54 protein-coding genes, 3 tRNA genes and 1 pseudogene are annotated in these 56133 nt (G+C 67.3%); 18 read left to right on the top strand and 40 right to left on the bottom strand.

What is annotated here, in order from left to right:
* Positions 1-136: 136 nt before the first annotated feature.
* The 12 genes from pgsA to VG561_RS06385 form a co-directional block, all read right to left on the bottom strand.
* Positions 137-763: a CDP-diacylglycerol--glycerol-3-phosphate 3-phosphatidyltransferase gene (gene pgsA / locus VG561_RS06440; protein ID WP_012510614.1), complete on the bottom strand. Its 627-nt coding sequence runs from the start codon at positions 761-763 to the stop codon at positions 137-139.
* Positions 764-779: 16 nt separating this feature from the next.
* Complete coding sequence (gene uvrC, locus VG561_RS06435; protein WP_014646611.1) at positions 780-2624, bottom strand: excinuclease ABC subunit UvrC; 1845 nt, start codon at positions 2622-2624, stop codon at positions 780-782.
* Positions 2621-4033, bottom strand: a complete 1413-nt coding sequence (locus VG561_RS06430) for a hypothetical protein (protein WP_262093278.1) — start codon at positions 4031-4033, stop codon at positions 2621-2623. The genes uvrC and VG561_RS06430 overlap by 4 nt, the downstream gene beginning before the upstream one ends.
* Positions 4030-4518, bottom strand: a complete 489-nt coding sequence (locus tag VG561_RS06425) for a low molecular weight protein-tyrosine-phosphatase (RefSeq protein WP_014646609.1) — start codon at positions 4516-4518, stop codon at positions 4030-4032. The genes VG561_RS06430 and VG561_RS06425 overlap by 4 nt, the downstream gene beginning before the upstream one ends.
* The gene (gene kdsB / locus VG561_RS06420; RefSeq protein ID WP_014646608.1) at positions 4515-5288 is read right to left on the bottom strand and encodes a 3-deoxy-manno-octulosonate cytidylyltransferase; all 774 of its coding nucleotides are present in this window, start codon (positions 5286-5288) and stop codon (positions 4515-4517) included. Before kdsB ends, VG561_RS06425 begins: the two co-directional genes overlap by 4 nt.
* A gap of 75 nt (positions 5289-5363) precedes the next feature.
* Positions 5364-6383 (bottom strand): tetraacyldisaccharide 4'-kinase, encoded by a 1020-nt coding sequence (lpxK, locus tag VG561_RS06415; protein WP_049406353.1) that lies wholly within the window; start codon positions 6381-6383, stop codon positions 5364-5366.
* Positions 6383-8131, bottom strand: coding sequence for a lipid A export permease/ATP-binding protein MsbA (msbA, locus tag VG561_RS06410; protein WP_014646606.1), 1749 nt, complete (start codon positions 8129-8131; stop codon positions 6383-6385). The genes lpxK and msbA overlap by 1 nt, the downstream gene beginning before the upstream one ends.
* Positions 8128-8550, bottom strand: coding sequence for an ExbD/TolR family protein (locus VG561_RS06405; protein WP_014036620.1), 423 nt, complete (start codon positions 8548-8550; stop codon positions 8128-8130). The genes msbA and VG561_RS06405 overlap by 4 nt, the downstream gene beginning before the upstream one ends.
* Before the next feature lie 3 nt (positions 8551-8553).
* Positions 8554-9216: a MotA/TolQ/ExbB proton channel family protein gene (locus VG561_RS06400; protein ID WP_014646605.1), complete on the bottom strand. Its 663-nt coding sequence runs from the start codon at positions 9214-9216 to the stop codon at positions 8554-8556.
* A 3-nt stretch (positions 9217-9219) separates the two neighbouring features.
* Positions 9220-11619: a DNA internalization-related competence protein ComEC/Rec2 gene (locus tag VG561_RS06395; RefSeq protein WP_262093277.1), complete on the bottom strand. Its 2400-nt coding sequence runs from the start codon at positions 11617-11619 to the stop codon at positions 9220-9222.
* 59 nt (positions 11620-11678) lie between these two features.
* Positions 11679-13022 (bottom strand): sensor histidine kinase, encoded by a 1344-nt coding sequence (locus tag VG561_RS06390; protein ID WP_014646603.1) that lies wholly within the window; start codon positions 13020-13022, stop codon positions 11679-11681.
* A gap of 1 nt (position 13023) precedes the next feature.
* Positions 13024-13695, bottom strand: coding sequence for a response regulator transcription factor (locus tag VG561_RS06385; protein WP_005415973.1), 672 nt, complete (start codon positions 13693-13695; stop codon positions 13024-13026).
* A gap of 145 nt (positions 13696-13840) precedes the next feature.
* On the opposite strand from VG561_RS06385, the pseudogene VG561_RS06380 reads away from it, so the two are divergent.
* Positions 13841-14607 (top strand): annotated as a pseudogene (locus VG561_RS06380) (MipA/OmpV family protein).
* Positions 14608-14636: 29 nt separating this feature from the next.
* Positions 14637-14921, top strand: a complete 285-nt coding sequence (locus VG561_RS06375; RefSeq protein WP_014646601.1) for a hypothetical protein — start codon at positions 14637-14639, stop codon at positions 14919-14921.
* An 87-nt stretch (positions 14922-15008) separates the two neighbouring features.
* On the opposite strand, the gene VG561_RS06370 is transcribed toward VG561_RS06375, so the two are convergent.
* Positions 15009-15149 (bottom strand): hypothetical protein, encoded by a 141-nt coding sequence (locus VG561_RS06370; protein WP_162838510.1) that lies wholly within the window; start codon positions 15147-15149, stop codon positions 15009-15011.
* 182 nt (positions 15150-15331) lie between these two features.
* On the opposite strand from VG561_RS06370, the gene VG561_RS06365 reads away from it, so the two are divergent.
* Positions 15332-15634 (top strand): hypothetical protein, encoded by a 303-nt coding sequence (locus VG561_RS06365; RefSeq protein WP_046429817.1) that lies wholly within the window; start codon positions 15332-15334, stop codon positions 15632-15634.
* Between the two features lie 132 nt (positions 15635-15766).
* Here VG561_RS06365 and VG561_RS06360 read toward each other — a convergent pair.
* From VG561_RS06360 to uvrB, 3 genes are all read right to left on the bottom strand, one after another.
* Positions 15767-15841: transfer RNA gene (locus VG561_RS06360), tRNA-Val, on the bottom strand.
* Positions 15842-15939: 98 nt separating this feature from the next.
* Positions 15940-16014 (bottom strand) — tRNA-Val (locus VG561_RS06355).
* A gap of 106 nt (positions 16015-16120) precedes the next feature.
* Positions 16121-18145: an excinuclease ABC subunit UvrB gene (uvrB, locus tag VG561_RS06350; protein WP_014646599.1), complete on the bottom strand. Its 2025-nt coding sequence runs from the start codon at positions 18143-18145 to the stop codon at positions 16121-16123.
* Between the two features lie 128 nt (positions 18146-18273).
* Here uvrB and VG561_RS06345 point away from each other — a divergent pair, with 128 nt between their 5' ends.
* On the top strand, positions 18274-18819 hold the full coding sequence (locus VG561_RS06345; protein ID WP_051007154.1) for a GspH/FimT family pseudopilin: 546 nt from the start codon (positions 18274-18276) through the stop codon (positions 18817-18819).
* A gap of 52 nt (positions 18820-18871) precedes the next feature.
* On the opposite strand, the gene VG561_RS06340 is transcribed toward VG561_RS06345, so the two are convergent.
* The 11 genes from VG561_RS06340 to grxD all read right to left on the bottom strand — a co-directional run bounded on the left by VG561_RS06340 (position 18872) and on the right by grxD (position 32260).
* Positions 18872-18948 (bottom strand) — tRNA-Asn (locus VG561_RS06340).
* 47 nt (positions 18949-18995) lie between these two features.
* On the bottom strand, positions 18996-19403 hold the full coding sequence (locus VG561_RS06335) for a type IV pilin protein (RefSeq protein WP_014646597.1): 408 nt from the start codon (positions 19401-19403) through the stop codon (positions 18996-18998).
* Between the two features lie 23 nt (positions 19404-19426).
* On the bottom strand, positions 19427-23194 hold the full coding sequence (locus VG561_RS06330; protein ID WP_049407951.1) for a pilus assembly protein: 3768 nt from the start codon (positions 23192-23194) through the stop codon (positions 19427-19429).
* A gap of 13 nt (positions 23195-23207) precedes the next feature.
* Positions 23208-23729, bottom strand: coding sequence for a pilus assembly PilX family protein (locus VG561_RS06325; protein ID WP_046429812.1), 522 nt, complete (start codon positions 23727-23729; stop codon positions 23208-23210).
* A gap of 5 nt (positions 23730-23734) precedes the next feature.
* Complete coding sequence (locus VG561_RS06320) at positions 23735-24892, bottom strand: PilW family protein (protein WP_046429811.1); 1158 nt, start codon at positions 24890-24892, stop codon at positions 23735-23737.
* 8 nt (positions 24893-24900) lie between these two features.
* On the bottom strand, positions 24901-25398 hold the full coding sequence (gene pilV / locus VG561_RS06315) for a type IV pilus modification protein PilV (RefSeq protein ID WP_046429810.1): 498 nt from the start codon (positions 25396-25398) through the stop codon (positions 24901-24903).
* Positions 25395-25910, bottom strand: coding sequence for a pilus assembly FimT family protein (locus VG561_RS06310; RefSeq protein WP_041863227.1), 516 nt, complete (start codon positions 25908-25910; stop codon positions 25395-25397). Before VG561_RS06310 ends, pilV begins: the two co-directional genes overlap by 4 nt.
* Before the next feature lie 162 nt (positions 25911-26072).
* Complete coding sequence (gene ppnN / locus VG561_RS06305) at positions 26073-27461, bottom strand: nucleotide 5'-monophosphate nucleosidase PpnN (RefSeq protein WP_075075696.1); 1389 nt, start codon at positions 27459-27461, stop codon at positions 26073-26075.
* Between the two features lie 253 nt (positions 27462-27714).
* The gene (locus tag VG561_RS06300) at positions 27715-30915 is read right to left on the bottom strand and encodes a TonB-dependent receptor (RefSeq protein WP_049442246.1); all 3201 of its coding nucleotides are present in this window, start codon (positions 30913-30915) and stop codon (positions 27715-27717) included.
* Between the two features lie 251 nt (positions 30916-31166).
* On the bottom strand, positions 31167-31943 hold the full coding sequence (locus VG561_RS06295; protein WP_262093275.1) for an SDR family NAD(P)-dependent oxidoreductase: 777 nt from the start codon (positions 31941-31943) through the stop codon (positions 31167-31169).
* Complete coding sequence (gene grxD, locus VG561_RS06290) at positions 31940-32260, bottom strand: Grx4 family monothiol glutaredoxin (protein ID WP_005415957.1); 321 nt, start codon at positions 32258-32260, stop codon at positions 31940-31942. The genes VG561_RS06295 and grxD overlap by 4 nt, the downstream gene beginning before the upstream one ends.
* A gap of 120 nt (positions 32261-32380) precedes the next feature.
* Here grxD and VG561_RS06285 point away from each other — a divergent pair, with 120 nt between their 5' ends.
* Entirely contained in the window at positions 32381-32959 is a 579-nt protein-coding gene (locus tag VG561_RS06285; RefSeq protein ID WP_075075694.1) for a superoxide dismutase, read from the top strand.
* Between the two features lie 75 nt (positions 32960-33034).
* Here the strand turns inward: VG561_RS06285 and VG561_RS06280 are convergent, their stop codons facing one another.
* The 3 genes from VG561_RS06280 to purE all read right to left on the bottom strand — a co-directional run bounded on the left by VG561_RS06280 (position 33035) and on the right by purE (position 35137).
* Positions 33035-33376 (bottom strand): carboxymuconolactone decarboxylase family protein, encoded by a 342-nt coding sequence (locus tag VG561_RS06280; protein WP_004152082.1) that lies wholly within the window; start codon positions 33374-33376, stop codon positions 33035-33037.
* 112 nt (positions 33377-33488) lie between these two features.
* Positions 33489-34637 (bottom strand): 5-(carboxyamino)imidazole ribonucleotide synthase, encoded by a 1149-nt coding sequence (locus tag VG561_RS06275; RefSeq protein ID WP_032960908.1) that lies wholly within the window; start codon positions 34635-34637, stop codon positions 33489-33491.
* Complete coding sequence (purE, locus tag VG561_RS06270) at positions 34634-35137, bottom strand: 5-(carboxyamino)imidazole ribonucleotide mutase (RefSeq protein WP_005412808.1); 504 nt, start codon at positions 35135-35137, stop codon at positions 34634-34636. Before purE ends, VG561_RS06275 begins: the two co-directional genes overlap by 4 nt.
* A 58-nt stretch (positions 35138-35195) precedes the next feature.
* Here purE and VG561_RS06265 point away from each other — a divergent pair, with 58 nt between their 5' ends.
* The 4 genes from VG561_RS06265 to VG561_RS06250 all read left to right on the top strand — a co-directional run bounded on the left by VG561_RS06265 (position 35196) and on the right by VG561_RS06250 (position 37913).
* Positions 35196-35465 (top strand): Trm112 family protein, encoded by a 270-nt coding sequence (locus VG561_RS06265; protein ID WP_014036599.1) that lies wholly within the window; start codon positions 35196-35198, stop codon positions 35463-35465.
* Complete coding sequence (gene nadC / locus VG561_RS06260) at positions 35462-36313, top strand: carboxylating nicotinate-nucleotide diphosphorylase (protein WP_014646586.1); 852 nt, start codon at positions 35462-35464, stop codon at positions 36311-36313. The genes VG561_RS06265 and nadC overlap by 4 nt, the downstream gene beginning before the upstream one ends.
* Before the next feature lie 180 nt (positions 36314-36493).
* On the top strand, positions 36494-37495 hold the full coding sequence (locus VG561_RS06255; protein ID WP_014646585.1) for a DUF2272 domain-containing protein: 1002 nt from the start codon (positions 36494-36496) through the stop codon (positions 37493-37495).
* 67 nt (positions 37496-37562) lie between these two features.
* A complete protein-coding gene (locus VG561_RS06250; protein ID WP_005415950.1) occupies positions 37563-37913 on the top strand; it encodes a DUF3301 domain-containing protein in 351 nt (116 codons plus the stop codon).
* A gap of 104 nt (positions 37914-38017) precedes the next feature.
* Here the strand turns inward: VG561_RS06250 and VG561_RS06245 are convergent, their stop codons facing one another.
* The 7 genes from VG561_RS06245 to VG561_RS06215 all read right to left on the bottom strand — a co-directional run bounded on the left by VG561_RS06245 (position 38018) and on the right by VG561_RS06215 (position 44066).
* Complete coding sequence (locus tag VG561_RS06245) at positions 38018-38470, bottom strand: ClpXP protease specificity-enhancing factor (protein WP_014646584.1); 453 nt, start codon at positions 38468-38470, stop codon at positions 38018-38020.
* Between the two features lie 84 nt (positions 38471-38554).
* Positions 38555-39190, bottom strand: a complete 636-nt coding sequence (locus VG561_RS06240) for a glutathione S-transferase N-terminal domain-containing protein (protein ID WP_005408842.1) — start codon at positions 39188-39190, stop codon at positions 38555-38557.
* Positions 39191-39324: 134 nt separating this feature from the next.
* Complete coding sequence (locus VG561_RS06235; RefSeq protein ID WP_032960911.1) at positions 39325-40074, bottom strand: cytochrome c1; 750 nt, start codon at positions 40072-40074, stop codon at positions 39325-39327.
* Positions 40067-41326 (bottom strand): cytochrome b, encoded by a 1260-nt coding sequence (locus tag VG561_RS06230; RefSeq protein ID WP_014646581.1) that lies wholly within the window; start codon positions 41324-41326, stop codon positions 40067-40069. Before VG561_RS06230 ends, VG561_RS06235 begins: the two co-directional genes overlap by 8 nt.
* Positions 41326-41946, bottom strand: a complete 621-nt coding sequence (gene petA / locus VG561_RS06225; RefSeq protein WP_423179479.1) for a ubiquinol-cytochrome c reductase iron-sulfur subunit — start codon at positions 41944-41946, stop codon at positions 41326-41328. Before petA ends, VG561_RS06230 begins: the two co-directional genes overlap by 1 nt.
* 199 nt (positions 41947-42145) lie before the next feature.
* The gene (locus VG561_RS06220; RefSeq protein WP_111205949.1) at positions 42146-43051 is read right to left on the bottom strand and encodes a lytic transglycosylase domain-containing protein; all 906 of its coding nucleotides are present in this window, start codon (positions 43049-43051) and stop codon (positions 42146-42148) included.
* A gap of 46 nt (positions 43052-43097) precedes the next feature.
* On the bottom strand, positions 43098-44066 hold the full coding sequence (locus tag VG561_RS06215) for a helix-turn-helix transcriptional regulator (protein ID WP_014646579.1): 969 nt from the start codon (positions 44064-44066) through the stop codon (positions 43098-43100).
* A gap of 80 nt (positions 44067-44146) precedes the next feature.
* Here VG561_RS06215 and VG561_RS06210 point away from each other — a divergent pair, with 80 nt between their 5' ends.
* Together VG561_RS06210 and miaB are read left to right on the top strand one after the other, a co-directional pair.
* On the top strand, positions 44147-44764 hold the full coding sequence (locus tag VG561_RS06210) for a glutathione S-transferase family protein (RefSeq protein ID WP_014646578.1): 618 nt from the start codon (positions 44147-44149) through the stop codon (positions 44762-44764).
* Positions 44765-44951: 187 nt separating this feature from the next.
* Positions 44952-46370 carry a tRNA (N6-isopentenyl adenosine(37)-C2)-methylthiotransferase MiaB gene (miaB, locus tag VG561_RS06205; RefSeq protein ID WP_423179478.1) on the top strand — a complete coding sequence of 473 codons (1419 nt, stop codon included), beginning with the start codon at positions 44952-44954 and terminating at the stop codon, positions 46368-46370.
* Positions 46371-46458: 88 nt separating this feature from the next.
* On the opposite strand, the gene VG561_RS06200 is transcribed toward miaB, so the two are convergent.
* The 3 genes from VG561_RS06200 to VG561_RS06190 are packed head-to-tail and all read right to left on the bottom strand — an operon-like array spanning position 46459 to position 49468.
* Positions 46459-47571 (bottom strand): ABC transporter permease, encoded by a 1113-nt coding sequence (locus VG561_RS06200; protein ID WP_032960915.1) that lies wholly within the window; start codon positions 47569-47571, stop codon positions 46459-46461.
* The gene (locus VG561_RS06195) at positions 47568-48491 is read right to left on the bottom strand and encodes an ATP-binding cassette domain-containing protein (protein ID WP_423179477.1); all 924 of its coding nucleotides are present in this window, start codon (positions 48489-48491) and stop codon (positions 47568-47570) included. The genes VG561_RS06200 and VG561_RS06195 overlap by 4 nt, the downstream gene beginning before the upstream one ends.
* Before the next feature lie 20 nt (positions 48492-48511).
* Complete coding sequence (locus VG561_RS06190; protein WP_069117295.1) at positions 48512-49468, bottom strand: HlyD family secretion protein; 957 nt, start codon at positions 49466-49468, stop codon at positions 48512-48514.
* 524 nt (positions 49469-49992) lie between these two features.
* Here VG561_RS06190 and VG561_RS06185 point away from each other — a divergent pair.
* The 7 genes from VG561_RS06185 to VG561_RS06155 all read left to right on the top strand — a co-directional run bounded on the left by VG561_RS06185 (position 49993) and on the right by VG561_RS06155 (position 55989).
* Entirely contained in the window at positions 49993-50979 is a 987-nt protein-coding gene (locus tag VG561_RS06185; protein ID WP_423179476.1) for a PhoH family protein, read from the top strand.
* The gene (ybeY, locus tag VG561_RS06180; protein WP_014036587.1) at positions 50976-51461 is read left to right on the top strand and encodes an rRNA maturation RNase YbeY; all 486 of its coding nucleotides are present in this window, start codon (positions 50976-50978) and stop codon (positions 51459-51461) included. The genes VG561_RS06185 and ybeY overlap by 4 nt, the downstream gene beginning before the upstream one ends.
* Before the next feature lie 77 nt (positions 51462-51538).
* Positions 51539-52114 carry a hypothetical protein gene (locus VG561_RS06175; RefSeq protein WP_227863814.1) on the top strand — a complete coding sequence of 192 codons (576 nt, stop codon included), beginning with the start codon at positions 51539-51541 and terminating at the stop codon, positions 52112-52114.
* Between the two features lie 77 nt (positions 52115-52191).
* The gene (locus VG561_RS06170; RefSeq protein WP_069117598.1) at positions 52192-52758 is read left to right on the top strand and encodes a hypothetical protein; all 567 of its coding nucleotides are present in this window, start codon (positions 52192-52194) and stop codon (positions 52756-52758) included.
* A 64-nt stretch (positions 52759-52822) separates the two neighbouring features.
* Positions 52823-53704, top strand: a complete 882-nt coding sequence (locus tag VG561_RS06165) for an HlyC/CorC family transporter (protein WP_014036584.1) — start codon at positions 52823-52825, stop codon at positions 53702-53704.
* Positions 53701-54960, top strand: coding sequence for a DUF4105 domain-containing protein (locus tag VG561_RS06160; RefSeq protein WP_423179475.1), 1260 nt, complete (start codon positions 53701-53703; stop codon positions 54958-54960). The genes VG561_RS06165 and VG561_RS06160 overlap by 4 nt, the downstream gene beginning before the upstream one ends.
* Before the next feature lie 6 nt (positions 54961-54966).
* The gene (locus VG561_RS06155; protein ID WP_014646569.1) at positions 54967-55989 is read left to right on the top strand and encodes a magnesium and cobalt transport protein CorA; all 1023 of its coding nucleotides are present in this window, start codon (positions 54967-54969) and stop codon (positions 55987-55989) included.
* The last annotated feature ends 144 nt before the right edge of the window (positions 55990-56133 follow it).

Here is a 56133-nt window from a genome sequence, read left to right as displayed (position 1 = left end):
CAAACTGATGGATACGCCCCCTCCGTGGATGCGGCATTTCCAGGGTAGATCCACGCCATGCGTGGATGGCAGCAACCGTGGGGTCAGAGCCCTTTCCTTCGGAAAGGGATCCGACCCCGGGGCTCAGACACCGGGCTCAGTTGCCCAGCTTCTTCTGCCGCGCACGCTCGCGCGCAGCGCGCTCATCGTCGCGCAGGCTCGGCCAGGCGGCGTGCAGGTACTGCAGGCCCGACCACAGGGTCAGCACGGCGGCAATGGCCAGAGTCCAGTCGCCGATATGGAACACCGGCCAGCCCATCCAGATGTCTTCCACCGGCACGTTCGGGGCCACCGAGTACAGCAGGCACAGCAGCGCGACCATCTGCGCGGTGGTCTTGACCTTGCCGATCATCGCCACGCGCACCTTCGCGCGCTGGCCCAGCTCGGCCATCCATTCGCGCAGCGCCGACACCGCGATCTCGCGGCCGACGATGACCGCCGCCCAGAACGCCATCCACGGCGTCGGATGACCCTGCACGATCAGGAACAGCGCCACCGCCACCATCAGCTTGTCCGCGACCGGGTCGAGGAAGGCGCCAAAGGCCGACTCCAGCTGGTAACGGCGTGCGATCCAGCCATCAAGCCAGTCGGTGATCGCGGCCAGGCCGAAGATCGCCGCCGAAGCGAAGTTGGTCCAGGTGTAGGGCAGGTAGAACACCAGCACCAGCACCGGGATCATCACGATCCGCAACAACGTCAGCCAGGTGGGCAGGGTCAACTTCATGCTTGCGTGCTTCTCTCTACTCGGCCGCATCAGGCGTGGCCAACCCGTGCAGGTTAGCGTAGATACGTGCCGCGAGGGCGTCATTGATGCCTTCCACCTTGGCGATTTCCGCTTCGCCAGCGGCTTTCAGGCCCACCAGGCCGCCGAAATGCTTGAGCAGGCTGGCGCGGCGGCGCGGCCCGATGCCGGGGATATCCTCCAGTTTGCTGGTCATCCGCGCCTTCTGGCGGCGCCCCCTGTGGCCGGTGATGGCGAAGCGATGCGCCTCGTCGCGCACCTGCTGGATGAACTGCAGCGCCGGGCTGGCCGCGCCCGGGCGCAGCTCGCGGCCATCGGGCATCACCAGCGCCTCGTGGCCGGCACGGCGCTCCACGCCCTTGGCCACGCCCACCAGCAGCACGCCTTCCACGCCCAGATCGGCCAGTGCGGCCTGGGCCTGCGACAGCTGGCCGGCGCCACCGTCGATCAGCAGCACGTCCGGCAGCACGCCCTGCTCTTCCACTGCGCGGCGGAAACGGCGGTCGATGGCCTGGCGCATGGCGGCGTAGTCGTCGCCCGGCTCGATGCCGCTGATGTTGAAGCGGCGGTACTGCGCGCGCACCGGGCCGGCGGCGTCGAACACCACGCACGAGGCTACGGTGGCCTCGCCCAGGGTGTGGCTGATATCAAAACACTCGACACGCTTGACCGGCTCGGCCAGGCCCAGCATCTCGCGCAGCGCATCGCTGCGCGCGTGCTGCGCATTGCGGCTGTTGAGTTCGGTGGCCAGGGTCAGCTGCGCGTTGCGGCTGGCCAATTCCACATAGCCGGCGCGCTCGCCGCGCACGTTCCACTTCAGCTGCACCTTGCGCTCGGCCGAGGCCGACAGCGCGGCGACCAGCAGGTCGGCGTCGGGAATCTCGCGGTCCAGCAGGATCTCGCGCGGCGGCTCGAATTCGATGTAGTACTGCGAGACGAAGGCGGCAAGCACCTCTTCCGGGCTTTCCTCGCCATTGGTGCGCGGGAAGAACGGGCGGGTACCGAGGTTGCGGCCATCACGGAAGGCCAGCAGCAGCACGCAGGCCTGCGAGCCCTGCATGGCCACGGCCAGCACATCGAGGTCCGCGGCGCGGCCATCCACGTACTGGCGGGTCTGCATGCTGCGCAGCGAGGAGATCAGGTCGCGCAGGCGCGCGGCCTGCTCGAACTCCAGCGCCTCGCTGGCGGCCTGCATCTGCTCGCCCAGTTCGCGGGTCAGCTCGTCACTCTTGCCTTCCAGGAACAGGGCGGCGCGGCGCACCGACTCGGCGTACTCCGGCGCCGGGACCAGCTCCACGCACGGCGCGCTGCAACGCCCGATCTGGTATTGCAGGCACGGCCGCGAGCGGTTGCGGAACACGCTGTCCTCGCAGCTGCGCAGCTTGAACAGCTTGTGCATCAGGTTCAGCGTCTCGCGCACGGCGGTGACGCCGGGATACGGCCCGAAGTAGCGCCCAGGAATGGCACGCGGACCACGATGCAGCGCGATGCGTGGCCAGTCCTCGCGGGTCAGCAGCACATGCGGATAGGTCTTGTCATCGCGCAGTGAGACGTTGTAGCGCGGCGACAGCGACTTGATCAACTGGTTTTCCAGCAGCAACGCCTCGGCTTCCGAGCGCGTCACGGTCACGTCCATGCGCGTGATCTGCGAGATCATCGACATGATCCGCGCGTTCTTCGGGCTGCCGTTGAAATAGCTGCCGACACGGTTGCGCAGCGCGCGCGCCTTGCCCACGTACAGCAGGGTGTCGTCGGCGGCGTACATGCGGTACACGCCAGGGGCGGTGCTGAGCTGGGCCGCGAAGGCCTTGCCGTCGAAGGCCGGGGCGGGAACGTCGGTCATTCGCTGATCGGGACTTCGCTGAGCACGCCGCTGTCGGGGTCGAATCGCAGCACGGCATGGGCGTCAGTCTCGGCGATCCACACCGCACCGGCGCCCACCGCCAATCCGGCCGGGCCATGCAGGCGGCGCGGCAGCGGCTGGGTGGTCAGTTCACCGCCGCCCAGGCGCAGCGTGCGCAGGCGACCGTTGCCGGTATCGGCAATCCACAGCAGCGGAGCGTCCGCGCTCAATGCGATCGCCTGCGGATACTGCAGGCTGGCCTGCGCACGCGGGCCGTCTTCGCTGCCGAAGCGCCAGGGCCCCTGCCCGACCAGCGTCTGCACCAGGTCGCCGCGCAGTTGCAGTGCACGGATCGAGGATCCCAAGGCGTCGGCGACGTACAACACCTGCTGCACCACGGCCAGCGCAGTCGGTTGGGCAAAGGCAGCCAGGTGGCCGCTGCCGTCACGCTCGTCGATGGAACCACTGCCGGCGCGCCATTGCAGGCTGCGCTGGCCCAGGTGGTAGCTCCAGATGCGGTTGTCGCCGGCCATCGCGATGTGCAGCTGGTTGTCGGCGATGGCCAGGCCGGCAGGATGGTCCAGCGAGACCTGCCGCGCCTGCGCCACCGGACCTTCCATCGGCGCACCGGGACGTCCGTTGCCACACAGCGTGTCGACGATGCCGGTCAGCAGGTTGATGCGGCGCACCGCATGGTTGCCGGTGTCGGCGACGTACAGCGAATCGCGCTCCAGCACCAGCGCCTGCGGGCGGTGGAACGCCGCTTCGGCCAGGTTGCCGTCCATGAAATCGGCGGTACCGAGGCCGAACTGGCGCAGGATGCGGCCGCCATGGCTGCATTCGAGAATGCGGTGATGGCCACTGTCGGCGATGTACAGGCGTTCGGTGCTGACCGCCAGGCCCAGCGGGAACCGCAGCGCCTGGCGTGGTTCCGGATGCAGTTCGCTGCCGCCGCGCGGCGGCGCCGAAGGCGCGCCCTGGCACAGCGTGTTCAGGGCGCGCTCCAGTTCACCGGGTGCTCCCTGCCCGACCAGCCGCTGCTGCTCGCGACCCTGCGCGTCCAGCAGCACCACGGTCGGCCAGGCGGTAACGCCGAAGCGGCGCCAGCCATCCCAATCGGCATCGAGCAGTACGGGCATGGCCAGACCCTGGCGGCGCAGCAGCTTCAGTGCGGCACTGGCGTCGCGCTCGAAATCGAAGCGCGGCACCTGCAGCACCAGCGGCTGCAGCTTGCCGGGGTGGCGCGACAGCCATTGCCCGAACTCGGCCAGGCGTTGCGCACTCCAGGCGGAGGCCGCATTGACGAACAGCAGCGCGACCGGCCGGCCGCGCAGTTCGGTCAGGGTGCAAGGGGTGGCATTGAGCCAGGTGGCGAACTCGGGCAGGTCCGGGACGGGCTGGACGTTCATGACCCGATTATGCCGGAGTCGGCGTCATGCAACAGTCGTGCCACCGCACGTTTTGCAGCATCGTCGACCAGCGACCAGACCTGTTCGAAATGATCGCTGCCGCCGGTGTAGGGGTCGGGGATGGCTACCCGCCCCTGAACGCCCGACCAGGGCAGGTACAACGCCAGCCGTTCACGCTGGGCCGCCGACGCCAGGCGCCCGGCATCACGCAGGTTGGCCTCGTCGGCACACAGGATCCAGTCGAAACGGTCGAAATCCACGGCCTGCAGCTGGCGTGCGCGCAGGCCGCCGATGTCCACGCCGTGCCCGGCCGCGCAGGCGATCGCGCGGCGGTCCGGCGGCTCGCCCACATGCCAGTCGCCGGTGCCAGCCGAATCAACCTGCACCCGCCCGGCCAGCGGCGAGGCATCCAGGCGTGCGCGCAGCGCGCCTTCGGCCATCGGCGAACGGCAGATGTTGCCGAGGCAGACGACCAGCAGCCTCATCGCGGCGCCATCGCCTGCAGCAGCCCCTCGGCGCGCTCCAGGTCCTCGGGCGTGTCGATGCCCGGCGGGAACGGCTCGGGCGAGATCGCCACGCTGATCGGATAGCCCGCTTCCAGCACGCGCAGCTGCTCCAGCGATTCGACCTGCTCCAGCTGGCCCGGCGGCATCGCCGCGAACTGCTGCAGGAAGCCGGCGCGATAGCCGTAGATGCCGATGTGGCGCAACCAGTGGTGGCCGTCCGGCAGCGTGTCGCGGCTGCGTGCGAAGCCGTCGCGGTGCCAGGCGATCGGCGCGCGGCTGAAGTACATCGCCTCGTTGCGCACGTTGCGCACCAGCTTCACCACGTTCGGGTCGAACAGGGTGTGCGCGTCCTCGACGGTCGTGGCGAGAGTCGACATCGTCGCAGTGCCTGCGACCAGCGCATCGGCCACCGCACGGATACCGGCCGCCGGTGCGAACGGTTCGTCGCCCTGCAGGTTGACCACCACCGTGTCATCGGCCCAGCCGGCAATGCGTGCGCATTCGGCCAGGCGATCAGTGCCGGAGGCGTGCGTGGTCGCGGTCATCGCCACCTTCACTTCGGCCAGCCCGGACAGCGCATCGGCAATGCGCTGATCGTCGGTCGCTACCCAGACTTCACGGGCACCGGCCTGCAGCGCGCGGCGCGCCACATGCAGCACCAGCGGCTCGCCGCCCAGCGGGCGCAACGGCTTGCCCGGCAGCCGCGAGGCGGCATAGCGGGCCGGAATGGCGACGACGAATTCAGTCATGCAGGCGGTACTCGGCAGGCTCGTTACAACGGGAATGCGGGCAGCAGCGCGTGAATGCAAGCGCCGCCGCGCCACTCAGTTCGGCCGCAGCTTGTCCAGGCGATCGGTCAGCGCCACCCAGAACGCCGCGGGCAGCTCGGCGCGCAACGGAACCGCGTAGTGCCAGTCGTTGCCGAACGCACGGCATTTCACCGCGTCCTTCTCGGTCATCAATACCGGCAGCTGGCTGCCGAAGGACAGGTCCTGCGGCTGGTAGGCCTGGTGGTCGGCGAAAGCATGCGGCACCACACCGATCCCACGCGCGCGCAACATGTCGAAGAAGCGCTGGGGATGGGCAATGCCGGCCACCGCATGCACGCGCTGGCCCTTGAAGTACGCCAGCGGGCGAGCGCGGCCACCGGCCAGCGGCTGTGCACTGTCGATGTGCAGCGCCATCGGCCACTGGCCGAAGCCACAGGCCTGCGCTGCGGTTTCCTCATCGGCCTGGCCGAGGTTGACCACCCGGAAATCGCATTCGCTGGCGCGGCTGACCGGCTCGCGCAACGGCCCGGCCGGAATCATCCGGCCATTGCCATAGCGACGCTGCGCATCGACCACTTCGATCTCGATGTCGCGCGCCAGGCGGTAGTGCTGCAGGCCATCGTCGCAGACGATCACATCGCAGCCGGCCTCGACCAGCGCCTTGCCGGCGGCGACACGGTCGCGGTCCACGCGCACCGGCACACCGGTTTTCCAGGCGATCAGCACCGGCTCGTCACCGCCCTTGGCAGTTGGCGTGTCGGCCTGCACCCACAGCGGCTTGTCGGCGTCTTCGCGACCATAACCACGGCTGGCCACGCCCGGCTTCCAGCCGGCCGCGCGCAGGCGCTCGACCAGGGCAATGGTCAGCGGCGTCTTGCCGGTACCACCGGCGGTGATGTTGCCGACCACGATGACCGGCACCGGCAGCGAGTGGCGCTTGCGCCAGCCACGCCGATAGGCGCGCCGACGCAGCGCGGTGACACCTGCGTACAGCGGCGCCAGCAGGCGCATCGTCCACGGAACGGGGCTGCCGTCGTACCAGTACGCCGGGGTCTGGGTACCCTTGCCGGCCATCAGTCCTGCCTTTCGCGGAACTGCATGCTGTGCAGATGCTGGTAAAGGCCGCCCAGTTCGAGCAGCTCCTTGTGGGTGCCACGTTCAACGATGCGGCCATGGTCCATCACCAGCACCTGGTCGGCATGCTCGATGGTCGACAGGCGGTGCGCGATGACCAGCGTGGTGCGTTCCGGCATCAGGCGCTGCAGCGCATCCTGCACCAGGCGCTCGGATTCGTTGTCCAGCGCCGCAGTGGCTTCGTCGAGGATCAGGATCGGCGCGTCGCGCAGGATCGCGCGGGCAATCGCCAGGCGCTGGCGCTGGCCACCGGACAGCAGCGCGCCATTCTCGCCGACCGGGGTCTGCAGCTGCTGCGGCATGCGTGCGATGAACTCCCAGGCATTGGCCGCTTCGGCCGCCGCACGGATCTGCTCATCGGTCGCCTCCATGCCGTAGGCGATGTTGGCCGCGATGGTGTCATCGAACAGCATCACCTTCTGCCCGACGATCGCCACCTGCCGGCGCAGGTCGGCCAGCGGATAGTCATCCAGGGCCACGCCATCGAGGGTGATGACGCCGCCACTGGGCTCGTAGAAGCGCGGAACCAGCCGGATCAGGCTGGTCTTGCCGCTGCCGGAACGGCCGACGATGGCCGTCACCGTGCCCGGCCTGGCAACGAAACTGATGTCGTCCAGGGCAATGCCGCTGTCTTCGCGGTAGCGCAGCATGACGTGGTCGAACGCCAGTTCGCCGCGCACGCGCTGCACGCGGTGCTGGCCCTCATCACGCTCCACCGGCATGTCGAGGATGCCGAACAGGCGCTCGGCGGCGGAGACGCCGCGCGAAATCGAGGTCTGTACGCTGGTCAGTCGGCGCAGCGAGGGAATGATGGCCATCATCGAGGTCATCAGGCCCATGAACTGGCCGGCATTGAGGCGGCCGGCCAGGGCTTCGCGGGTCGACACCCAGACGATCACCGCCAGCGCCAGTGCGGCCAGGAACTGCACCACGCTGGACGCGGCGGCGCGGGTGACCTCGACCTTCATGTTCAGCGCCAGCATGCGGTTGGCCAGGCGCGAGTAGCGCGAGATCTCATGCTGCTGGGTGCCGTGCACCTTCACTTCCTGCTGCGCGGCCAGCGACTGCTCGGCAGTCTGCGCCATCGTGCCCATGCCGTCCTGGATGCCGCGGCTGATGCGACGGTAGCGCTTGCCCACGTAGGACACGATGCCGCCGATCAGCGGCACCACCAGCAGCATCGCCAGGGTCACCTTGACGCTCATCTGCAGCATCACCGCCAGCATCGCGATGATGGTGAGGGTATCGGCGACCACGGTCTTCAGCGCGTCGGCACTGGCCTGGGTGACCTGTTCCGTATCGAAGTTGAGGCGGCTGACCATTACCGGCGTCGCTTCGGTATCGAAGTGCGACGACGGCAGGTGCAGGTACTTCTGCAGCACCTGCTCACGCAGGTCGCGGACCACGCTGCGGCCGGTCTTGGCCAGCGTGTAGTCGCTGACCCAGGTGGCCAGGCTGCGCATCAGGAACAGGCCGAGGATGGTCAGCGGCAGCACCACGGCCGCGCGCGGCTGCGGATCGACGAAACCTTCGTTGACCAGCGGCTCCATCAGCTTGGTGAAGTGGTAGCCGGCGAGGGCTTCGACCACCATGGCGATGACCGCGCCGACCATGAACACCCAGTAGGTGCGGGTGTAGCCCAGCAGACGTTTGTAGATCGGCCACACCGGCGCGTGATGGGAACTCATGGACGCACCTCTGGCGCAGTTGCAATGGCGATACGACGGAAACCGAGCTGACCGAGCGCGTCCTGCGCAGTCACCACGGCCTGGTAGGGAGTACGCGCGTCGGCGCGCAGCAGCACGGGCTGGCTGCGATCACTGCCGGCGACGGCGGCGATGGTCTGCTTGACGGACTCGACATCGCTGCGCAGCACTTCCTGGTCATTGATGAAATAACGGCCTTCGGCGTTGATCAGCACGCTGAGCGAACGTGGCGGTTCGTTGTTGGGCTGCTGGCTGGCGGTGGGCAGCTGCACCTGCAACGTCGAGCGCGCATCGAAGGTGGTGGTGACCACGAAGAAGATGATCAGCACCAGGATGACGTCGATCAGCGGGACCAGATCGATATGCGGCTCATCCTGGGATCGGTCATTGCCGATACGCATCGATCAGGCCTTCGCCGCAGCGGCGTTGGCCGGGCGCGCCGACGGGGACGGGTTCATCACCCCCGGGCGGCCGTCGAGCGTATCCAGCAGGGCGCTGGCCTCCTGTTCCATCTCCACCACGTAGCCGTGGATGCGGCCCTTGAAGTAGCGATGGAACATCAGTGCCGGGATGGCCACGATCATGCCGGTGGCGGTGCACACCAGGGCCTTGCCGATGCCACCGGCCAGCTGGTTCACATCACCCACGCCATGGTCGAGGATGCCCAGGAACATCTGGATCATGCCGATCACGGTGCCCAGCAGGCCCAACAGCGGGCCGGCCGAAGCGATGGTGCCCAGCGCGTTGAGGAACCGCTCCATGCGGTGCACCAGGTGACGGCCGGTATCCTCGATGCGCTCGCGGATCTGGTCGCGCGGGCGGTTGCGGGCTTCCAGCGCGGCCGCCAGCAACGCACCCAACGGCGAGTTGGCACGCAGGGTCTGCAGGTGCGCCGGGTCAAGCTTGCCGCGCGCGGCCCAGTTGCGCACTTCCTGGCCGAGGCCGGGCGGCAGCACCTCCGTTCGCCGCAGGGACCAGAAACGCTCCAGGATGATCGCCAAAGCCAGTACGCCCAACAGCAGCAGCGGCACCATCGGCCAGCCACCGGCCTTGACCAGTTCCCACACGTTTCAACCCTCCGGCCCAACGGCCGCTTGTTCGATCGGCGATAGGATAGCAGCCGACCGCGCCCGCCCAGCGGCATCCCACCACCGGGATGCATGGATGCGCTGTTCACGCAGCTGCAGCCCTTGTGCGCCAAGCCATACGCGGATCGCCCCGGACTCCGCAGTGGACACCACCTCGGCGCCCTGCGCCTGCCAGCGCCGGACCACGTCCTTGCGCGGGTGGCCGAAACGGTTCTGGTGGCCGGCCGAGACCAATGCCAGCCGGGCTGACACCGCCGCCACCCAGGGCGCGCTGGAGCTGCCGCCACTGCCATGGTGCGGCACCAGCACCACATCCGCCTTCAGCGCCGCCGCAGACGCCCGCAACAGCGCCTGTTCGGCCGGACGGCCGATGTCCCCCGGCAACAGGACCACGCCATGGGCACCGGCCACGCGCAGCACGCAGCTGTCTTCGTTTTCGGCCCGCTGGCTGCCGGCATCCGGGTGCAGCACCTGGAAATCGACGCCATCCCAGTGCCAGCGCAGGCCGCGCTGGCAACGGCCGGCCCCGGCGATCGTACTTCCCGGCGGCGCCAGCAATGGCAGCCCCGGCAGCTGAAGACGCAGGCTCGGCAGGTTGCCGGCATGATCGAGATCGTCGTGGCTGAGCAGCGCCCGCTCGGGCGGCGCCTGGCCCAGGGCCCGCAGTGACGGAACCAGGATCCGCTCGCTGCCCTCGCCCCCGTTCGGCGGCCCCACGTCATACCAGAGGGCATGCCGCGCAGTACGCAGCAACACCGCCGTGCCCTGGCCGACGTCATGCACCAGCAGCTCCAGCTCTCCCTCGGCCGGGCGCTCACGCGCCGGCCACAGCAGCGGCAGGCACAGCAGCAGGCCAGCCAGCCAGCCCCCGGCCCCCCGTGGCAGCAGCCACCAGAACACCCCCAGCAGCGCCGCCGGCACCGCCCAGGCCGGCGCCTCGGCCAGCCACCACATCGCCTGCGGGTGCGCCGCCAGTGGCTGCAGGGCCTGCCAGCTGATCTCGAACAGCCACGCCGCCGCGCGCCACGCCCAGCACCCAGCACCGTCGTGCAGCGCCTGCAGGGCGGTGCCCAGCAGCGACAGGGGCACCACCAGCAATGTCCACCACGGGATGACCGGCAGGTTCACCAGCGGCCCCAGCCAGGCGGTGCCACCGAACAAGGCGATGCCCAGCGGCAACAGGCCGACGCTGGCCACCCCTTGTGCGGCCAGGAACCCGCGCAGGTTGGCGGCCACCCCGCGCGGACGTCCCTGCGGCAAGCACCACACCAGCCACAGTACGCCGCCGAAGCTGAGCCAGAAGCCCGCTGACAGCACCGACAGGGGCGCTGGCAGCAGCAGCGCCAGCGCCGCCAGCGCAAGCCCCTGCACGAGACCAAGCGGGCGCCGCCCGCTGCGCGCCAGGGCCACCAGCCCGATCATCAGTGCCGTGCGCACGGTCGGCAATTCACCACCGGCCAGCACCGCATAGCCCGCTGCGGACAGCGCCGCGGCGCAGGCCGCCGCCTGTGGACGTGGCCAATGCCGGGCCAGCAGGGGGCACAGCCACCACAGCCCTCGGCACAGCAACGCCCCCAGCCCCGCCACCACCCCGACATGAAATCCGGAAATGGCCACCAGATGGGTCAGCCCCAGCGCCCGCAGCTGATCCCAATCGGTGTCGGACAGGCCACGCGTGTCGCCCAGGGCGAGCGCCTGCACGAAACGGGCGGCCGGATGGGCCACTTGCATCGCGATGGCGGCGCTGGTGCGCTCACGCCATGCCGGCAGGCCATGTCCGGCCTGCAGCTCACGCGCGCTGGCCGGCGCCCTCACCGTTCCAGTGCCGGCTACGCCACGCAGCAGCGCATGACGCTCACTGTCAAAACCCCCGGGATTGATCCGCGAGCGAGGGGCCCGCACACGCAGCGCCAGCTGCCACTGCGCACCGGCCAGGACCTGCCTGCGCCGCCCCTCGGCAGCGGCGCTGGACCTGCCTTGCCAGCCGTCGTTCCAGGTGACCTGGAGGCGCTTGCCGCGCAGCGATGGCAGTTCGCGGCTCTCGCTGACCTGCAGCAGGAAGCGGGTGTGCGCGGCCCGATGATCCGGCAGATCGATGACCCGGCCACTGACCACTACATCCCGAGCCGGTTGGCCCGGTGGCAGCTGGTCCTGCATTGCCCAGTGCGCGTGCATCGACGTCCATCCGGCACCGAGCAGCATGACCGCCGGCAGGCGCCCCCGCCATCGCAGGCCCCACCCGGCCATGCCAAGCACGATCATCACCGTGCAGACCCACAGCGGCGGCAGCTGCGACAGCTGCACGCAGCCCAACGCCCCCAGTGTGAGCGCCCCAGCGGTGCCACTGCCCAGCAAGGGAGACGGGGAGCGCTCGATGGCCATGAGGCCAGCCTGCCGCTGCCGGCGGCAGGTTGCCTATCGGGACTTGCCCCGCAAACGCGTCAGCGCCGCGCGCTGCCGCGATGGAAATTGACCCGGAAGCTTGCGCCGCCGCCCGCGGCCTCACCGACACTGACCGAGCCGCCATGGTGCTGCACGATCTCCTTCACCAGGTGCAGGCCAAGGCCACTGCCGCTGCCCGCCGCGCGCAGGCGATGGAACGGCTCGAAGATCGCCTCGCGGTCGCCTACTGGAATGCCCGCGCCCTGGTCGCTGACTTCCAGCAACCCGCGCGTGTCCAACCGCACACAGATGGTGCCACGGCCACCACCATGCACGATCGCGTTGTGTACCAGATTGGCAATCACCCGCCCCAGAGCCAGGCTGTCACCGTGGATCCACACCGGCGCTTCCGGCGCGTCCACTTCGAATCCATAGCCGGCGCCCACCACCAACGGCGCCAGGTCCGCGGCTGCCTCACGCACCAGCAGGGCCAGGTCCAGCCGCTGCAATGCGCCGACATTGCGGTCAAGCCGCTGCAGATCAAGCAGGTGCTCGGCAACATTGCCCAGCCGCGCCACGTCGGTCAGCAACTGCGATTTCAGCTCGCCCTGCGGCAGCTGCGACAGGCGCGCCTGCACCACGGCGATCGGCACGCGCAGCTCGTGCGCTGCGTCGGCAAGGAACTTGTCGCGCGCGGCGTAGCCCTGCTGCACCTTGTCGATGGCATCGTTGAACGCTTCCACCAGCGGCGCCACTTCCGTGGAGACCAGCCGCGCATCCAGCCGCGCACCGGGCTGGCCGATGTCCAGCTCCTTGGCCTGCTGCGCGGAACGGCGCACACCGCGCATGGCACGGTGGATCACGGTCGGCATCACCAGCAGGGTGACCACGATCAGTGGCAGGAAGAACCACAGGCCGATCAGGCGCAGCACCATCAGCGCACCGTCCAGCAGCCCGCCCTTGGGTGCTCCACCGACCATCACGGTGATGCGGCGCCCATCCTCGTTGCGGATCATCACCCGCGCCACGTCCAGGTAGGGCGGTACCAGCGAACCCAGCTCGGTGGCACCCACGGTCGGCAGCCGCGCGAGCATCGGCGCGTGGATCGCGGGGATGGTGCCGCGCTCGAGCCACATGCCCTTGTCATCCACCGCGGCGAACCAGAGATTTCCCCCGGCGTTGGCATCGAGCTTGTCCCAGCGCGCCTGGTCCAGCACCAGGCGGCCGTCTTCGCTGTGCACCGCCTTGGCCACCGCCTCGGCAACGAACATGTCCATGCCCCAGGAGTCCTTGTCACCCCAGGTCAGGATCAGCGCGACCACCGCGAACAGTACGGTGAAGGCCTGCGCCAGGAACAGGCGCCAGGCCAGGCCAAGGGTGATCGAACGGATCGGACGGGCCATCTCAGGCCTCCGCCAGCAGGTAGCCGACGCCCCGTATCACGTGGATCTCGACGCCGGCACCGGCCTGCTGCAGTGCCTTGCGCAGCTTGGAGATGTGCGCGTCGAGCGCATTGGACTGGATCTCATCGTCGAAACCGTACACCGCAGCCTCCAACGCACTGCGGGTGACCGTGCGCCCCTGCCGCATCGCCAATGCCTGCAGCACCAGTACCTGCCGACGTGGCAGCGCCAGAGGCTGGCCCTCCACCTGCGCCTGCAGCGATTCGAAATCGAACTCGAGCCGCCCCAGCCGCAGGCTCGGTGTCACCATCGCCGAAGGCCTGCGCGATACCGCGCGGATGCGCGCCATCAGTTCCTCGATCGCCACCGGCTTGACCAGATAGTCATCGGCACCGACGTCCAGGCCTTCGACCTTGTCCGACAGCGTGCCCTTGGCGGTCAGCATGATCACCGCCAGGTTCGGCCGCAGCGCACGCGCCGTCGCGACGAATCCGGCGCCATCGCCATCGGGCAGCTGGCGATCGAGCAGCAGCAGCTGGTGCACCGGTTCGCGCAACGCGAGCGCGGCCTCGGCCAGGCTGCCGACCACGTCGGCGACCACGCCCTGCCGCTCCAGGCCCGATTGCAGGGCGCGGGACAGATCAGGATCGTCTTCGACCAGGAGGATGCGCATCAGGAACTCGTCTGCCGGAAACGCTGCCGATCATAGTGCCTGGCGCCAGGGTTTTGCGCCCATGCGTGCCGATCACGCGGGCGCAATGTTCTGACAATGTTGCCCCCTCACCATGCGCAGCCATCCTCCGCAACGTGGCTGATCGATGCCGTCGCTGTCCCCGACCCTGCTGCGCCCGCTGCTGTTCACCGCTGCCCCGGCGTGCCGTTGCTCGCCCACGCTGCAGAGCAGAACCCGGGCGTACAGGCCGGCATCAGCGCTGGCGCGACCTCCGGTGCGTACGCGCACTACGACGTCAAACCGCTGGTGGTACCGGCCATTGCCTGGCAGGGCGAGCGCTTCTTCGCCAGCCCCGGCTCGCTGGGCATGTACCTCTACAAGGGCCAGGGACTGCGCCTGTCGGCAGCGGTCACACCCTACACGCTGCGCTTCAAGACCAACGACGTGAACGATGCTCAGCTGCGCCGCCTGCACAGCCGGCAGATGTCGGCCATGGCCGGCATCAACGGCGAGTACAGCGCCGACTGGGGCATGGTCGAGGCCAGCGTGATGCGCGAAGTGACCGGCCATGGCGGCGGTTTCGAGTCGCGCCTGCATTACAGCTACCCGATCCAGGCGGGTCGCTTCACCTGGGTGCCGCGGGCGGGCGTGGTGCACTCCAGTGCACGGCTGCTCGACTACTACTACGGCATCAGCGATGAAGAAGCCCTGCGCTCGGGCCTTGCCGCCTACCGCCCCGGCAGCACCACGTCGCCGAGCCTGCAGATCACGGTCAGCACGCCACTGGGCACCAAATGGCGCGCCACCGGCGTGGTGGCCAACCAGTGGTTCGGTGATGCAGTGAAGGACAGCCCGATGGCACGACGTGGCACGCAGACGTCGGCCTTCGTTTCCCTGATGCGCTCGTTCTGAGCGAGCGCCCCCTACGGACAAGGACCCCCATGGCCTCCGTCTCCTCCGCCACCGAAGCCCACGCGATCCTGCGCGCGCCCGACCTGGACAGCGCCGAGCGCGTCTATCTGGGACTGATGCCCGACCTCGAACATGTGAATGCACTGGCACGCCGTGCAGTGGGCCTGTCACGCGTTGCCGACGCGGCACGCGGCTATGCGTTGTCGATGACCCTGGTTGGACTGCGCCTGCAGGAACTGGAGATGGGCGAGCCGACGGCCAGGGAACACCGCCAGGCAACCCTGCGCAGCCTGCGCCAGGCCTTCAGCGCCTGACGGCACATGCACGGACACTGCCGCCGCACCCTTGCCGCGGCACCCGTATTCACTGCATCAGCAGCCAAGCCCACGCGGTAGCGTCGCTCAGCGCAGCGTGGTCCACGCCAGCAGCGCGCACAGGATCGCCACCCAGATCACTGCCTTGAACGTGCCTTCCAGCATGTTGCCGCCGAACAGGCGTTCCAGGAACGGATTGGGCCTGGACACCGGGACGTGATCGCTCATGCGGCAGCTCGCTGAAGTGACGGCGCGGTTGCGCGGTAGCGCCGAGTCTACGCCTGCGCGTCCCGGATTCATCGCCGCCTGCCTGCCTTTGGCGGCGCAATCCCCGCCTTCGTCGCAGGCCGGCTGCGGCGCCCGGCCGGCCATGCCAGCCTGCACGCACTTTCCCGCTGGAGCACCGTGCCATGCCGATGCTTGCCCTGGTCCTGCTGTTCTCCAGCCTGTTCGGCGACGGCAGCGGGCCCACCGAGGATGCCCTGCGCAGCCAGATCCTGCGCACCGAAGGACCGCAGGACACGCATGAAGCGCTGCCCCTGCAGCTCTATCACCTGCGCCAAGACCGCGTGCTGCGCCTGGGCAGCCAGCAACTGGCAGGCGACCATGGCGGCAGCCCGCATGCTGCGCTGGCCCGGGCAGGTGTAGCGCAGCTGTGGGAACGCGTCGATGGCCACTGGCGGATCCAGCGTTCGATCACCATCACCCACTGATTTCACGCCACTGAACCTGCAGGAATGTGGCTTCGCGGGAACGCCGGGGTCCTGCCCCTGGAAAGAAAAAAAGCCGGCCCCAGGGCCGGCTTTCATCGTTTCCACCGCTTCACCGGCAACGCCGGGAACAGGTGGTGGGCGGTACAGGGTTCGAACCTGTGACCCCTACCATGTCAAGGTAGTGCTCTACCGCTGAGCTAACCGCCCATCTTGTTCTTGCCGCCCGAAGGCTGGCCTTGTTACGTAAAAACCCGGCGCCAGGGCCGGGCTTTGCAGTTCACGAGAGCCCTTTTGCGAGGACTTCGTGGTGGGCGGTACAGGGTTCGAACCTGTGACCCCTACCATGTCAAGGTAGTGCTCTACCGCTGAGCTAACCGCCCGTTTTGCTTCTGCATTTCCGCGATTGCGTCGGTGCAGGCCGCGTATATTACGGATGCCGGCAGGGAAGCGCAACACTTTTGTGAAGATGATGCTGCACTGCCGCGTTCAGCCCAGGCTGGCTTCCTTCAGCTGGCGGATCTGGTCACGCACGCGCGCGGCATCCTCGAATTCCAGATCCTTGGCGTGCTGGTACATCTGCTGTTCCAGCGCCTTGAGACGGACAGCCAGCTGCGCCGGCGACAGCGAACGATAGTCGGTCGCCTCTTCGGCCACGCCCGCCCGGCCCTTGCCCTTGCCCTTCTTGGCTTCCTTCTCCGCGGCATCCGAACGCGCGCCCTCGAGGACGTCGACGATCGGGCGCGCCACCGAACGCGGCACGATGCCATGTTCTTCGTTGTACTCGACCTGCTTGGCGCGGCGGCGGTCGGTTTCATCGATCGCCGCCTGCATCGAACGGGTGATCCGGTCGGCATACAGGATCGCCTTGCCGCGCACGTTGCGGGCGGCGCGGCCGATGGTCTGGATCAGCGAGCCGGTGGAGCGCAGGAAGCCTTCCTTGTCGGCGTCCAGGATCGCCACCAGCGATACCTCGGGCATGTCCAGGCCTTCGCGCAGCAGGTTGATGCCGACCAGAACGTCGAACTTGCCCAGGCGCAGGTCGCGGATGATCTCCACACGCTCGACCGTGTCCACGTCCGAGTGCAGGTAACGCACGCGGATGCCATGCTCGGTGAGGTACTCAGTGAGGTTTTCAGCCATGCGCTTGGTCAGCGTGGTGACCAGCACGCGGTCGCCCGCCTTGATGCGTGCGTTGGCCTCGCTCATCAGGTCGTCGACCTGGGTACCCACCGGCCGGATCTCCACCACCGGGTCGATCAGGCCGGTCGGGCGCACCACCAGTTCGGTGATCTCGTCTCCGGCCTCGCGGTATTCATACGGACCCGGCGTGGCCGACACGTAGATGCTGCGCGGGCAACGCTCCTCCCATTCCTCGAAACGCAGCGGACGATTGTCCAGCGCGGACGGCAGGCGGAAGCCGAACTCGACCAGGGTTTCCTTGCGCGAGCGATCGCCCTTGAACATGGCGCCGATCTGCGGAATGGTCACATGCGATTCGTCGATGACCAGCAGCGCATCGGCCGGCAGGTAGTCGAACAGGGTCGGCGGCGGCTCGCCGGCGGCCTTGCCGGTCAGGTGCCGGGAGTAGTTCTCGATGCCGTTGCAGTAACCGACCTCGGCCATCATCTCCAGGTCGAACTGGGTGCGCTGCGCCAAACGCTGCGCCTCCACCAGCTTGTTCTGCGCGTACAGCTGCTCCAGCCGCTCCTTCAGCTCCACCTTGATCGTCTCGATCGCCGCCAGCACGCGTTCGCGCGTGGTCGCATAGTGGGTCTTCGGATACACGGTGAAGCGCTGCATGTTGCGCAGCGTCTCGCCGGTCAGCGGATCGAACAGGGTGATCTTCTCGACCTCGCCATCGAACAGCTCGAGGCGCAGCGCTTCACTGTCCGACTCGGCCGGGAACACGTCGATCACTTCGCCGCGCACGCGGAAGGTGCCGCGCTGCAGTTCGTACTCATTGCGCGTGTACTGCAGCTGGGTCAGGTGGTTGATCAGGTCGCGCTGGTCGATGCGCTCGCCCTTGGACAGGATCAGGCGCAGCGACAGGTAGTCTTCCGGCGCGCCCAGGCCATAGATCGCCGACACCGTCGCCACCACGATCGCGTCCGGGCGCGACAGCAGGGTCTTGGTCGCGGCCAGCCGCATCTGCTCGATATGTTCATTGATCGAACTGTCCTTCTCGATGAAGGTGTCCGACGACGGCACGTAGGCTTCCGGCTGGTAGTAGTCGTAATAGCTGACGAAATACTCCACCGCGTTGTGCGGGAAGAACGCCTTGAATTCGCCATACAGCTGCGCCGCCAGCGTCTTGTTCGGCGCCATGATCAGCGTCGGCTTCTGAATGTTCTGGATGACGTTGGCGATGGTGTAGGTCTTGCCCGAGCCGGTCACGCCCAGCAGGGTCTGCTTGGCGATGCCGGCCTCGAAGTTGCTGGTCAGCTTCGCGATGGCATCGGGCTGGTCGCCCGCCGGCGAATACGGCGAGACAAGTTCAAAACTGTCGCTCATGGTGTTGCCAGTTCCCGGGAAGGATGAGTATACGGGGCTAGGGGTGACGGCTGGCTGAGGGGTGGCCGGGCAGCCCGCCACGGGGATTCCCGATGGCGGCCGCGCAGCCGGGCGCGGAGGCTGGATGCATGCACCCGACCCATGCCCCCTGCCCCCTCGGCCCCCGCTCTGCGCGGGGCGTGCACCTGACCGAACTGCTGGTGGTCATCGCCGTGCTGGCGGTGCTGCTGGCGGCGTCCTGGCCGGCGCTGCAGCCTTTGCTGCTGCGGCAACGCGCCGATGCACTACAACTGACCCTGCACGCCAGCCTGGCCGGCGCGCGCAGCGAGGCATTGCGCAGACGCGAGCTGATCGGCCTCTGCGCCAGTATCGACGGCCTGCACTGCAGCGACGACTGGAGCGCCGGCTGGATCATCTACCGCAGTGGCGACCAGCGCGGGGAGCCAACGTCGCCGGAGGCGATCCTGAACCATCACACCGGGCGCTCGGACATATCGATCCTTGCCCAGGCCAGCAGCGGGCGGCCCCAGCTGTTCTTCCAGGCAGACGGACGCAGCCCAGGGGCCAACCTGACCCTGCGCATCTGCGCGGGCAACCGGCTGCACGGTGCGTTGATCGTCAACAATGGCGGCCGCGTGCGAAGTGAACGCGTGGACCGCGATACGCCCTGCTGACTGCCTGCGCAGAAAAGCAAAAGCCGCGATTTCTCGCGGCTTTTGCAGTGTCTGGCGCCCGAAGTTGGACTCGAACCAACGACCCCCTGATTAACAGTCAAGTGCTCTAACCGGCTGAGCTATTCGGGCGGGGAGGCGCATTGTACTGGTCGATTACAGGAAGATCAACACCTGTTTCACCAGCAACTGGCAACGCCACCGTCGGCCGTCTTGCGGTTGGCCTGGTCCACGCTCATCGTGCCGCAGCTGTCCTTGGCCTGCGTGCCCTGCGGGGTGGCGGTGATGGTGAAGCTGGTGCCATCCCCCTTGTAGTCCAGGTTGTAGCGCACGGTACCACCATCACGGGGCGACACCTTGGTCGGCAGCGCGTAGCCGGTGTAGGAGTTGTTGCTGGTGTGGTAGCGCTCGGCGCGCTGTGCGTACTCAGCCAGGTCCGCCTTCACCACGGCACGATGCGATCGGCGCACGTATTCCTGATAGGACGGAATGGCGATCGCCGCCAGGATGCCGATGACGATCACCACGATCATCAATTCGATCAGCGTAAAGCCAGCCGCGCGGCGAGGCATGTGAGTGTGCAACATGAGCGTGGATCCTCGCACTGGGGTTACTGGAGCTGGCGCCAGGACTGGCGACCGCAAGGGTAAGGCAGATACAGCGACTGGCTGCCCGCCGCGCCGACGGCCATCCAGCAGGAGCTGCCTCCGGGCGGCGCCTTGTTGTCCGTCGGACGCGGCAGCACCGACAGCGAAACGTCACGGACCGGCGCAGTTCCTCCGGTCTTCAACGCGATGGCGGCGGTCGCTGCCCCGGGCCGGCTGCCGGTCGGCGAGCCATAGCGCACGTTCTCCAACATCGGCAAGCCGCTGATCGACGACAGCCCGAACAGCCAGTTCGAACCGCTGGTCGAACAGCCCACCGACTGCATGTTGGGCACGTAGGTCGGCATGAAGACGATGCCACTGACCAGGATCGGGTTGCCCACCGCACGCTCGCCATTGCCGGCAGGCAGCTGGATCATCCAGCCCCGGGCATTTGCCGGGGCCGTCCCCGCCGTGATCTTGCGTTCATCAACGCCTGCAGTGGCGGCCGCGGCCGTGTACGGGACCAGGTTGGCAGCGGTCACCGTCGAGGTCACTGTCTTCCCCGACAGATCGTTCACGGCGTACAGCGCCTGCTGCGCCTTGTCATCCTTGTCGCTGGTGAAGGAGAAGCTGCCGGTGCCGAAATAGAGCATCACGCCGCCCGAAGGACCGGTGGCAGCAGTCATGCCACCGGTGATCGGCTGGCGGTAGGTCTTGGTGGAGGAATCCTGGGCAACCTGGCTGGTGAACATCGGCACGGTCAGCGTGGTGTTCGCACTGCTGGTCAGGTCGAACTTCCACACGGCGCCACGCTGATCGGCGGCATAGACGGTGTCGGCCAGTCCATCACGGCCGCGCGCATCCTGGTTGGTACCGGTCCAGCGATCGACAACCACAACATTGCCCAGTCCGTTGCTCCCGGAGATGCCGGCGCCTGACGTACCCTCGACGGCTTCGATCATCCGGATGTCGCCACTGGCCATGTCGACCACGAACAGCACCGCCTTGCCATTGGCGCTGCCGTACCCATTGCCGAAGATCGCCTTCCAGGCGACGCCGGTGCCGCTCTTCACCGGCACGATCACCGGCTTGCCCAGCACGAATCCGATGTTGTTGCGCACCTCGTCCCTCAGCGACGCGTTGATGTCGCTGATTTCCCACAGCACGTTGCCGGTGCCGAAGCTGCCCGGCGTGGTGACGTCCAGCGCGAACACCGAACGGCCACCTGCACCCGTGGTGCCTACCAGGCTGGTCTGCCACGCGGTGCCGTTGTAGGTATCGGCCACGGCAATCGGGCCATCGACGTAATAGCGGTGGCGGAAGGTCTGGTCGGCCGTATCGGACTTGTAGGGGAACAGCAGGTTGGCCATGTGCCCCAGCGCGGTGGCCGGGATGTAGGCAAAGCTCTCCGTGCCGCCGGTGCCGTCCTGCTTGGCATCGGCCTTCATGCCGCCATCGAAGGCGTGCAGCATGCCGTCATTGGCACCGACATAGACCATGTACCGCTGGGACTTGGCCTTGGTCGCCAGGTAGTCGGTGTAGCTCTTGGCGTAGGTGCCGCCGAGCTGGCGGTACCCGTAGTCGTCCAGCGGCGAGCTGACCACCGGCGCCGAATTGACGATGTCACCCAGCGGCGTGGTCCGGTCACGATACTTGCCGCCGTTGCGGACCTCGGTGGAGCTGTCGGCACTGAGATAGTTGATGGCACTGGCCAGATCGGCCTTGATCGTCGTCAGCTTGTCGGTGGAGCAGACCAGCATCGACGCGTACTTGCCGTCGGGTTTGCTGCACAGATCCTGCAGGCTGATACGGGCACTGTTGAAGTCCACCGGCGAACCCAGCTTGTTGGCCACGATCCGGCGGCCGGACGACGTCAGGCGGCTGGAGGCTTCCCACACCTCGGTGAGCTCCGCGACCTGGTCGGCGTTGACCTTGACGCTGGCCGCAGTCAGCTTGCTCGACCAGTCGGTGCCGCTGTTGGTGATGTCATAGCGTGGGGTGACCGCCAGTGAGCCGGTGCCGATGCGCGCACCACTGATACCGATCGTGCCTGAAGGCGACGCACCACCACTGATCGAGGACAGCACCCGACGCATGGCCTCGGTGACGTCCGCCGGGGTCTGCGCGTTGATGAATTCGCCACGGCTGTTGACGGCCGCATGCCACAGCTCATCGATGACGGTACCGTCATCGACGTCCAGCGGATTGCCATTGCCGGCCCAGTTCGGCGCCGTCTTGTACGGATCGGCGGTTGCGGCCTGGTTGACGCCGTAGATCTTGCCCTGCGCGCCCAGGGTCACGCCGTAGAAGTTCATGTGCAGGTCGGTCTGGCAGTCCAGGCGCTTCCAGTCCGGGCTGCTCTTGTCCAGGGAGCTGCACTTGTCACTGACCGGCACCTGCCCCGCCGGGAAGCTGGTCCCGGTGCGCAGGGGGGTCCGGGCGCCTGCATAAGCCGCCGCGGCGATGTCGGCGATGGTATTGCTGTAGCCGTCGGAGAACGGAATGGACGGCAGGTGGGTCGAGTTCACCGAGTCGGCGTCACCGAAGGACGCGCTCGGTGCATTGCCGGAGTTGGTGTAGCCATCGGTGAACAGCATGCCGCCATTACGCTGGCAGGCCAGCTGCACGGGGGCATCGGCGTCGGTACGACGGAACTGGTCGACCAGATACTCCACCGCGCGACGGTTGGGCGTGCCGCCGTTGGCCGTCAGCGCATAAATCTGCTTGTAGAGGTCAGCTCGGTTGGTGACCATGTCATACATGGTCGCGTTGCTGAGCTTGTTGATGGTGAAGTAGCCCACCCGCATCGTATCCACGCTCACCAGGGCGGCGGTCGACGAACCGACGATGGCCAGCACGCGGTTGCGGTGATACTGGAACCAGTTGGCGAAATTCTGGATCGCGGCGTTGTAGGCGGCCGGACTCGAGTAATTGCCCGGCTTGATCTGGTAGCGACGCAGGTTGCAGCCCGGACCACAGGCACCGGTAATCACCGGGCGACTGGCGTCGTCGGTCTTGTATCCGTCCGGTGCAGGCGCTGCAGCCGGCAGGTAGAAGGTCGCCGGAAAATAACTGATGGAGTATGTGGTATTGCCGGTGTTGCTGATCGCGGCGGTCTTCCATCCACCATCCCACCAGCTGTCGACATAGTATTCATTGCCGGTACCGGAAAGGTCGGGAATCCGCATACCGTTGACGAACTGGAACTTTTCCGACGTGTCGGCCCGATTGACGGTCATGTTGTACACGGCGTTGTAGCCGCGCTGGCCGGACCGGGGATCGGCGCGGGTCTGGGTGATCGAGGCATCTGCCCACAGCGTGCCATCGGCATTGGTCCACGGCCGATAGGTCACTGCCGGGTTGAAGTAACTGGCGTTGTAGACATGCGAACGCGCGAAGCCGTAGATATCCAGCGGCGGAATGGCGCGGCCTGGCGAGTATTCCTTGTTGAACTCCGCGTGCGGATACAGGTAGAGGTAACAGTCCACCGAGTTGCTGGCGCACGCCGAGCCCACGCTGAAGAAGCTTCCATCGTTGTTGAAGAAGCTGTTGGTGTTGCTGTTCCAGCGCATGCGGCCGTCACCACCGGGGAACATGCGTTCGAAGTTCATCGAACCCGAATCGTCCACCGCCATGATGAACGCCGGTGTCGCGCGCGTCTGCACGTTCATCGGCTCCTGTGCCAGCACGCCCTGCGCCTGTGCGGCAAACAAGGTATGCGCCAGATAGCCGCCAGCGGCCAAGACGGCAAGGCCAACGCCTGCCAGGATCCTGCGGTTGCGAGTGTTCATGGGCTCCCCACCCTCACAGCTTGAATACGGTATCGATCGCCGCACGCGACGTCGCATCACTGGTGGTATCACCGGCATAGGTCGTGATCTGGTAGACCGGCGTCGGCTTCTCCACCGACTTGCCCATGTCCAGCGCACCCTCCCCCTGGATGCAGCCCTGGATCTCACGGACATAGATGGCCGGCTTGCTGCCCAGCTTGGTTTTCGCGACCCAGGCCGAGGGGTCGAAGCCGTCATCGCACTGCTGGTTGATGTCGGAGGAGGCCACGGCCGGATTGGCGCCGGCATCCTTGCGGTTGGCGATGTTCTCCACGGCGTTCTCGGCGCTGCGTGCCGCGCCTTCCGCGTTCTGGAGCGCCATGTTGGTCGCCCGGTAGCCGGCCGCCATGCGTTCCTGCATGCCGGCCACCTGCATGCCGATCACGCCCAGCAGGGCCAGCAGCACCAGCATGATCAGCGCGACATAGAGAACGGCACCCTGCTGTCGTGCCTGGGCAACGAAGGGACGGCGTCGGGAGGAAGGATGAGTGCGCATGGTCGTCAGTTCCCGAACAAGCGGTTGCGCAGCGCAACGGACGCTTCATAGGCGCCACGATGGCGCTGGTCGTAAGGATCGGCCGGGGCAAAGCCCACCCCGAGGATGGCCGGATACGTGGCCGCACTGCCCGGCGCTTCGGCCGACGCACGCTGCGGACTGCGCGCCAGCAGGCCGACCTGCACCATGCCGACGCGGCGCCACTGCCCTGCGGCGGTGGCATCGGTACCGGTACTGACCGCACTGGCCACGCGCTGGTCGACGATGCGACCGGTCGGCGGCGTGGGCAGGGCGATATCCGGGGTGGCATCCAGTCCGTACAGGAACTGCATGTTCTCGATGCCTTCCACCAGCTCCTCGCCATCGGCGTAGCCGCCGGCGCCATTCGCGCGTGCCCGGTAAAGCGCCGGCTCGCCATTGGGATTGGTCGCGATGTAGTACGCCATGCCATCGGCGCGATACAGCATGGTCATCGCGTTGTTGATCGAATAGTTGCTCAGGTCGACCTTGTCCACCTTCAAGGTCGAACCGCTGATGGTGGCGGGGAAGACGTCGGCACGGGTGCAGTCGGCTATGCCGAAGACTGTCGGCGTACCTGCGGCGTTGGCCTTCAGTCGGGCCATGCCATCACTGGAGACGGTCAGCGTGGTCGCACCCGCGGCCACGGAGATGCCGGTCACCACGGCCCCTTCCGGACTCATCAGGCGCAGCACAAGGATGTCGCTGCCAGGCAACGGCGCCGGCTTGAGGTTGGTGATGCTCTTCGGTACCGACTGCGCCGCGCTCCACGCACGGCCCAGTGTCAGCGTGGCGCCCGGCGCCGTACCTGCTGCCTCATACCCCTGCACCGGAACCGAGAAATCCTGCGGGTCGCCACTGCCCGAGCTGATGCCCAGGTGATAGCCGATATCGCCGGTGTTCTTGACCACGTGGGCCTGGTCGTTGACGCAGCCGAAGTGGCCGGCCATGCGCAGGTCACGCTGCAGGAAATCCAGCGCGAAGCGCGCGTTCTCCTGGGTACGGGCCGCGCCTTCGGACAGCCGCGACGCCGCACGCGAGGCGATGAAGATCTGGGTGACGCCCAGCATCAGGACCAGGCCGATGACCATGGCGATCATCAGTTCGATCAGCGACAGGCCTCGGGCTCGCGAAATTGGACTCATGGGCGCGTTCACAGGAAGGTCGTCAGGCCGAAGGTGGTAAGGCTGTCGGGATCCTTCGGATCCCAGCGCTGGTCACCCCAGCTGATGGCCACGGTGACCTGGCCGGTGCTCTGCACGAAGGTCACCTGCGCGCTGGCCTTCTCGCCCAGCGTGCGCGCGACCTCGCACTGCCAGCGCGCCACGTTCGTCTTCGGCGTCACGGCAGCGCCGGTCGGCCAGGCGCAGACGCCGCTGGGCTTCACCGAGCCGGCCGAGAACGAGGCCGAGGAGTAGGCGCCACCGGCCAGGGTATCGGTGCGCTGGGCGCGCATCAGTTCGATCAGGTCGTTGGCCAGGTTGGTCGCCTGGGTGCGGTAGTTTGCGCTCTGCACGAAGCGGACGTTGGTGGTCTGCAGCAAGGCAAAGCCCAGCAGCCCGAACGCCAGGATCAGCACCGCCACCATCACTTCGATCAGGCTGAAGCCACCCTGCGACGAGCGCGGGCGGGCCAGGTTGCGGCGGCTCATGAGCAGGCTCCCTTGGTCACCCGGACCTGGCCGGATTGGTTGATCGTCAACGTGCTTTTCGATTCACCGGCCTTGCACGCATCCGGCGACAGCACCAGGGTCTGATCAGCGACCGCCCTGCGCCGGCCGCGCCCGTCGAAGGCGATGACCGCGCCCGGTGGGCCGACTACGCTCAGCTGCGGATTGCCCTGAGAAAAGCGCAGCGCGACGTCATTGCTGCCCATCTGGCCGTCGCCATCCAGGTCCGACCAGGCCAGCACACCCTTGGACCAGTCGCCATCACAGGCCTTGCCATCGGCGCTGCCACAGACACCGCCACCGTTGCTGTTGCGGATGCCTTCGCTGCGGGCCAGGTTGGCCAGCGCGATCAGTTCATTGTTGGCGGTCGCCAGCCGGTTCGAGCGGATCATCCCGCGGAAGCTCGGATAGGCGATCGACGCCAGGATCACGAAGACGGCCAGCGTGACCATCAGTTCAACCAGCGTGAAACCGTTTTGCCGGCGCAAAGACATTGGACGCTCCCCAGCGTGTTGGTGGCCACGATGGGCCATCGTCCCGCCACCGGCAAGCGGCGGCAGGATGAACGGTCAATCCGGGGCGACGGGCGTCAAAGGCTTGACGACCCGCCCTCCCCTGCCCCGTGCCAGCGCGATCCCCATCGCGCCGGCCCGGGTTCAGGCCAGCACCTGGTAGCAGGGCTGGTATTCGCCGGAGATCTTCATCCGGCGCTGCTCGACGAAGGCGCGCAGCAGCGCATCCAGCGCCTGCATCATGTCCGGATCCCCGTGGATCTGGAACGGCCCGAACTGCTCGATGCGGCGCATGCCGTCCTCCTTCACGTTGCCGGCGACGATGCCCGAGAACGCCCGGCGCAGATCGGCCGCCAGCGCGTGCGGCGCACGCCCGTGGTGCAGGTCCAGCGCGGCCATCGCCTCGTGGGTCGGCACGAACGGCTGCTGGTACTCCCACGGGATCTCGATCGACCAGTTGAAGAAGAACGAGTCCTTCTGCGCCAGGCGGTGCTCGCGCACGCGCTTGATGCCGTTGGCCATCTTCTTGGCCACCGCGACCGGGTCACCGATGATGATCTCGTAGCGCTCGGCAGCCTCATCACCCAGGGTCAGGCGGATGAAGCGGTCGATCTGCTCGAAGTACGGCGCCGCCACGGTCGGGCCGGTAAGGATCAGCGGGAACGGCAGGTCCCTGTTCTCCTCGCGCAGCAGGATGCCGAGCAGGTACAGGATCTCTTCGGCAGTGCCGACGCCACCGGCGAACACGATGATGCCGTGGCCGATGCGGACGAAGGCCTCAAGGCGCTTCTCGATGTCCGGCATGATCACCAGGTGGTTGACGATCGGGTTCGGCGACTCGGCCGCGATGATGCCCGGCTCGGTGAGGCCGATGTAGCGCGTCACGGTACGGCGCTGCTTGGCATGGGCGATGGTGGCGCCCTTCATCGGGCCCTTCATCGCACCCGGACCGCAGCCGGTGCAGATGTCCAGGCCGCGCAGGCCCAGCTCGTAACCCACCTGCTTGGTGTACAGGTACTCGTCGCGCGAGATCGAATGGCCGCCCCAGCACACCACCAGGTTCGGATCGCCCGGGTTGAGGATGCGCGCGTTGCGCAGCAGGCCGAACACCGCGTTGGTGATGCCCTCGGACGACTCCAGCTCGGCCGCGTAGGCCGGGCCCATCTCGATGGCCATGTAGGCCAGGTCGCGCACGACGGCGAACAGCAGTTCGGCGACACCGCGGATGATCTCGCCGTCGACGAAGGCCATCGCCGGTGCGTTGACCAGGTCGATGCGCACGCCGCGATCCTGCTGCGCCACCTGGATGTCGAAATCAGGGTAGAGGTCGCGCGCCGCGCGCGGATCGTCCGAAGCGCTGCCGCTGGTCAGCACAGCCAGCGCGCAGCGGCGCAGCAGCTCATGCATGCCGCCGGCGGAGGCATCGCGCAGGCGTGCGACCTCGGCGCGCGACAGCACATCCAGCCCACCGCGCGGGTAGATCCGCGCATCCTGCACCGGCAGTGCACGGGCTGATTTTTCGTTCGTGGTCATATCCAATTTTTCGCTTCCTTCAAGGTTTCCGACTGTACTGCCGCCCCCTTAAAAAGCAAAACGGCCGGGAAGCCCGACCGTTGGATGTGTGCTGCCCGCGTTCGCCTGTCCGGGACCGCCTGGGCGGCGTTGACGCCGCGCACATTTCCAGATGCTACGCCGTTGCCCAGCGCCCCGCAAGGACTTTCGCCTGAACGGGAAACGGCCGGGTTTCCCCGGCCGTTTCCGTTTACAGCAGCGCTACGTCAGTGCATCAGAACTGGTAGCGGAAGCCCAGCTGCAGCGACCACTGCGAGACACCGACGTCGAAGCCGTCTGCATCGGAGTTGGCGACGCTCGGCAGGTCCGCGCCACGGTAGTTGTAGACGTACTTGCCGTTGTACAGGCCCTGCAGGCTGGCAACACGAGCGTTGGCGTAGAAGCCGTAGTCGTAGATGTTGCCCCACTTCTTGTTGAGCATGTTGCCGACGTTCTGGATGTCCAGCCAGATCTCCGACTTGTGGCCCTTCATGAAGCCCGGCAGCTGCTGGCTGATACGGATGTCGAAGGTGTTGATCCAGCCGGTACGGAACTGGTTGGCCGGAGCCACCTGGCCTTCGTACTTGGCCAGCTGCGGGTTGGCCGCCAGCCAGTCGAAGAACGACTTCTCCATCGCCGCATCGGCGGTGAACTTGCCGTTGTTGGACAGGGTACCGAACAGGACCTCGCCGCGACGCGGCACGTAGAACAGGTCGTTGCCCGAACGGCCGTCGCCGTTGGCGTCGTTCACATAGATGTAGCTGTACGGGCGGCCGCTGCGGCCTTCGTACACCAGACCCACCTTGGTCTCGTAGTCGCCGAAGAACTTGTGCTTCCAGTTCAGCGAGCCCGACAGGCGGTCTCGGATCTGGTAGCGCGAGGTGTTCAGCATTTCCTCGTTGGCATTGAAGGCATACTGGTAGCCCCAGCCCGAGCTGGCGGTGGAGCTGGTCAGGCTACCCACTTCCTTGGCATCGGTGTAGGTGTAGCCCAGGTTCCAGGACCAGTCGCTGCTCGCGCTCCACGGCTTGCTCAGCGAGACGGTGAACTGCGAGGTGCGGCCCTGATCGGTGTTGTCGATCAGGTAGACGTTGTTGAAGCCCTGTGCGGCGTAACCATTACGCGCATCGTTGGTGCCCCACGCCCTGCCGTCAGCCGAAGGCACGTAGTAGTTCACGCGACCATCGGCACCGACCTGACGGCCCTTGCCCAGGTTCAGGTGCTGGTAGTACAGGCCATCCTTGACCTTGGTGACCAGCAGCTCGGCCGAGGCGACCATGCCGTACCAAGGCAGCTCGTGATCGAAGGCCAGGTTGGCCTTGTACAGCGACGGCAGCTTGAAGTCGCGGCCGACGAAGTTGACGTTCTGCAGCGCGCTGCCCGGAGTGGTCGGGACCGGCTGGTTGTCCTTGTCCGGATTGAACTTCTGGCCGTTGTAGCGGCTGATGTTGTACGAGTCGTAGTTGAAGCCGGTGGTGGAGTAGCTGTTGCTGATCCACACCTGCGGTGCATCACCCTGGAACAGGCCGATGCCGCCGCGCAGCTGTGTCGGGCGCTCGGTGTCGAAGGTGTAGTTGAAGCCAAAGCGCGGCTGGATCAGGAACTTGCTCGGGAACACCGCACTATTGTCATAACCGAAGACAGTCTGCGCCTTCTGGTTGTACGCCGGCGCCGGGCTCACCTTCGGTCGGTCGCCACGCAGACCCATGGTCAGGGTCAGGTTGCTGTTGACGTACCAGGTGTCCTGCACGAACAGGGCCAGGTTGCTGTACTTGTAGTCAGCCGCGATCGAGTTCGCGCTCTTTTCCTTGTTCAGCTGGTAGGTCTGCCACTGCCCCTTGGCGAAATTGTCCAGGCCATAGAAGGTGTAAGCACCCCACGAGCCAGCGCCATAGTAGTTGTAGACATCGTTGGTGTCGTACGAACCACCGAACTTCAGGTCGTGGTCACCCAAGGTCAGCGTACCGGCGGCGTAGTAGTTCCACGCCTTGGTTTCCAGCACGTTGTTCTGCGAGTTGGTCTCGGTACCCAGGAACAGCGAGTCGCCTTCCGGCGTGGTCACATCGCCACCGCGCGGGAAGTAGATGCGGATGCTCGGGGCATTGGTCGGCACCTCGCGGACGGCCGAGTACTCGCGGTACGAAGCCTTCAACTCGGTCGAGAAGGTGTCGGTCCAGTCGCTGAAGACCTGGGCGACGTAGCTCTCGTTGGTCTTGACGTGCTGGTACCAGTAAGAGCTCAGCGAAGCCTGCGAGGTCGAGCCCATGCCGTTGATGCGCAGCTTGCTCTGCTCGAGCTTGCTGTAACGGATGTTGGCGCGGTGGTTCTCGTTGATGTTCCAGTCGAGCTTCAGCGCGTACTCTTCCAGATCCGTGTTGCCGTTGCTTTCGATACCGCCGGCATCGAAGCCATAACCCTTGGCGATTTCCTGGGCACGGGTCACGTCAGCCATGCTGTAGTCGGCATTGGCCTTGCCCAGCGCGGTGCTGGACAGGTCGGCGCCCGGCGCGGACTGCTTGAACTTCTCGTAGTTGGCGAAGAAGAACAGCTTGTCCTTGACGATCGGGCCGCCCAGGGTCATGCCGTAGGTCTTTTCGTCGTTGAAGCCGTTGAACTTCTTGCCTTCCGGGTTCTTGCCGAACCAGTCACCGTCACGGTAGGTGCCGTACACCGAACCGTGGAATTCATTGGTACCGGACTTGGTCACCGCATTGACGGTGGCACCGGCAGCGCCAGCGATGCTGACGTCGTAGTTGGACAGGTTGATGTCCAGCGCTTCGATGGCCTCCATCGCGACCGGCTGGCGGCGGGTCGGCATGTTGTTGCCTTCCAGGCCGAAGGTGTCGCTGGCCGAGACGCCGTCGATGTTGATCGAGTTGTAGCGCGGGTTCTGGCCACCGGCCGAGATCGAGCCCGAGGCGCGGTCGATGAAGGTCACGCGCGGATCCAGGCGCATCAGATCCTGGATGTTGCCGCCGATGGACGGCGCAATCTCGATCTGCTCCTGGCTGATGTTGGTGCCCGAGCCCATCTTGGTGGCGCTGAACACTTCCGAGCCGCCGCCGACGGCGGTGACCTGCACGGTGTCCAGGTTGGTGGCCTTGGCCACGTCACCGGTCAGGATGGCATTGATGGTGCCGGTCTGGTTCACGCCCAGGTAGACACCATCTTCGGTTTTGGTGCCTTCACCCGGCTTGGTGATGGTGATGGTATAGGGACCACCCACGCGCAGGCCGCGCGCGTTGTAGCGACCCGCCGCGTCGGTGGTAGCGCGCGAAACCGTGCCCGACTCGGTGTGGGTGATGGTGACTTCAGCACCGGCGACGGGCTGGCCGCCGCTGGTCACGACCTGGCCGCCGACACCGGCAGTGGTGGTCTGGGCGAAGGCGGGAGCGGCAGCAAGTGCAGCCACGAGACCAAGGGTAAGCTTGGACATCCGGAGTGGGTGGGTCATTTTTCGGTAGCCTCGATGCGAGTTGGCGATGGCGGAAAAAAAAGCGCATCCAAACAGCCCTGCGGGTGGCTGGTCGGAGAGTTATCTGGGGTTCCCTACCGCTTGGCTGAAGGCAGCCATAACGGTTAACACTAGATTAACACGCTACGCCATCAATGTGACGGTTGTGCGACAAACGGCACCGGTTCGCAACGCAATCGTGACGGGCTCTTCACTCCGCCTTTCCCCGGGGCTCACTCGCGGGGAACTGCCTCGCTGGCATCGAGAATCGTCCCCCGCCAGGCATGGCCGGCCCGGGACAACAGGGTGACGGCCGCAGCGGCGGCCGCTTCGGGCCCTTGCGCGGCCGGGTCCTGGTCGACGGAATAGGCGCGGGCACGCAGGGCCGTGCGCAGGGGCCCCGGGTACAGGCCGCTGACCCGGACCGGGCTGCGGCCCAGCTCATCGTGCAGGCTCGCGATCAGGCCACGCAGGCCGTGCTGGGCCACGCCATACCCGCCCCAGTAGGCCTGCCCCACCCGTTCGGGGGCATCGACCGCGAACACCAGGGCAGCATCCTCGCGCTGCCGCAGCAGCGGCAGGCAGGCCTGGGCCAGCCAGGCCGGGGCGGTCAGGGTGACATGGACCGCGCGGGCGAAACTGGCCGGGTCGGCCAGCTCGAACGGGGTCAGGCCGGGGAAATGCGCGGCGCAGACCAGCAGGCCATCCAGCCGCCCCAGCTCGCGCTGCAGGGCCTGGGCCAGTTCGGCATAGTCATCGGGTCCGGCACCCTCCAGGTCCAGCGGGTACAGCAGGGGTTCCGGGCCGACCGCCTGGACCTGGGCATAGACCCGGTCCAGCCGGCGCGGCTTGCGCCCCAGCAGGACCACCGTAGCCCCGGCCGCCGCAGCGGCAATCGCCGCCGCACTGCCCAGCCCGCCGCCGGCACCGGCAACCAGCACCACGCGGTCCTGCAACGGGCGGCCATCGAGCGCCCCGTCAGTCGGTGACGTCGACGGCCAGGCACTCATCCCTGGGTCGCCTCTTCGACGATGCGCTTGAGCTCGCCGGATTCAAACAGTTCCATGACGATGTCGCAGCCGCCGATCAACTCGCCGTTGATGAACAGCTGCGGGAAGGTCGGCAGGTTGGAGAAGCGCGGCAGGTTGGCGCGGATCTCCGGTTCTTCGAGCACGTTGACGGTGCGCAGGGTGACGGCGCCGGCAGCCATCAACGCCTGCACGGCGCGGCTGGAAAAGCCGCACATCGGGTACTGCGGGGTGCCCTTCATGAACAGCACGAGCGGGTAACGATCGACCTCTGCCTGGATTTGCTGCATCACCGCCACAACCACACTCCTTGCTTCGCCGGACAACCCGACCGTGATGGTCGGCTAGACTGCCCACGGTAGCCGCCATTGTAAGCGGATGGAACAGGCTGCCGTCGTCCCCTGGCCACGAACCTGCACATGCCCATCGAATTGCCCGCCCTGCCCTACCTCTCCGGCTCCCTGCAGCCCCACCTGTCCGCGCAGACCGTGGAACTGCATCACGGCCGCCACCACCGCGCCTATGTCGACGCGGTCAATGCCGGCACCCTCGGCACCGAGTGGGAGGAGGCGTCGCTGGAAGAGATCGTGCGCCATGCCCAGGGCACGCTGTTCGATGCGGCCGCCCAGGCCTGGAACCACGGCTTCTACTGGCAGTGCCTGCGCCCGCGCGGCGGCGGCGAACCGCAGGGCCGGCTGGGCGAGCTGGTCAAGCGCCAGTTCGGTGACGCGCAGCGCCTGCGCGAGGAATTCAACCGCACTGCACTGGGCCTGTTCGGCTCGGGCTGGGTGTGGCTGGTGCAGCACCCGGGCGGCCAGCTGGGCATCCAGGCCACCCGCAACGCCGGCACGCCCCTGACCGGCGACAGCACCCCGCTGCTGTGCTGCGACGTATGGGAGCACGCGTACTACACCGACTACCAGAATGACCGCGCGCGTTACCTGGACGCGTTCTGGCAGATGGTCAACTGGGAATTCGCCGAGAGCCAGCTGCGCTGACCCCCTGTAGAGCCGAGCCCATGCTCGGCTGGCCGGACAGCAGCCGAGCATGGGCTCGGCTCTACAGATGAAGCTTCATGCGCTCTCGTGCGCGGCCACCGCATCCATCACCCGCGCCGAGTACACCAGCGCGGCGCCGGCGTTGAGCGAGACCGCCACGCCCAGCGCCTCGGCGATTTCCTCGCGGCTGGCGCCATGCTTCAGCGCCGCGTCCACGTGCACGGTGATGCAGCCGTCACAGCGGGTGGTCACCGCCACCGCCAGCGCGATCAGCTCCCGGGTCTTGGCATCCAGGTGGTTGGTCTGGGCACCGGCATTGGCCAGGGTGGCGTAGCCCTTGACCGTATCCGGCGAGAGCTTGCCGATCTCGCCGATGCGGCCCTTCAGTTCCTTGCGGTAGGCATTCCAGTCGAGCATGGTCGTGACTCCTGTGAAAGGAGCTCCACGCTACCACCGGGAGTGTTGCGCCGATGGCTGCACCGGCGCGCCACACCGTTGCACTGCCGGCCAGCGGCCGGCACTACCGGACTCAGCGGTTGCGCAGCGCGTGCACCGCCGGTGCCACCTGGGCCTGGCGGTCCAGTTCCAGGCCCACCTGGTCCAACGCGTCGGCCAGTGCTGCGGCATCGTCATCGCGCAACGTGGCATGGCCGACCTTGCGGCCTTCGCGCGACTCCTTGCCATAGTCATGCCAGTGGCCACTGGCCTGGGCCAGCACCGGCAACGGGTCGGGCATCCGGCCCAGCCAGTTCAGCATGCAGGCATGGCCGAGCATGCGGGTGCTGCCCAGCGGCAGGCCCAGCACGGCGCGCAGGTGGTTCTCGAACTGCGAGGTCTCGCTGCCTTCGATGGTCCAGTGCCCGGAGTTGTGCACGCGTGGCGCCATCTCGTTGGCCAGCAGCTCGCCATCGCGGCAGAACAGTTCCAGCGCGAACACGCCGACGTACTGCAGGTGTTCGGCGACACGGCGTGCATAGCCGATGGCTGCCTGCTGCTCGGCGGCGGACAGCACGGCCGGGGCCACGCTGGCCGACAGCACACCGTCGACATGCCAGTTGCCGGTGATCGGCCAGGCTTCGAAACTGCCATCGCGGCCACGCACGGCCACCACGCTGACCTCGCGCTGGAAGGCCACGAAGCCCTCCAGGATCAGTCCGGTGCGCTCGACCTGTGCACCCAGCGCATCCCAGGCGGCATCAATGTCGGCTTCGCTGCGCAGGCGGAACTGGCCCTTGCCGTCGTAGCCCAGGCGGCGGGTCTTGAGGATGCACGGCAGGCCGAATTCGACGGCTTTCGCCGCCAGCTCGTCACGGCTGCGGATATCAGCGAAGGCCGGCAGCGGAATACCCAGCTGCTGGAACAGGGTCTTCTCGCTCAACCGGTCCTGGGCCACCGCCAGCGCGGCCGGCGGCGGGTAGACCGGCACGCGGTCGGCCAGGAACTGTGCACTGTCGGCGGGCACATTCTCGAAATCGAAGGTGACCACATCGACCTTGGCAGCGAAGTCCGCCAGCGCCTGGCGGTCGTCGAAGGCACCGACGGTGAGCGGCGCCAGCGGGCCGCTGCAGGCGTCGGCCGCCGGGTCATACAGTTCGAAGCGCAGCCCCAGCGGCGCACCGGCCAGGACCATCATGCGGGCGAGCTGGCCGCCGCCTAGGATGCCGACGGTCAGGCTCATTGGCGCGGATCGTCGTGGGCCATCACGTCTTCGGTCTGGCGTGCACGGAAGGCGTCGAGCGCCTGGCCGATCGCCGGCTGGTCGCTGGCCAGCATCGCGGCGGCGAACAGCGCCGCGTTGGACGCGCCGGCATTGCCGATGGCGAAGGTGGCGACCGGGATACCGGCCGGCATCTGCACGATCGACAGCAGCGAATCCATGCCGTTGAGGGCCTTGGACTGCACCGGCACGCCCAGCACCGGCACGGCGGTCTTGGCGGCGATCATGCCTGGCAGGTGGGCGGCCCCGCCGGCACCGGCGATGATCGCGCGCAGGCCACGCGGGCCCGCCTGCTCGGCGTAACTGAACAACACATCCGGCGTCCGATGCGCGGACACCACCTTCACTTCGAACGGAACACCCAGGGCTTCAAGCTTCTGGGCGGCGTGCTGCATGGTTTCCCAGTCGGAACGGGAACCCATGACGATGCCGACAAGCGGCGCGATCGGGTTGGGGGTCATTGGCCGTCACCTGCCTTAAAGACGTATTCTAGCCATCTTCCACGCAAGACGAAGAACCATGGATCGCAAGCTGCTCGACCTGCTGGTGTCGCCGGACACCCGCCAGCCCCTGTCCCTGCTGGATGGCAAGGGCCTGGAAGCCCTCAACAAGGCCATTTCCGCCGGCGCGGTGAACAAGGCCGATGGCAACCCGCTGGCGCAGCCGCTGCGCGAAGCGCTGGTCACCCGCGACCGCAAGCAGGTCTTCCGCGTCGACGACGGCATCCCGGTGCTGCTGGCCGAGGAAGCCATCCCGACCGCCCAGATCGCCGATTTCCCGACCGCATGAGCACGCTGCCGACGCCGGATGCGGCCGTTGTCGCCGCCGATGTCGCGCGTGCACTGGCCGAGGACCTGGGCAGCGGTGATGTCACCGCCGCCCTGCTGCCCGACCAGGCCGACAGCGCCTACCTGCTGTGCAAGCAGGACGGGGTGATCGCCGGCCGCCCCTGGTTCGACGCCACCCACCGCGCGCTCGACCCGGACGTACGCATCGAATGGCAGGTTTCCGACGGCGACGCGGTCACCGCAGGCACCGTGCTGGCCCTGCTGCATGGGCGCAGCCGCAGCCTGGTCAGCGCCGAACGCACCTCGCTCAACTTCCTGCAGACGCTGTCCGGTACGGCAACCACCACCGCCCGCTACGTGGCGGCGGTGGCCGGTACCGGCACGCGCATCCTCGACACCCGCAAGACCCTGCCCGGCCTGCGCCTGGCGCAGAAGTACGCGGTGCGCTGCGGCGGTGGCGAGAACCATCGTTTCGGCCTGTACGACACGGTGATGCTGAAGGAAAACCACATCCGCGCTGCCGGTTCACTGGCCGACGCCGTGGCGGGCGCACGCCGGCAGTGGCCTGCGCTGCCGCTGGTGGTCGAGGTCGAGGATCTGGCGCAGCTGCGCCAGGCGCTCGACGCTGGTTGCGAACGCATCCTGCTGGACGACTTCAGCCCCGACCTGCGCCGCGAGGCGGTACGCATCACGGCCGGCCGCATTCCGCTGGAAGTGTCCGGCAGCGTCGGCCTGGGTGGCCTGCGCTCGATCGCCGAGGATGGCGTCGACTGCATCTCCATCGGCGGCCTGACCAAGCACGTGCAGGCCATCGATCTGTCGTTGAAGCTCGGCCCACCGCCGGGCTGAGGCCTGCAGGACTTGTAGAGCCGAGCCTACGCTCGGCTGCTTGTCGATTTGCGGCACGCCCTGCGCGCGCTTCGCGCGATGAGCCGAGCATGGGCTCGGCTCTACACGACCCGGGACGCCTTCACGGCTCGGCTACGGCCGCCTCTGCGACGCTGCCGGCATCCCCCACAGGAGCCGCGCATGCGCCGGATGCTCTTGCCTGCCTGTCTGCTGCTGGCCGCGGCCCCCCTGTCCGCAGCGGCGGCCGAAGCCTGCGATGTGCCACCGCGTTTCGGCCTGAGCCCATTGGCGGTGGCCATCCGCAATACTGCCTGCAATGAACACCGGCTCTGGTTCCGGCCTTTCATCGATCGCGATGGCCGCGCGGCGAGCCTGAGTGTCACCGAGGCCGAGAACGAACATCTGGCCGACAACGGGCTGATTGCCTGGCAGCGCGTGGCCGGCTACTGGCGCAACAGCGGCACGCTCAACGCGATGGGCAGCATCGCCGGCGCCAGCAGCTGTCTGGCACCACTGGGCACGCGCTACACCGACAGCGACTGCCGCACCTTCCTGATCGACAACCCGTGGTCGGCCGCGTTCATTTCCTGGGTGATGGTGCAGTCCGGCGTCCCCGGCTTCAACGCGTCGCCACGCCACATCGACTACATCCGTGCCGCGTACCAGGGCGGACCCTCGGGCGTGCCGTACCGGCTGGTCGATCCCGCGACCGCAAAGCCCGCACCGGGCGACCTGCTGTGCTTCCTGCGCGATCGCAGCACCACGCTCAGCTACAGTGGGCTGGTGCAGGCACTGGGCAACGGTTCGGTGGGCCACTGGAAATCACATTGCGAAGTAGTGGTGGCCGCCAACCTGGGGGGCGACCAGACCCTGTACCTGGTGGGCGGCAACGTGATGAACACGGTGGCGATGCGACTGCTGCCGCTGGACCGCACCGGGTTGATCAAGCTGCCGCCGGCGCGCGAACGCAACAGCACCGGCATCGAGCCCAGCTGCACGCCGGGCCGCGAGGACGAATGCAGCTTCAACCGCCAGGACTGGGCAGCGCTGCTGCAGCTGACGGCGACCGCGCCATTGGTGATGCCTTCGCCCTCCGCCGCGCCGATGCAGACGGTGCCGGCGACGGCGCCGTCTAACGTGCCCGCATCACCGATGTCCAGCGAACCGCAGCCACGGCGGTGAGTGCAGCGCTTGATCCAGCGCGCGTTCGCCGCCATCTTTGCCGGATCCACCTCTGACGGCTGACGCCATGCCCACCCTGCTGTTGTTGCTGATTGCCGGCGGAATCATCTATTTCTTCTGGAATGCGGCGCGTTCGGCCGCCGAGCGCGCGGTCGAGCTGGGCCGCAATGCCTGCCGCGCTGCCGACGTGCAGTGGCTGGATCAGGCGGTACATGCCACCGGCCTGCGACTGTCGCGTGGCGAGGATGGACGGCTCGGTTTCGAGCGCACCTTCAAGTTCGAGTATTCCTACGATGGCATCGATCGCCACGTGGGCCGCATGGTGCTGCGCGGCGACCAGCTGATCTCGTTCACCGGCCCCGGTGCCGCGCGGATCAGCCAGATCCGGCCGGATGTGGAGGATGCCGAGGATGTGTAAGAACTGAAGGTGTGCCGACCAACGGTCGGCACCCACACAATTCCGGCACCCACCGGTAAAACCTGCAAAGGAAGACGCCGCCCATCGGGGCGGCGTCGGAATGGTTACTTGACCACGCGCAGGTTCGGGCGGCCCTTGGGCGGCGGACTGGCCGGTGGCGTATCGTCCGGCGGCGTGCCGTCCTCGTGCAGCAGTTCGTCACTGGTCGGCGCGGTCTCGCTGCCCGGAATGTCATCCGGCAGCGCCATGCCCTGCCCGGTCTCGCGGGCATAGACCGCCAGCACGGCGCTGATCGGTACCTGCACCGGGTAGCTGGTGCCGGAGAAGCGGGCCGAGAAGCTCACCATTTCGTTGTCGATCATCAGCCGCACGACGGCGCGTTCGGCGATGTTGAGCACGACCCGGCCATCCTTGACCGCCGAAGGCGGCACCTGCACGCCGGGGACGCCGGCGTCGACCAGGATGTGCGGGGTCAGCTGGTTGTCGTTGATCCATTCCACCAGCGCCCGCAGCAGGTACGGGCGGTGGCTGGTCATGTGGAAGAAGTCTTCGGTCATGCGTGAAGTGTACGCGCCCGGCGCCCCGCCGGGGCGGATCGCCTGCACGCCGGTCGGCGTGCAGACGGGTTACGCAAGGTCGGATCAGACCGGCAGATCGCGCAGCTTCTTTTCCTGGTCGGTCAGGCTGCGGACGAAACCCGGGTGACGGAAGATGCGGTTGCCATAGTCCTCGATCGCCTTGCCGTCCTTCGGCAGCGGCACGTCCAGCGACTGCAGGCGCCAGATGATCGGTGCCATTGCACAGTCGGCCAGGCTCATTTCCGGATTGAGGAAGAACTTGCTGGCCTTGAACAGCGGCAGCGAGGCGGTCAGCAGTTCCTTCAGGCGCTTGCGGCCGGCCTCGGCCTGGGTCTTGTTGCCCAGCTGGATGGCCTGCACCTGCGGTACCCAGTCGTGCTCGATGCGCAGCATGGCCAAGCGGATACGCGCACGCGAGAGCGGATCGACCGGCATCAGCGGAGGATGCGGGTAGCGTTCGTCCAGGTATTCGCTGACCACCGACGCGGCGTACAGCACCAGCTCGCGCTCGACCAGGGTCGGCACCGAGTGGTACGGATTGAGATCGATCAGGTCTTCAGGCGGGTTCTGCGGATCGACCGGGACAAAGTCGAAGGTGACCCCCTTGGCCGCCAGCACCAGGCGTACCCGGTGGCACAGTACGTCGTCGTTCGAGGAAAACAGCGTCAGTGTATTGCGCATGCGTACGCTCGCCGCCATCAAAGGCTCTCCCACGACAGGAGACCGCCTGCCGCATCGGCGCCGCCGGCACCGTGCCAGCGGTCGACTCCACCCCGAGTGTGCAACCGACCATCACAAAAGCCAATAGGCCCGGGCGATGGCCGGCGGCAGAATCAGTGGACGTCCTTCCAGTATTCCTTCTTCAGCAGGTACAGCAGGAAAGTCAGCAGGGCCAGGAACAGGATCACCCATACGCCCAGCTGCTGCCGCTTGAGCGCGGCCGGTTCACCGGCGTATTCGAGGAAGTTGGTGATGTCCCGAACGGCCTGATCGTACTGGCCGGCATCGACCGACCCGGGCGTTTCGATTTTCAGGCCGGTCACCGGCGGGTCCATGCCAGGCGCTTCCGCCTTGCCGTGCACCGCATGCTGCAGGCCCTGCATCTCCCACAGCGGGTTGGGCATGGAGGCATTGGCGAACAGCGCGTTGTTCCAGCCCAGCGGGCGGCTGCTGTCCAGATAGAACGACTTGAGATAGGTGTAGACCCAGTCACTGCCCCGCACGCGCGAGATCAGGCTGAGATCGGGCGGCATCTTGCCGAACCACTTCTCCGCGTTCTCCTTGGGCATCGCCACCGGGATCGGGTCGCCGATCGCCGAGCCGGTGAAGTTGAGGTTGTTCATCACCTCTTCCTCGGTCAGGCCGAGGTCCTGCGCCATCCGCGAATAGCGCAGGTACTTCAATGCGTGGCAGCCGGAGCAGTAGTTCATGTACAGCTGCGCGCCGCGCTGCAGCGAGGCGCGGTCACCGAGGTCGTTGCCGGCCTGCAGCAGCGGGGTGCCGCCTTCGGCGGCGGAGGCCAGGAAACTGCCCAGCATCAGGGTGGCCGCCAGGGCCAGCCGGACCATCCAGCGCTCAGTCATGCGTGGTCACCCTCTCCGGTACCGGCTTGGTCCTGTCCAACCTTGTCCATAGCGGCATGGTGATGAAGAACGCGAAGTACAGGAAGGTCAACACCCTCCCGATGTAGGTCTCGTGCACATCGGTGCCCGGGCCGGAACCAATCACGCCCAGCCACACGAAGCACACCGCCAGCACGCCCAGCATCACCTTCGAGATCCAGCCGCGGTAGCGCACCGATTTCACCTTCGCCTTGTCCAGCCACGGCACCAGGAACAGGATCGCGATGGCCGAGAACATCACCAGCACGCCGCCCAGCTTGTTCGGCACCACGCGCAACATCGCGTAGTACGGCGTGTAGTACCAGACCGGCTTGATGTGTTCCGGGGTCACCAGGCGGTTGGCTTCGGTGAAGTTGTCGTGCTCCAGGAACAGGCCGCCGAAACCGGGGGCGAAGAAGATGATGAAGGCGGCGATGATCAGCAGGAAGCCGGCACCGACGCCATCCTTGAGCGTGTAGTACGGATGGAACGGAATGCCGTCGGCCGGGGCGTTCGGCGACCAGCGGTTGCCCTTGGGCCCCTTCTTGATCTCCACGCCATCGGGGTTGTTCGACCCCACCTCGTGCAGCGCGCCCAGGTGCAGCACCACCAGCAACAGCAGCACCAGCGGCAGTGCGATGACGTGCAGCGCGAAGAAGCGGTTGAGCGTGGCGTCACTGGGCAGGTAGTCGCCCATGATCCACTCGGTCAGGCCGTTGCCGATCACCGGTATCGCGCCGAACAGCGAAATGATCACCTTGGCGCCCCAGAACGACATCTGCCCCCACGGCAGCACGTAGCCCATGAAGGCTTCGGCCATCAGCACCAGGTAGATCAGCATGCCCAGGATCCACACCAGCTCGCGCGGCTTCTGGTAACTGCCGTACAGCAGGCCGCGGAACATGTGCAGGTAGACCACGATGAAGAACAGCGAGGCCCCGGTGGAGTGCATGTAGCGGATCAGCCAGCCCCACTCCACATCACGCATGATGTATTCGATGGAGCCGAACGCCTCGGCGGCGTTGGTCTTGTAGTGCATCGTCAGGAAGATGCCGGTGACGATCTGGTTGACCAGCACCAGCAGCGCCAGCGAACCGAAGTAGTACCAGATGTTGAAGTTCTTCGGCGCGTAGTACTCGGTGACGTGCTTGCGGTAGACCGGCATCAGGCCCGGCGCGCGGGCATTGACCCAGTCGGCCACGCCGCTGGCGGTACGAGCGAGGATATTGGCCATCAGGCTGCCCCCTGCGGATCGACACCGATGATGATGGTGTTGTCGTCCTGGTAATGGTGCGCGGGCACCTTCAGGTTGATCGGCGCCGGCACGTCCTTGAAGACGCGGCCGGACATGTCGAAGCGCGACTTGTGGCAGGGGCAGAAGTAGCCGCCCTTCCACTGCGGGTCATAGGGTTCAGGCCGGATCTCGGCGACCATTTCCGGCGAACAGCCCAGGTGCGTGCACAGGCCGACCAGCACGGAAATGTCCGGCTTGATCGAGCGCAGCTCGGGGTTCTGCTTCAGCACGTAGTCCGGCTGCTGGTCCTTCTCGCCGGACTCGGGGTCCTTGAGGCGGCCATCGAGCCCGTGCAGTGCATCGAGGATCGCCTTGGACCGCTTGACGATCCAGATCGGCTGGCCACGCCATTCCACGATCAGGCGTTGGCCTTCCTGCAGGGCGCTGATGTCGGCCACCACCGGTGCGCCGGCAAGCTTGGCACGGGCACTGGGGTTCCAGGATTTGATGAAAGGAACAGCGGTGAATCCGAGGCCGACGGCGCCCACCACGGCTGTGGTGGCAGAAAGAAAACGCCGACGTCCGGTGTTGACTGGATCGTGTACCCCATCGTTGGCCATCCGGCACTCCGATATTGATTAGGTAGCTTTAAGGCTGCCAGCGGATCCGGTGGGGGCCAGAGCCGCATTGAATCATGGGCGAGTGTAGCGGAACCGTCGAGCGCCACACAACGCATTGCAACAACATTGATTACGGGGCTGCCAGCCAGTGGCCGGTCGGTACCGGCCATTGCCCAAGGTTGCCGGCCAGCGGCCGGCACTACTGGTGCGTCAATGCGGTGCGGTAACGCTCGGCCAGCTGCCCGACCCGGCGCACGTAGTACTGGGTCTCGCTGTAGGGCGGCACGCCACCGTGGCGGTCAACCGCGCCTTCGCCCGCGTTGTAGCCAGCCGCGGCCAGGGTCAGGTCGCCATTGAAACGCTTCAACAACCACGCAAGATACTGCACGCCACCGCGGATGTTCTGCCCGGCATCGTAGGAATCGCTGACTCCGAAACGGGCCGCGGTTGGCGGCATCAGCTGCATCAGGCCCTGCGCGCCGGCGCGGCTGAGCGCGGTCGGGTTGTAGGCCGACTCGGCGTGGATGATGGCGCGCACCACGGCTTCGTCGACGCCGAACTCGCGCGCGGCCGAGCTGATCTCGGTCTGGAACGCGGTGGTGTTCAACCGCACCGAACCGAAGTCCACGCGCGGGTTGACGCCACAGGCGTAGCAGCGCTCCATGAAACTGTACCGGATGGTGCGCACCGGGCCGAGGTTGGCGACCTGGGTCGGGCGCGCACTGGTGTAGTGGCGCACGCCGTCCTTCATGAAGGAATAGACCTGGCCGCTGACCATGCGCCCGCTGCGCGAGGCAACCGGGGGCGCGGGTACGGCGGCTGGCGCAGCCGCCGGCGTCGCAGCGCTGGCCGCCACCGCCACCGGGTTGCGCTCGATGCTGGCCACGGTGGTCGGCGCCGGCTTCGGCGCGGCCACCACCGGGCGCGGTGCCGGGCGGAGGTCGCGGCTGTAGCTGATGGCGCTGCAGCGGGCCCCGGCCAGGCGCTTGCTGACATAGCTGGTGACCCCGTCGGCGCCCTGGCACTTGAACAGGGTGCCCGCGCTGGCCGGCGCAGCGGTCAGCGCAGCGATGATGATCGCCGTTGTCCCCAGTATCCCCTTCATGCCGGCGAGTGTCCCAGCTTCGCCGGGGCTTGCCAAGCGACGCGGCTCAGCCTGTGACCGGCGGCACAGCCAGCACCTGCCCCAATCCGGCCAGGCGCTGTGCCAGTTCATCGCGCAGGCCCGGCGGCGTGGTCCACACCGCCACCGGCACCCGGTCCAGGCTGAGGATCTGCGCCAGCATCATGCCGCGGCTCTCGGCGCCCATGCGCAGCAGGCAATGGTCGGGCCCATCGTCCTCCAGCACACCACACCAGGGCGGGATGCGGCCTTCCAGCTCGGCGCGGCTGCCGGCCAGGCGGACGATGGCCTGCAGGGCGAACGGGGCCTGGCTGACCGCCTGCCGCACCATCACATCCGGCGGTGCGGGCGTACGGCGGTGCATGCCCGGCTCGGCGCATTCGCGCACCGCGCCCATCCGGTCCACGCGCAGGGTGCGCCAGTCCTGCCGGCCCAGGTCCCAGGCCAGCAGGTACCAGCGCCGCCCGTAGTTGACCAGGTGCTGCGCCTCGACCTCGCGCTGGGTCACCGCTTCCTGGGCACTGCGGTATTCGAAGGCCAGCCGTGACGCCTGCCGGCAGTGCTGGGCCAGCTGCCCAAGCAGGCGTGCGTCGGTGGACGGAAGGTCGGACAGGGTGGCGGTGGCGGCATGCACCTCGCCGGCCTGCTGGCGGCGACGGGTCGGCACCAGCGGATCGAGCTTGGACAACAGGCCGCGCGCGGTGTCGTCGATGCCGGCGACGGTCGCCGAGGCCGCGCGCAGGGCGATGGCCAGGGTGGTCGCCTCCTCCTCGTCCAGCAGCATCGGCAGCACCGGCGCCCCTGCCCCCAGCTGGTAGCCGCCGCCAACCCCGGACGAGGCCCGGACCGGATAACCCAGCTCGCGCAGGCGCTCGACGTCACGGCGGATGCTGCGCCGGTCCACGCCCATGCGCTCGGCGAGCTCGGCCCCGGACCACTGGCGACGGGCCTGCAGCAGGGCGATCAGGCGCAGCAATCGATGGGCGGTATGGCGCATGAAGGATCGAGGACAGAAGTCGTCCGCAATAGTGCCCCAGGATGGCCTCCAGTTCACCACCCACCGCAAGGAGCAATGCCATGAATTCACGCCAGATCACCCTGTACCACGCCGCCCGTTCGCGCTCGAGCGGCGCCGTGGCCCTACTCGAAGCACTGGGTGCCGACTACCGCATGCAGGTGCTGGACCTGAAGGCGGGCGCCAACCTGGCCCCGGCCTACCTGGCCATCAACCCGATGGGCAAGGTGCCGGCGATCGTCCACAACGGTGCGCTGGTGACCGAGCAGGTGGCGATCTATCTGTACCTGGCCGACCTGTATCCGGAGGCCGGCCTGGCACCGCCGATCGGCGACGCCCTGCGCGGGCCCTACCTGCGCTGGATGGCCTTCTATGGCGCCTGTTTCGAGCCGGCGATGATCGACAAGGCGATGCACCGCGAGCCGCCGCCGCGCCTGATGTCGCCGTACAACGACGCCGAGACCGTGCTGCAGGTGATCGAGGCCCAGCTGGCGCAGGGCCCCTACCTGCTCGGCGAGACGATGAGCGCCGCCGACGTGCTGTGGGGCAATGCGCTGGCCTGGACCACGGCCTTCGGCCTGGTGCAGCCCGCGCCGGCCACGGCCGATTACATCGCACGGATGAGCGCGATGACCGCCTTCGACCGTTCGCGGCAGATCGATGCGGAGCTGGCGGCGTAAGCAGCGGCCTCTTGTAGAGCCGAGCCCACGCTCGGCTGCTCCTCCGCCTTGCAAAGGCAGCCGAGCACGGGCTCGGCTCTACAGTGATGGCCACGCTGGGCATGGGCTCGGTTGCACGGGCGCGGCGGCTGGCGTGGGATGCGGGTAGAATTGCCCGCTTTCCCGCCACCCGAATGGATTAAGCGCCATGACCGGGACGCCAGACGTCTTTCCGCCCACCACACCGGGCGGTACCCCGCTCGTTGCCCTGCCCGCTGGTCCGCGCAAGCCCGACCAGGTGAAAGGCAAGCTGTACATCAAGACCCACGGTTGCCAGATGAACGAGTACGACTCGGCCAAGATGGCCGACGTGCTTGCCGCCAGCGATGGCCTGGAACTGACCGACAGCCCGGACGACGCCGACGTCATCCTGGTCAACACCTGCTCCATCCGCGAGAAGGCGCAGGAGAAGGTGTTCAGCCAGCTGGGCGTGTGGAAGGGCCTGAAGAACAAGGGCCGCGAAGTCATCATCGGCGTCGGCGGCTGCGTCGCCTCGCAGGAAGGCGAAGCGATCATCAAGCGTGCGCCGTTCGTCGACCTGGTGTTCGGCCCGCAGACCCTGCACCGGCTGCCGGAGCTGATCCGCGCACGCCGCGAACAGAAGCGCCCGCAGGTCGACATCAGCTTCCCCGAGATCGAGAAATTCGATCGCCTGCCCGAGCCGCGCGCCGAAGGACCCTCGGCATTCGTGTCGATCATGGAAGGCTGTTCCAAGTACTGTTCGTTCTGCGTGGTGCCCTACACCCGCGGCACCGAAGTCAGCCGCCCGTTCGAGGATGTGGTGGTGGAGGTGGCGCAGCTGGCCGCACAGGGCGTGCGCGAGATCAACCTGCTCGGGCAGAACGTCAACGCGTATCGCGGGCCGTACGGTGACGGCGAGTTCGCCGACCTCGGCCTGCTGATCCGCACCATCGCCGAGATCGATGGCGTCGGCCGCATCCGCTTCACCACCTCGCATCCGCTGGAGTTCAGCGATTCGCTGATCGATGCGTTCCGTGACGTGCCACAGCTGGCCAACTTCCTGCACCTGCCGGTACAGGCTGGCAGCGACCGCGTGCTGTCAGCGATGAAGCGCGGCTACACCGCGCTGGAATTCAAGTCGAAGATCCGCAAGCTGCGTGCGGTGCGCCCGGACATCTCGATCAGCTCGGACTTCATCGTCGGCTTCCCCGGCGAGACCGATGCCGACTTCGAGAAGACCATGAAGCTGATCGAGGACATCGGCTTCGACCACAGCTTCTCCTTCATCTATTCGCGGCGCCCGGGCACGCCAGCCGCGGACCTGGAGGACACGATCAGCGATGCCGAAAAGCACGCGCGCCTGTCGCGCCTGCAGGAGCGCATCAATGCATACGCCGCCGGCATTTCCGAGAAGATGGTCGGCACCGTGCAGACCGTGCTGGTGGAAGGCCCTTCGCGCAAGAACCCGAACGAGCTGACCGGCAAGACCGAGAACATGCGTTCGGTGAACTTCCCGGCGCCGGCGCGCCTGATCGGCCAGTTCGTGGATGTGGTGATCACCGAAGCGCTGACCAATTCGCTGCGCGCGCGGGTGGTGACGGAATGAATCTTCGGGTCGGAGCCCCAAAGGGGCTCCGGCCCGCCGGCCCGATAAATTGGGGTCGGAGCCCCTGCGGGGATCCGACCCCCTGCCTTCAATCCAGGCGCTTGCGGAAACGCAGGATGGCCAGGGTCATCATCACCACGATGAAGGCCAGCAGCGCCAGCGCGTCGTGCCACAGCTCCCACAACGAGGCGCCGCGCAGCATGATGCCGCGCACCAGGCGCAGGAAGTGGGTCAGCGGCAGCACCTCGGCCAGCCACTGCACCGGCCGCGGCATGCCAGCGAACGGGAACATGAAGCCCGACAGCAGGATCGACGGCAGGAACAGGAACAGGGTCATCTGCATCGCCTGGAACTGCGAGCGCGCACGCGTGGAGATCAGCAGGCCCAGCGCCAGGTTGGCCAGCACCAGCAGCACCGCGGCCAGATAGATGTCCAGCAGGCTGCCGCGAATGGGTACCTGGAACAGCCAGGTGCCCAGCACCAGCACCAGCGTGGTCTGCAGCAGGCCGATGGCCGCATAGGGCAGCACCTTGCCGACCATCAGCTCGCTGCGCGACACCGGCGTGGCGATCAGCAGTTCCATGTTGCCGCGCTCGCGTTCGCGCACCACCGCTACCGCCGTGAACATCACCAGGGTCATGGTCAGGATCACCCCGATCAGGCCCGGTACGATGTTCACCGCCGAGCGCCGCTGCGGGTTGTAGAAGCTGGTCACGCTGACCGGACCACTGGCGATGCTGCCTTCGCGCAGGGGACGGGTGTTGCTGGTCGGGCGCGTGTCCAGCGGCACCTGCGCCAGCTGGATCGCCGCGCTCTGCACCACGGTGTCGCTGCCATCGACCAGCACCTGCACCGCCTCGCGTCCATCGAAGCGGCGACGCTCGAAGTCGGCCGGCACCACGATGCCGACACTGATCTCGCCACGGCGCAGCGCCTGCATCAGCTGGGCAGGCGTGTAGGCTTCGCTGCGCGGCGTGATCACGCCGGTGGCCACCATGTCCTGCACCAGCGCGCGCGAAGCGGCGCTGTTGGCCTGATCGGCGACACCCGCATCGAGATGACGCAGGTTGAGGTTGATCGCATAGCCGAACAGCAACAGCTGCATCACCGGAATGCCAACGATCATCGCCAGCGTGATGCGGTCGCGGCGCAGCTGCCGCAGCTCCTTGAGCATGATCGCCCACAGCCGGCGCAGGTTCATCCCGCCGGCTCCCGGCCGCGGCCACGGGTGGCGGCCACGAACACATCTTCCAGGTTCGGCGCCACCGTCTGGATGCGGGCCTGCGGGTCAGCGTTGGCAAGTGCACGGGCCAGCACTGCGACGTCCGCTGCGCCCTCATTGCACAGCACGCGCAGCTGGGTGCCGATCTGCGCCACGCTCAGCACACCGGGCAGCTCAGACAGTGCGCGGCTGGCCTGCCGCGGCTGCGACGACGTGACCTGCAACGTGCGGCCGTCCAGCCGTGCGCACAGCTCAGCCGGCGTGCCATCGGCGACCAGCGCACCACGGTCCAGGATTGCCAGCCGGTGGCAGCGCTCGGCCTCGTCCATGTAGTGGGTCGACACCAGCACGGTGGTACCGGCGTCGGCAAGTTCAAACAGGGCTTCCCAGAAATCACGGCGCGATTCCGGATCGACCGCGCTGGTCGGCTCGTCCAGGAACAGCAGCTCGGGCGCGTGCACGACGGCGCCGGCCAGGGCGAGGCGCTGCTTCTGGCCACCGCTGAGGGTTCCGGCCAGTTGTGGCTGACGGTCCAGGAGATGGTACTGCTCCAGCAGCTCGTCGACCCGCTGCCGGGCCTGCGCGCGTGCCAGATCCTGGATGGCGGCGAGGAATTCCAGGTTCTCGCGCACCGACAGGTCCTCATACAACGAGAAGCGCTGGGTCATGTAGCCGATGCGCCGGCGCAGTGCTTCGGCCTGCTCGGGAACCGCCAGCCCCAGCACCTGGATCTGCCCAGCGCTCGGTTCCAGCAGGCCGCACAGCATGCGGATGGTGGTCGACTTTCCGGATCCATTGGGCCCCAGGAAGCCGTACACCTGCCCGCGCGGCACAGTCAGGTCGACATTGTCCACGGCCAGAAGATCGCCGAAGCGGCGGGTCAAGCCCTGCGCATGCACCGCGATGTCGTCGCCGGTGTTCAGAAGCGCACCTGCACCGGCAGTCCGGCCGGAAGCTTCTGCATGTCGGTGGCCGTGTCCACTTCGATCTCGGCCAGATAGCTCAGGCGCTCGACGTCATCACCGGTCAGTGCGTAGTACGGGGTGAACGAGGGCTCGCTGCGGATTGAGCGCACGTGCCCCTTCAGCACGGTGCTGCCGTCTTCCAGCTGCACCTGCGCAGCCTGCCCGACCTTGACCTGCAGGCGCAGCGGCTGCGGCAGGTAGACGCGTGCATAGGGGCGCTCGCCGACCAGCATCACCGCCAGTGGCGCCCCGATCGGCGCCTGGTCACCCTGCCGGTAAGGCAGGGCATCGACAATACCATCGCGCGGCGCGCGCAGCTGCAGCTTCTGCAGGTTGACGCCCTGCACCACCTGCTGCGCCTGCGCGGCATCGGCGGCCGCCTGGCCCTGGGCGATGTCCTGCGCGCGGCTGCCGTGCACCAGTTCCAGCCAGGCCTGCTCGGCGGCCCGCACGCTGGCCTCGGCACTGCCGGCAGCCGCCCGTGCACGGTCCAGCTCGGCGGCGGCGATCAGGCGCTGGCGTGCCAGCGGTTGCACCCGACGGTAGTAGGCCGTGGCTTCGGCGGACTGCGCGCGCAACGCGGCCAGCTGCGCCTGGGCCTGCGCGATCTGTTCCTGGCGCGGGCCGATCTTCAGTTCTTCCAACTGGGCCTGCGCGCGCACCGTGTCGGCCTGCGCCGCGGCGAACTGCGCGTCGCCGCGGGCGGGGTCGAGCTGCATCAGCACTGCTCCGGCCTTGACCTGCTGCCCCTCGCGCACCTCCACCGTGGCGATCACTTCGGCCGCCGGCGCCGGCACCGTGATCCGGTCCCACTCCAGCGTGCCGAGCGCTGCAGGCGGCGCCTGCCCACACCCGGCCAGCAGGCCGATACCCACCAATCCGATTCCACGCATCCCATTGCCGATGCCCATGCCATCCCCTCCTGCGACGGCGCCACGGTGCCATCCGCCCCGTGCACCCTCTATGATTCCGATCAGCCCTGACGGTTTTTTCACCACGCGTTGGCGAGCCTTTGGCTGCAAGGCTCCGCGCCACCTATCCACAGGTTGATTCGGCATCATTCCACAACCGGTGTGGAAAACCGGCAACACGGGATCCTGTTGCTCGCCTGGCAGCGGAACCTGCGCTGCGATCACGAAGAACGCCGGCGTGCCCGGGAAGTTCTCGGCCACGCGCTGCGACGTGCCCTCCCTCCCGGTCCGCCCGTCCTGCGGGTGCCGGCACGCCCGGGTCCGTGACGATTTTTTCACCACCCCCTCATGACGCTTGTGGCACAAGCACTGTAGAGGTCTATCCACAGGTTTCCGCAGCCCCCGTCCACACCGGGTGTGGAAAAGCATGTATCGACCCCGTGCTGGCCGCGCGCCCGCTGCGCGCGCTACCCTTGTCCTCCCTGAATACACTGCGGTGGAAGGCTTCCGCCCCACCCAAGGCAATGAAAAGCATCGAACATCGAGACTTCACCCTGTCGCCGGAAGACACCGAGCGGCTGGCCAACCTGTGCGGCCCCTTCGATGGGCACCTGCGCCAGATCGAGCTGAAGCTCGGCGTGGAGATCGCCAACCGCGGTTTCGTGTTCCGCATCAGCGGGCCCAACGAAGCCATCGTCGAGGCGCAGAAGCTGGTTGAAGCGCTGTACGCCGAAGCCGGCGAAACCACCTTCGACAACCACGCCATCCACCTGCGCCTGGCGCAGGCCAACGTCGAGCAGATCGCCGAACGCTCCTACGAAGCGCAGGAGGTGGCGATCAAGGTCAAGCGCGGCACGGTGCGCGGTCGCGGTGTCAACCAGGGCCGCTACCTGCACCACATCGCCACGCATGACATCAACTTCGGCATCGGCCCGGCCGGCACCGGCAAGACCTTCCTGGCCGTGGCCAGCGCGGTCGAAGCGCTGAACGAATCACGGGTGCAGCGCCTGATCCTGGTGCGCCCGGCGGTGGAGGCCGGCGAGAAGCTGGGCTTCCTGCCCGGTGACCTGAGCCAGAAGGTCGACCCCTACCTGCGACCGCTGTACGACGCCCTCTACGAGATGATGGGCGTGGAGAAGGTGGTCAAGCTGCTGGAAAAGAACGTCATCGAAATCGCGCCGCTGGCCTACATGCGTGGCCGCACGCTCAACGATGCCTTCGTGATCCTGGACGAAGCACAGAACACCACCATCGAGCAGATGAAGATGTTCCTGACCCGCCTCGGCTACGGTTCCACCGCCGTGGTCACCGGCGACCTGACCCAGACCGATCTCCCCAAGCACGTGAAGTCCGGCCTGCGCGATGCCATCGACGTGCTGCGCGAGGTCGAGGGCGTCAGCTTCACCTTCTTCGAGTCGCGCGACGTAGTCCGCCACCCGCTGGTGGCGCGCATCGTCAGCGCCTACGATCGCCGTGACCTGCATCAGATCCAACCTGGAGCAACTCCATGACCCGTGGTCCCGTGCGACTGGACGTCGCCGTCAGTTATGCCCTGCCGCGCACCGGCCTGCCGGCGGCGGTCAGCTTCCGCAAGTGGGTGGCTGCTGCGCTGAAAGGCCGCATCCGCGAGGCCGACCTGGCCATCCGCGTGGTCGATGCCAAGGAAGGGCAGTCACTGAACCGCCATTATCGCGGCAAGGATTACGCGACCAACGTGCTCAGCTTCCCGGCCGAAGTGCCCGAAGGGCTGCCCAAGGGCGTGAAGTTTCCGCTGCTGGGCGACCTGGTGATCTGCGCACCGGTGGTGGCCCGCGAGGCCGATGAACAGGGCAAGGCGCTCAACGCCCACTACGCACACCTGACCGTGCACGGCGTGCTGCACCTGCTCGGCTGGGACCACGAGGACGACAAGGAAGCCGACGCCATGGAACAGCTGGAGCGCGAGATCCTGGCCGAGCTCGGCATCGCCGACCCCTACGCCGGCGAGCGCTGAGGCCCACGCACACCGGGATCTTCACGGAGGACGCGCCCATCGCGCTGCTGCCCGCACTCATCGCCGCTCTTCTGCAGGTGACCACTGCCCCGGGCATCGACCCCGGCCGGGAACGACCGTCGCCGTTCCCGGCCAGCGACAGCGCCGCCGACATTGCCGCCAAGGTCGCCGAGGTGCAGGCGTTCTTTGACGTCAGCCAACAGACGGCGCGTCAGGCGGTCGCCGAGGCGCAGCAGCACGCATTGATGGAACGTTTGAAAGCGCGCCACGCGGCACGCCTCGCCGGAATCTGGGTGGACAACGCGGCAGGTTGGAACGTCGTCGTTCGACTGACTGGCCCAGCACCCGCGGCCGATGAGACACATCCAGGGGCGGATGGCCCGCAACGCGTGCGCTACATCACCGGCGCCGCGATGACCGAAGCGGAGATGCAGCGCCGCCTGCACGCACAGCGGGACTGGCTGCTGGCCCAGCTGCCCGACCTGTTCGGCTATAGCCTGGATGTCACGACCGGGGAACTGGAGGTTGAGCTGCGGGATACCCCAGCCAACCGCGCGACGGCGGCGGCCGTGCGCGATCACCTGCAGGTGCAACTGGGCTATCCGGTCAGGCTGCGCTGGTACCCTGCGACCACGCGCCGGTATCCGCCCTGATTGCCTTGGGGCGCTCGCGATGGCTGGCCGGGACCGGTACGATCACCGGCCTGCCTCCCGTTGCGGATCCCGTGCCCGTGCTGCGTATTGCCCTGCCCCTGCTGCTCGCCGTGTCCGCCCCGGCCGCTGCCCTGGACCTGCCGGCGCTGATCGAATGCCGCCAGGGCGTGGCCGAGCAGGCCGCGCTGGCGCCCCTGCTGGCTGATCCGCTGAAAGCCGTCGCCCACGGCCTGCAGCCGCTGCCGCAGGGCAACCAGTTCATGAGCGAGTACCGGCTGGCCCAGCCGATCAGCGTGTTCGGCGCCCGCACCGAACGGGTCGCCGTGGCCGGGTCCAGCGTCATGGCGATCCTCGACCAGGCCGATCCGCGGCCGCTGGCCGGGCGGCTGGGGCTGGAGACCGGCTACGACCAGGACGGCAAGTTCATGGCCGGCCGCGAGCTGGTCAGCCGCGACGTGACCGATCCGAAGACCGGCGAGGCCCGGATCGAGTCGATCATCCTCAGCGTCTCCACCGTGGCCTCCCATCCCGGCAAAACCCTGGCCGGCTGCACCTACAGCCTGGACCTGCCCGAGGAAGAAGCCCCCGCCCGGCCTGAACTGGCCCCGCCGCCGATCACCGGACCGGGCAGCGACGGTCACTGACAGGCCGCCACATCCTGCTAGACTTGGGCCAACGCCCGGCTTGCCGGGTGCCCTTTTTCCAGAGATGTCAGAAGACGACAGTAGTAGCTCCGCACAGGAGCCCAGTGAAAAGAAGCGCGGCTGGCTTGAACGCCTGACCTCCGCCTTCTCCGGCGAACCCCATACCCGCGACGAGCTGGTCGCTGTCCTGCACACCGCGCAGGAAGAGGGCCTGATCGCCGCCGATACCCTGAAGATGATGGAAGGCGCCATTTCGGTGGCCGAGCTGACCGTGGGCGACGTGATGATCTCGCGCTCGCAGATGGTTTCGCTGCCGGTCGAAGCGCCCTTCCTGGAACTGATGAAGCAGGTGGTCGAATCCGGCCATTCGCGCTTCCCGGTGCACGGCGAGAACAAGGACGACATCCTTGGCATCCTGCTGGCCAAGGACCTGCTGCGCGGCGTGGTCGCCGACAACGGCCCGGCCAACGTGCGCGAGCTGCTGCGCCCGGCAGTGCTGATCCCGGAGGCGAAGAAGCTCAACGTGCTGCTGAAGGAATTCCGCCTGTCACGCAACCACATGGCCATCGTGGTCGACGAGTACGGCGGTGTCGCCGGCCTGGTCACCATCGAGGACGTGCTGGAACAGATCGTCGGCGAGATCGACGACGAGCATGACGAGGCCGAGGATCCGTCGGCGCAGATCGCCATCCAGTCCGACGGCCAGTACGTGGTCGACGCGCTGACCCCGATCGGCGACTTCAACGAACGCTTCGGCGCTACCTTCTCCGACGAGGACTACGACACCATCGGTGGCCTGGTCACCGAGGCCGTGGGCCACCTGCCGGAAGTTGGTGACGAGCTGGCGTTGGACCGCTTCATGTTCCGCGTGGCCCGCGCCGATGCGCGCCGGGTCCAGGCCTTCCACGTGACCGTGCTGCCGCCGGACGCGCAGGACGACGCTTGAAGCGCGGCGCCCTCCTGGCACTGCGCCTGAGGCTGTGGCTGGCACTGTGCGTGCTGGCCACGGCCCTGCCGCTGGCCGCCTTCGCGCAGCCGGCGGCACCCGCTCCTGCTGCACCCGCCACCAGCGCCGAGGCTCCCGCCCCGCGCATCGGGGTGGTGACCATGCAGCCGGGCACGGTGTTCTTCGAGCGCTTCGGCCACGACGCCATCGTCGTGATCGATCCGCTCAGCGGCGAAGCGACCTCGTACAACTTCGGCTACTTCGATCCGTCCGAGGACGATTTCATCAGCCGCTTCGTGCGCGGCGACATGATGTACTACCTGGTGGCGCTGCCGCTGCAGCAGGACCTGTCGTACTACGACGAGACCGGCCGCGGCGCCAGCGTGCAGTGGCTGGACCTGCGCCCCGACCAGGCACGCGCCCTGGCCGCTGACCTGGCCGAGCGCGCCAAGCCGGAAAACGCGCGCTACCACTACGACTACTACACCGCCAACTGCGCCACGATGGTGCGCGACACGGTGGACAAGGCGCTGGATGGCGGCCTGCAGTCGCAGCTGTCGGGGCGTTCGCGCGGCAACACCTATCGCAGCGAGTCGGTGCGCCTGGCCTCGCCGGCACCGTGGATGTGGCTGGGCTTCGATGTCGGCCTCGGTCCGTTCGCCGACCAGCCGCTGTCGCGATGGCAGGAAGCCTTCGTGCCGATGCGCCTGGCCGACGCGCTGCGGCAGGCGCGCAACAGCGACGGCCGGCCGCTGGTGCAGTCCGAACAGGAACTGCTGCCGCACCGCATCGACCCGGAGCCGAAGGAGTTCGCGCGCCGCTGGTGGCCGTGGCTGCTGTGTGGCCTGGTGATCGCCGCCGGCATACTGGCGCTGCGCAACCGCCCGCGCCTGCTTGCCGGGCTGGCCCTGCCGTTCTGGCTGCTGTGTGCCATCGCCGGCAGCCTGCTGGTGTTCCTGTGGGGCTTCAGCACCCACTACGCCGCCTGGGCCAACCGCAACCTGCTGCTGCTTTCGCCACTGGCCGTGCTGCTGCTGCCAGGCGCGATCGCGCTGCTGCGCCGGCGCGCGCCGGGCCGCATGTTCAGGGTCGTGCTGTGGCTGCTGGCGGTGCAGGCCGTGGCGGCGCTGGTGCTGCACTGGCTGAGCCTGCAGGCGCAGTACAACGTGCAGTGGATCGTGCTTCTGCTGCCCGTCCACGTCGCGCTGGCGTGGGTACTGGGGCGCCGTCCTCACTTGTCCGAAACACGGCACTGACGCACGATGGCGGGCATGTCATTGCCCGCCTCCGCTTCCGCCCCTGCCTCGGCCAACCCCGCCTGCGTCATCAACTGCGTCCACTACGATGACGACGGCAAACGCCACGACATCAGCCTGGATGCCATCAGCGATGTCATTGCCAGTGGCAACGGCTTCGTCTGGGTCGGCCTGTACGACCCCAACGACGATGTGCTGCTGAAACTGCAGGAAGAGTTCTGCCTGCACGACCTGGCCATCGAGGACGCGCGCAATGCGCACCAGCGGCCCAAGGTCGAGACCTACGGCAATTCGCTGTTCGTGGTGGTGACCACCGCGCAGATGGTGGACGAACGCATCCAGTACGGCGAAACCCACGCCTTCCTCGGCCCGCGTTTCCTGGTGACGGTGCGCCACGGCGCCTCGCTGTCCTACGCCCCGGTGCGTGCACGGGTCGAGCGTGAACCGCAGCTGCTGAAGATGGGCCCGTCGTACTGCCTGTACGCGGTGACCGACTTCGTGGTCGACAACTACCTGCCGATCGTGCACCGCTTCCGCGACACCCTGGACCTGCTGGAAAAGGACATCTTTGCCGACAGCTACAAGCGCAGCACGGTGGTACGGCTTTACGAGCTCAAGCGCGAACTGAACAAGATGCGGATGGCGGTGGCACCGCTGCAGGATGTGCTGGCGCAGCTGCGCCGCTACCAGGGTGACCTGATTCCCGATGAAGTGAAGCTCTACGTGCGCGACGTGCATGACCACGCGGTACGCATCAGCGATGTGATCGACACCCTGCGCGAGATGCTGGGCACCGCACTGAGCGTGAACCTGTCGCTGGTGACGCTGGCGCAGGGCGAGACGGTCAAGCGCCTGGGTGCATGGGCCGCACTGCTGGCAGCGCCGACGCTGATCACCAGCTGGTACGGCATGAACTTCAGCCACATGCCCGAGCTGAGCCAGCCGTGGTCGTATCCGCTGATGATTGTCGGCGTGGGCGGTGTGTGCGTGGGCCTGTACCGGTTGTTCAAGCGCGCGAAGTGGTTGTAGCGCGTATCGACCAACGGTCGATACCCACCATGCACGGGGGCGTCGATACCCAGCAATACGGTAGGCCGCGACCGTTGGTCGTGGCATATGCCCCGCTGCTGGTAGTGCCGGCCGCTGGCCGGCAACCACGGCAAATCCCGCCAC

The organism is Stenotrophomonas sp. CASM110 (assembly GCF_049384345.1).
In the GTDB taxonomy this organism is placed as follows: Bacteria; Pseudomonadota; Gammaproteobacteria; order Xanthomonadales; family Xanthomonadaceae; genus Stenotrophomonas; species Stenotrophomonas muris.
This window is presented reverse-complemented; position numbering and strand designations above follow the sequence as displayed.

Coding starts and splice junctions, on each gene's coding strand:
- VG561_RS06425 (WP_014646609.1), bottom strand. CDS start 4,518: ATGAGGCTGCTGGTCGTCTGCCTCGGCAACATCTGCCGTTCGCCGATG.
- VG561_RS06405 (WP_014036620.1), bottom strand. CDS start 8,550: ATGCGTATCGGCAATGACCGATCCCAGGATGAGCCGCATATCGATCTG.
- VG561_RS06375 (WP_014646601.1), top strand. CDS start 14,637: ATGGCCTCCGTCTCCTCCGCCACCGAAGCCCACGCGATCCTGCGCGCG.
- VG561_RS06245 (WP_014646584.1), bottom strand. CDS start 38,470: ATGACCGAAGACTTCTTCCACATGACCAGCCACCGCCCGTACCTGCTG.
- VG561_RS06265 (WP_014036599.1), top strand. CDS start 35,196: ATGGATCGCAAGCTGCTCGACCTGCTGGTGTCGCCGGACACCCGCCAG.
- VG561_RS06295 (WP_262093275.1), bottom strand. CDS start 31,943: ATGAGTGCCTGGCCGTCGACGTCACCGACTGACGGGGCGCTCGATGGC.
- ybeY (WP_014036587.1), top strand. CDS start 50,976: ATGACCCGTGGTCCCGTGCGACTGGACGTCGCCGTCAGTTATGCCCTG.
- VG561_RS06370 (WP_162838510.1), bottom strand. CDS start 15,149: ATGAGCGATCACGTCCCGGTGTCCAGGCCCAATCCGTTCCTGGAACGC.
- VG561_RS06190 (WP_069117295.1), bottom strand. CDS start 49,468: ATGGGCATCGGCAATGGGATGCGTGGAATCGGATTGGTGGGTATCGGC.
- VG561_RS06235 (WP_032960911.1), bottom strand. CDS start 40,074: ATGACTGAGCGCTGGATGGTCCGGCTGGCCCTGGCGGCCACCCTGATG.
- VG561_RS06285 (WP_075075694.1), top strand. CDS start 32,381: ATGCCCATCGAATTGCCCGCCCTGCCCTACCTCTCCGGCTCCCTGCAG.
- uvrC (WP_014646611.1), bottom strand. CDS start 2,624: ATGACCGACGTTCCCGCCCCGGCCTTCGACGGCAAGGCCTTCGCGGCC.
- VG561_RS06255 (WP_014646585.1), top strand. CDS start 36,494: ATGCGCCGGATGCTCTTGCCTGCCTGTCTGCTGCTGGCCGCGGCCCCC.
- VG561_RS06165 (WP_014036584.1), top strand. CDS start 52,823: ATGTCAGAAGACGACAGTAGTAGCTCCGCACAGGAGCCCAGTGAAAAG.
- VG561_RS06330 (WP_049407951.1), bottom strand. CDS start 23,194: ATGAACACTCGCAACCGCAGGATCCTGGCAGGCGTTGGCCTTGCCGTC.
- VG561_RS06200 (WP_032960915.1), bottom strand. CDS start 47,571: ATGAACCTGCGCCGGCTGTGGGCGATCATGCTCAAGGAGCTGCGGCAG.
- VG561_RS06385 (WP_005415973.1), bottom strand. CDS start 13,695: ATGCGCATCCTCCTGGTCGAAGACGATCCTGATCTGTCCCGCGCCCTG.
- VG561_RS06215 (WP_014646579.1), bottom strand. CDS start 44,066: ATGCGCCATACCGCCCATCGATTGCTGCGCCTGATCGCCCTGCTGCAG.
- petA (WP_423179479.1), bottom strand. CDS start 41,946: ATGGCCAACGATGGGGTACACGATCCAGTCAACACCGGACGTCGGCGT.
- miaB (WP_423179478.1), top strand. CDS start 44,952: ATGACCGGGACGCCAGACGTCTTTCCGCCCACCACACCGGGCGGTACC.
- msbA (WP_014646606.1), bottom strand. CDS start 8,131: ATGAGTTCCCATCACGCGCCGGTGTGGCCGATCTACAAACGTCTGCTG.
- pilV (WP_046429810.1), bottom strand. CDS start 25,398: ATGAGCCGCCGCAACCTGGCCCGCCCGCGCTCGTCGCAGGGTGGCTTC.
- VG561_RS06155 (WP_014646569.1), top strand. CDS start 54,967: ATGGCGGGCATGTCATTGCCCGCCTCCGCTTCCGCCCCTGCCTCGGCC.
- lpxK (WP_049406353.1), bottom strand. CDS start 6,383: ATGGCCGGCAAGGGTACCCAGACCCCGGCGTACTGGTACGACGGCAGC.
- VG561_RS06300 (WP_049442246.1), bottom strand. CDS start 30,915: ATGTCCAAGCTTACCCTTGGTCTCGTGGCTGCACTTGCTGCCGCTCCC.
- VG561_RS06185 (WP_423179476.1), top strand. CDS start 49,993: ATGAAAAGCATCGAACATCGAGACTTCACCCTGTCGCCGGAAGACACC.
- VG561_RS06320 (WP_046429811.1), bottom strand. CDS start 24,892: ATGAGTCCAATTTCGCGAGCCCGAGGCCTGTCGCTGATCGAACTGATG.
- VG561_RS06365 (WP_046429817.1), top strand. CDS start 15,332: ATGCCGATGCTTGCCCTGGTCCTGCTGTTCTCCAGCCTGTTCGGCGAC.
- pgsA (WP_012510614.1), bottom strand. CDS start 763: ATGAAGTTGACCCTGCCCACCTGGCTGACGTTGTTGCGGATCGTGATG.
- VG561_RS06240 (WP_005408842.1), bottom strand. CDS start 39,190: ATGGCGGCGAGCGTACGCATGCGCAATACACTGACGCTGTTTTCCTCG.
- VG561_RS06335 (WP_014646597.1), bottom strand. CDS start 19,403: ATGTTGCACACTCACATGCCTCGCCGCGCGGCTGGCTTTACGCTGATC.
- VG561_RS06310 (WP_041863227.1), bottom strand. CDS start 25,910: ATGTCTTTGCGCCGGCAAAACGGTTTCACGCTGGTTGAACTGATGGTC.
- VG561_RS06345 (WP_051007154.1), top strand. CDS start 18,274: ATGCACCCGACCCATGCCCCCTGCCCCCTCGGCCCCCGCTCTGCGCGG.
- nadC (WP_014646586.1), top strand. CDS start 35,462: ATGAGCACGCTGCCGACGCCGGATGCGGCCGTTGTCGCCGCCGATGTC.
- VG561_RS06395 (WP_262093277.1), bottom strand. CDS start 11,619: ATGGCCATCGAGCGCTCCCCGTCTCCCTTGCTGGGCAGTGGCACCGCT.
- VG561_RS06220 (WP_111205949.1), bottom strand. CDS start 43,051: ATGAAGGGGATACTGGGGACAACGGCGATCATCATCGCTGCGCTGACC.
- VG561_RS06430 (WP_262093278.1), bottom strand. CDS start 4,033: ATGAACGTCCAGCCCGTCCCGGACCTGCCCGAGTTCGCCACCTGGCTC.
- VG561_RS06250 (WP_005415950.1), top strand. CDS start 37,563: ATGCCCACCCTGCTGTTGTTGCTGATTGCCGGCGGAATCATCTATTTC.
- VG561_RS06325 (WP_046429812.1), bottom strand. CDS start 23,729: ATGCGCACTCATCCTTCCTCCCGACGCCGTCCCTTCGTTGCCCAGGCA.
- kdsB (WP_014646608.1), bottom strand. CDS start 5,288: ATGACTGAATTCGTCGTCGCCATTCCGGCCCGCTATGCCGCCTCGCGG.
- VG561_RS06210 (WP_014646578.1), top strand. CDS start 44,147: ATGAATTCACGCCAGATCACCCTGTACCACGCCGCCCGTTCGCGCTCG.
- purE (WP_005412808.1), bottom strand. CDS start 35,137: ATGACCCCCAACCCGATCGCGCCGCTTGTCGGCATCGTCATGGGTTCC.
- VG561_RS06230 (WP_014646581.1), bottom strand. CDS start 41,326: ATGGCCAATATCCTCGCTCGTACCGCCAGCGGCGTGGCCGACTGGGTC.
- VG561_RS06275 (WP_032960908.1), bottom strand. CDS start 34,637: ATGAGCCTGACCGTCGGCATCCTAGGCGGCGGCCAGCTCGCCCGCATG.
- ppnN (WP_075075696.1), bottom strand. CDS start 27,461: ATGACCACGAACGAAAAATCAGCCCGTGCACTGCCGGTGCAGGATGCG.
- VG561_RS06390 (WP_014646603.1), bottom strand. CDS start 13,022: ATGGCCCGTCCGATCCGTTCGATCACCCTTGGCCTGGCCTGGCGCCTG.
- uvrB (WP_014646599.1), bottom strand. CDS start 18,145: ATGAGCGACAGTTTTGAACTTGTCTCGCCGTATTCGCCGGCGGGCGAC.
- VG561_RS06280 (WP_004152082.1), bottom strand. CDS start 33,376: ATGCTCGACTGGAATGCCTACCGCAAGGAACTGAAGGGCCGCATCGGC.